The following is a 56,864-nucleotide window of genomic DNA, read 5'->3' on the forward strand; positions in this document are numbered from 1 at the left end:
GCATGCTTTAGTCGGGCTTATCAAACCAGGAATTTCATCACCGACTGCGCGGTTTCACTTTTGGTCTGAGATATTCCCCGTGAGGTATTTGCCGACACGCGTAAATAACAAAACCACCGGTTAAGGTGGCTTTGGCAATAAGGCTCGGGGAGATTGAGCGGCGCAGTTTAACATTTTCCCGCTACGCGGTTTTTACCGCCGACTTGCGCTTCGCCGACATGATATATCCCGCGCAAGCGCAGCAGGCAATAAACCAGGGAATAAAGCGTATCAGCGGCGAGTCGCTGCCGCTTATCAGCTGCAGGTTATTAATCACCAGAATAATCGCCATCAGCATGCAGGCGATGGACATCAGCGGTGACCACAGCACCCGCCAGCGGCTGTTGTTATGCCCGGGCAGACGGCGGAAGAACATCACCACCGCCGCAGAGACCCCGACCTGGAGCATCAGGATTGACAGCGTGGCAATGGCCGAGCCAAAGGCGAAGATATGCACCATGGGATCTATATTGCTGCCGCCCATTCCCGCCAGCAGCAGCAACAGTAACACGCTGTGCAGATGGCTGGCCTTGTGCGGCGTACCGTTGGTGGGGTGCGTGGCCGACAGCTCCTTCCAGATCAACCCGTCGCGGCTGATGCTGTAGATATAGCGCGAGATATTATTGTGAAACGCCAGCGTGGCGGCAAACAGGCTGGTGATCAGCAGCACCGACATGGTATCTACCGCCCATTGACCTACGTACTCACGTGTGATGGTGAAGACAAAGTTGCCGGGATCTTTACTGGCGATTTCCGCTATCTGATCAAAGCCGTAGACCTGCACGAACGACCAGCTGGTAAAGCAGAAGAATGCGGTGATGATTATCAGTGCGCAGAGGGTGGCGCGGGGGATTGTTTTTTGCGGATCGCGACACTCTTCGGCGTAGATGGCGGTGGATTCAAAACCGATAAAGGCGGCTACGGAGAACACCAGCGCAATACCCAGGTTGCCGTGCATAAACACCGACGGTTCAAATGAGCTGAAGGTGAGCGGGCCGCTCTTTTTCAGCAGGATCATCACGTCGGTCAGCAGGACGATGCCGACCTCTGCCAGCATCAGCACGCCCAGCAGCTTGCCGCCGATCTCTACGCGTTTGATGCCCAACATCCAGGCGGTCAGGGTAAACAGCATGCTCAGCACCCACCACGGAATATTGAGCGCCAGGTGCTGTTGTAGAAACTGTTCGCTGAAGAAACCCAGCATGGCCATTATTGCCGTCTGTATTGAGACGTAGGCGACCAGCGCCAGTACCGATGCGGCCGCGCCCGCGTTGTTACCCAGGCCTTTTGAGATATACGTATAGAAGGCTCCGGCATCGGTGACATAGCGGCTCATGGTGAGGTAGCCCACCGAGAAGAGCATCAGGATCAGACAGGCGACAATATAGATAACCGGAATGCCGCCGCCATTGCCGGTAAAAATGGCCACCGGCAGCCCGCCCACCACCCCGGTAAGGGGGGACGCTGCGGCGACCACAAAGAAGACCAGGGAGGTGAGTCCCAACGTATTTTTTCGTAAACCGGTAGAGTTGCTCATCGCCAGCGCCCTTATTGGATAGTGAAGCCAGACTCAGCAAATCTTTTTCCTGCTGAGTGGTCAGGTAACTATCGGGCATCATTGACCAACGCTGGCGGCAGAGATAGAAAAAATCGGACAACCCCAAAGTGCAACAGATGCACTATTTTAGTGCTACTTGCGTTCAACATGGTGCTTACCTAATTTTAACATCCATGCTGATACTCAATGGTAGCGTAGCCGTTCATCCCACGCCTCGCCGAGGGCCCGGCGCTGAAATTCCAGCGGGGTGGCGCTGACCAGTTTCTTAAATTCCCGCAGGAAGTGCGACTGATCGCTGAAGCCCAGATCCAGCGCCAGAGTGGTAAATGAATGCCTGCCCGGTTTATACAGGGTATTCAGCGCTGTCTGGCAGCGCATAATACGGCCGAATATCTTTGGCGACATGCCGGTATCCTGGCGGAACTGGCGTTGAATGGTGCGGCATGTATAGCCGGTCAGCGTCTCCAGCTGTTCAATGCGGATATTGCCTTTCAGCTGTTGAATGGTGTGAATAATGCAGGTGGTCACACTCGACGTGCGGCGCGCCAGACGCGGGGTAAAGTAACGATCGAACAGCGTGACCTGCTGGGAGAACTGCGCGCTGCGCAGGATTTGCTCACAGGCGCGCCGCGCCCCCGGCACCACTTCAGCGAAGTCGTATTCGCGGTTGGTTAGCTCCTCCGCCATCAGGTCCAGAAAGTCGGGCATGATGCCCGGCGCAAAGCGTACGCCGAAGTAACGATGGCCGTTGATCAACTCTACGCTGCGCGCCTCCAGCGGTGTGCCGCACACTCGCGCCGTTGGCCGCGCGGTATCACAGTCGAAAACAATATCCACGCAGCCGTCCGGGATAGCCATGGTGACATCCGCCGCCGGCGACACATCAAAAGTGTAGAAATGCGATATCGCCGGATTGGCGGAAGCCATGATCGAGTAGTGCTGCGCTGCGCTCAGGACAAACCAGGGTTGTTCAGGATAGATAGCATCGGCATAGCCAGAAATAAGAGCGTGTGACACAGGCTGTCCTCGTAGTCATGAAGATAACGCCTGGCTAATGCAATCCGGATGCCATGCTGAATTTCCCATGTCGCAAATATTCAATACAGCCTCCACGGGGAAAGGTATTGATAGAGTCATTCACTCAACCGCAAAGGCTGACCGCAATGACTAACCAGACAAAGATTGACTTCATCTACCTCTCCGAGCAGGACATGATCAGGGCCGGGGTGACCGATATGCCCGCTTGCGTGGACACGATGGAAGAGATGTTCGGCCTGCTGTATCGGGGGGATTACCGAATGGCGGGCGCCAATAATGACTCCCATGGCGCGATGGTGACCTTCCCGGAACATTCGCCGTTCCCGACCATGCCAAAACCGACTGCCGATCGTCGTCTGATGGCGATGCCCGCCTACCTGGGCGGCAGTTTCGGCACCGCCGGGGTGAAGTGGTATGGCTCGAATATCGCCAACCGCCAGAAGGGCCTGCCGCGTTCGATCCTGATGTTTACCCTCAATGACGTCGACACTGGCGCGCCGCTGGCGCACATGTCCGCCAACCTGCTTTCGGCCTACCGCACCGGCGCGATTCCGGGGGTGGGCGCACGCCATCTGGCGCGTAAAGACTCGCGGGTGATTGGCCTGATGGGGCCGGGGGTGATGGGCAAAACCGTGGTGGCGGCGTTTATTGCCGTCTGCCCGCTGATTGACACTATCAAGATCAAGGGACGCGGGCAGGCAAGCCTCGATGGCTTTATTACCTGGCTGACCGCGACCTACCCGCAGGTCACCACGATTGAGATTGTCGACACCCTCGAAGAGGTGGTGCGCGGTGCCGATATCGTTACCTACTGCAGTTCCGGCGAGGTGGGCGATCCGGCGACTTACCCGCTGGTTAAGCGTGAGTGGGTCAAGCCCGGCGCCTTCCTCGCCATGCCGACGCTGTGCACTATTGATGAAGGGATGGAGCAGCCTGATGTGCGCAAGGTGCTCGATAACACCGGCCTGTATGAGGCCTGGTACACCGAAGTGCCCAAGCCCGCCCACAATCACATACCGCTGATCGGCGTGCGCTTTATGGACATGCTGGCCGCCGGACAGCTGAGCGCGGACCAGCTGGAAGATATTGGCAAAATCGTCGCCGGCGATGCGCCGGGCCGCCAGAACGAGGAAGAGATCATCATTATGTCGGTCGGCGGCATGCCGGTTGAGGATGTGGCGTGGGGCACGGTGGTTTACCGCAATGCGCTGGCGCAGGGGATCGGTGTGAAGCTGAACCTCTGGGACACCCCGGAACTCAGCTGATGCCAGGCTGAACGCGAAGATACGTTAACGATTTCATCAAAACAGAGAGCGCTATGAGCAACATTACTAAAGTTAAAACCGGTTCGATTTATGAAGAGAAGGGCAGCTACTCGCGCATTGTGGCAGTAGATAACTGGATTTTCGTTTCCAACACCGCCGGGCGTCATCCGCAGACCAAAGTGATCCCGACCGACATTGCCGAACAGACCCTCCAGGTGTTTGCCAATATCGAACAAGCGCTGGCGGCGGTAGATGCCACGCTGGCCGATGTAGTGAGTTCTCGGGTGTTTATTCAGGATCCGGCCGATGTGCCGGCGGTGATGACCATTGTGGGCGAGAAGTTTCGCGGTATTGACCCGGCCGCTACCGTGACCTGCCCGCCGCTCGGTTCCACGGTATATAAAGTTGAGCTGGAGGTCACCGCCTATCGCGGGGCGTCAACAGCCAGCGTACAGACCATTAACCTCGCGCTTTGATTTTGTTATTCACTCTATAAAGGTACAGACTATGGCCCCGACAATCACTCCGGTTACGACATCCGGTGCATTTCCCTCCGCCACCACGGTGGTGATTATTGGCGGGGGCATTGTTGGTCTGACGGCGGCGCTAACGCTCTCTGAACGGCAGATCCCCGTGGTGGTGCTGGAAAAGGGGCGCATCGCCGGGGAGCAGTCATCGCGCAATCTGGGCTGGGTGCGTAAAACCAGCCGCCTGGCGGAAGATATCCCGCTGGCGCTGGCATCGGACCGGCTGTGGGCGGGAATGGCCGCGCGCACCGGCAGGGATGTCGGCTACCGCCAGGCGGGGATCATGTTTAACGCTCGCAGCGAGGCGCAGATGGCGATGTACGAGGGTTGGCTGCAATCCGTTCGTCATCTGCAACTTGATTCGCGTCTGTTAAGTCGCGAGGAAATAGCCCGCCACGTGCCAGGCGGCAGCGAGAAGTGGGCCGGGGGGATTTTTACCCCTTCGGACGGCCGGGCGGAACCGACGCTGGCCTCAAGCGCAATAGCCCACGCGGCGATGGAACGGGGGGCCGTTATCGTGGAGAACTGCGCGGTGCGCACGTTGAGTACCGCGGCGGGCCGGGTCAGCGGCGTGATCACCGAACGCGGCGAGATCCGCTGTGAACAGGTGCTGCTGGCCGGGGGGATATGGTCGCGGCGCTTTCTCGGTAACCTCGGGATAGCGCTGCCAACTCTGCCGCTGATCTGTTCGGTGTTGCGCACGAAACCGTTGGCCGGGCCGACGGAGATTGCGGTGGGGGCGCCGGACTTCTCGTTCCGGCGACATATCGACGGCGGCTATATCGTGACCCAGCGTGGGGCGCTAGATGCCTCGCTGACGCTGGACCACCTGCTACTGGGGATGCGCTATCTGCCCCAGTTGCGTACACAGCGCGATTTTTTACGTATCAAGCTGGGGCGGCCGTTTTTCAGCGATCTGGCGTTGGCCCGTCGCTGGGGGGCTGGCGACAAATCGCCGTTTGAGCGGGTGCGCACCCTTGATCCATCGGCCAATCCGGCGCTGAATCAGGAGGCGCTAAACAACCTGAAAGCGGCCTGGCCGGTATTTGCCGGTGCGGAAATCGCTGAGGCCTGGGCGGGCACCATCGACGTCACGCCGGACTCTAACCCGGTGATTGGTCCGCTGGCAAAAATGCCCGGTCTGACTTTGGCGACGGGCTTTTCCGGTCACGGCTTCGGCACTTCACCGGCTGCCGGACAGCTGGCGGCGGATCTGGTGTGCGGCGGTGAGCCGATTATTGACCCGCATCCCTATCGCTTTGAGCGTTTTTGAGGCGGGGCAGCCCGCTCACTGCGTTTGCGGTCTGTCCAACTGACTGCGCAGTTGCCGACCCCCGGTCGGGGATTCTCATCCCCCCCCGATGGAGAATATAAAAGAAAAGAGCCCGTACTTGCGTACAGGCTCTCATCCCGAATATGGCAGTGAGGGGGGGATTGACTCGCTTCGCTCGCCCCTGCGGGGCAGCCCGCTCACTGCGTTTGCGGTCTGTCCAACTGGCTACGCCAGTTGTCGACCCCCGGTCGGGGGTTCTCATCCCCCCGATGGAGAATATAAAAGGAAAGAGCCCGTACTTGCGTACAGGCTCTCATCCCGAATATGGCGGTGAGGGGGGATTGACTCGCTTCGCTCGCCCCTGCGGGGCAGCCCGCTCACTGCGTTTGCGGTCTGTCCAACTGGCTACGCCAGTTGTCGACCCCCGGTCGGGGATTCTCATCCCCCCTGGTGGGATGCAATATGCGAAAAAAAAGCTCGTACTTTCGTACGAGCTCTTCTTTAAAGATGGCGGTGAGGGGGGGATTCGAACCCCCGATACGTTGCCGTATACACACTTTCCAGGCGTGCTCCTTCAGCCACTCGGACACCTCACCATATTGTCGCTCCCGTTGTTGTCGGGAACGGGCGCTAATTTAGGGAAATACGTATCTCTCGTCAATCAACTTTTGCAAAAAAACGCGTGTTTAGCCAAACTTCGCGCAACTTGCGTTTTAAATGCGCGACAATCGATTTTTTTGTCGCCAGCCTGTTTTTATTCGATAGAAAAATGAAATTTGCTATGCTGGCAATCCAATAGAAAACAATAAGTAAAATACGGCGCCAGGATCAACCTGCAATCCGCGCCCGCAATCAGGAGTCATGATGGACATTATCTTTTATCACCCGACATTTGATACCGCTCACTGGATTGCCGGGCTGGAAAAACAGCTGCCGGGCGCGCGCGTGCGCGAATGGAAATCCGGCGATACCCAGCATGCGGATTACGCGCTGGTCTGGCATCCGCCGGTGGAAATGCTGCAGGGACGGGACTTAAAAGCCGTTTTTGCCCTCGGCGCTGGCGTTGACTCTATTCTGAGTAAACTCCGCGAACATCCGGAAATGCTGCCGCTGTCGATTCCACTCTTTCGCCTCGAAGACACCGGAATGGGCCAGCAGATGCAGGAGTATGCGGTGAGCCAGGTGCTGCACTGGTTCCGACGTTTCGACGATTACCAGGCCTTAAAACAGCAGGCCCGCTGGCAGCCGCTGGAGGACTATCGTCGCGAAGCGTTCACCATCGGGATCATGGGCGCGGGCGTACTCGGTTCGAAAGTGGCGGAAGCGCTGCAGGTATGGGGATTTCCACTGCGTAGCTGGAGCCGCAGTCGCAAATCCTGGCCTCAGGTGCAAAGCTTCGCCGGTCAGGAGGAGCTGGGCGAATTTCTCGGCGCTACGCGGGTGCTTATCAACCTGCTGCCGAACACGGCGGAAACCGTCGGCATTATTAACCAGCAGCTGTTGGCGCAGCTTCCGGATAACAGCTATGTTCTCAATCTGGCACGCGGCGTTCACGTGGTCGAAGCGGATCTGCTGGCGGCACTGAATAGCGGTAAGCTTAAAGGCGCGATGCTGGATGTCTTTAGCCGCGAGCCATTACCGGCGGAAAGCCCGCTGTGGGCGCATCCCCGGGTGGCCATGACGCCGCATGTCGCCGCAGTTACGCGTCCGCTGGAAGCGATAACCTATATTGCCAGCACTATCGGCCGGCTGGAGCGTGGGGAGGCGGTGAACGGGCAGGTCGACCGCCAGCGCGGATACTAAGAGAAAACCCCGCTGCGGCGGGGTTTTGCTGATCATGCGTCCTGATTCCTGCTATTCTTGCCACAAACAGAGAAGGAGATTGTGATGTATCCTGTTGACCTGCACATGCATACCGTCGCCAGTACCCACGCCTACAGTACCCTGCACGATTATATTGCTGAAGCAAAGCGCAGGGGGATCAAACTTTTCGCCATCACCGACCATGGTCCGGATATGGCCGATGCCCCGCACTACTGGCATTTCGTCAATATGCGCATCTGGCCGCGGATAGTCGACGGCGTCGGCATTTTACGGGGTATTGAAGCCAACATAAAAAATACCCGCGGCGAAATTGACTGCTCCGGGCCGATGCTGACCTCACTGGACCTGTTCATTGCGGGCTTCCATGAGCCGGTTTTCCCGCCGCAGGACAAAGCCACCCATACTGAAGCGATGATCGCCACGATGGCGAGCGGCGCAGTACATATTATTAGCCATCCAGGCAACCCGAAATATCCCGTCGATATTCCGGCGATAGCCGCCGCGGCGGCAAAATACCAGGTGGCGCTGGAGATCAACAACTCATCCTTCGTCTCGTCGCGGGTGGGCAGTGAAGATAACTGCCGGGCGATTGCCGCCGCCGTACGTGATGCCGGAGGTTGGGTGGCGCTGGGATCGGATTCGCATACCGCATTTACGCTCGGCGAGTTCAAAGAGTGTCGTAAGATCCTCGATGATGTGAACTTCCCCGAAGAGCGGATCCTGAACGTGTCCCCGCGTCGGCTGTTGAATTTCCTTGAGTCCCGTGGGATGCCGGCGATCCCTGAATTTGCCGATCTTTAATATAAAAACTGGAAAAATTGAATGAACGAGTTTTCAATCCTCTGCCGCGTGCTGGGCTCTTTGTACTACCGTCAGCCGCAGGATCCGCTGCTGGTGCCGCTGTTTACCTTGATTCGTGAAGGGAAGCTGGCGGCGAGCTGGCCGCTGGAGCAGGATGAGTTGCTGGAACGTCTGCAAAAAAGCTGCGACGTGCAACCGCTGGCCGCCGATTACAATGCGCTGTTTGTTGGTGAAGAGTGCAGCGTTCCTCCGTATCGTAGCGCGTGGGTAGAGGGGGCAAGCGAAGCTGAAGTTCGCGGTTTCCTCAGCGAGCACGGGATCCCGACCGGAGAAGGTCAGGCCGACCACATTGGTTCGCTGCTGCTGGCCGCCTCCTGGCTTGAAGATCATGCGACGGAAGATGAAAGCGAAACGCTGGAAACGCTGTTTGCTGACTATATTCTGCCGTGGTGCGGGGTTTTCCTCGGCAAAGTCGAGGCGCATGCCGGGACACCTTTCTGGCGGACGATGGCGCCCCTCACGCGTGAAGCGCTCTCCGCTATGTGGGATGAACTGCAGGAAGAGATGGAAGAATAAATGTGATTTACATCGCATTTATATTGCAAGCGTAATCTTTAACTTGCATGTAACGTGCTTCAGATCTCATTTGGTGGGCGCGTATCTGCTATGATACGCGTCATGAACATACTCCTCGCAATCGCAATAACGACAGGCATTCTCTCCGGAATCTGGGGCTGGGCGGCGGTCGCGCTTGGCCTGCTGAGCTGGGCGGGCTTTCTGGGCTGTACGGCCTATTTCGCTTGCCCGCAGGGCGGGTTAAAAGGGTTGCTGATCTCAACCTGTACGGTGATGAGCGGTGTGGTGTGGGCGCTGGTCATTATTTATGGCAGCGCGCTGGCGCCGCATCTGGAAATTCTGGGCTATATGATGACCGGGGGCGTGGCCTTCCTGATGTGTATTCAGGCTCGCCAACTGCTGCTCTCCTTTGTCCCCGGTACTTTTATTGGCGCCTGCGCTACGTTTGCCGGCGACGGCAACTGGCGGCTGGTGGTACCTTCGTTGGCGCTAGGGCTGGTGTTTGGTTACGCAATGAAAAATTGCGGGCTATGGCTGGCCGCCCGTGCGCGGAAAAACAAATCCGCATTAGTGAACGAAACGCCCGACCAGGCATGAGCTGATTTCACCCGCAAACTAAACAGGACCTCCGGTCCTGTTTTTTTCTGGCTGTTCCGACTCCCGGCCCATCGCTCCGGCTCTCGGGGGGAGACTCCGCCCGCCAATCGCCGCCTGAAGGGATGTTAACCCGCAACATAGCCTTGCTATCCTGCGGACGGATGATAGCCAGCCATACGCTTACCGGACTTTCGTCGGGCGGGCTATCGTGCCATATTACCCACTGTGCTTTATGTAAAGACGTTTGCCGACAGGAGGCGAAATGACTGTTAAACCTGAGGTTATTCTCGGCGACATCACTACGCTTGACGTCGATGTTATCGTCAATGCCGCCAATCCCTCGCTGCTTGGCGGCGGGGGTGTGGACGGCGCAATCCATCGTGCAGCCGGGCCGGAGCTCCTTGCCGCTTGTCAGGTCGTCCGGCAACAACAAGGGGAATGCCCCCCGGGGCATGCGGTGATTACGACCGCGGGTCAGCTGCCGGCCAGCGCGGTTATCCATGCCGTCGGGCCGGTCTGGCACGGCGGCGGGCATCAGGAGGCTGAGCTGCTTGCTGACGCGTATCGAAACAGCCTGCAGCTGGCGTCAGCGAACAGCTATCGATCGATTGCCTTCCCGGCCATCAGTACCGGCGTATATGGATATCCTAAGCAGGCGGCGGCGGAAATTGCCGTGCAGACGGTCAGCGCCTTTCTGACGCGTTTCAATCCTTTGGAACGCGTCTGCTTTGTCTGTTTTGATGAGGAAACCGCGGATATTTATCGTCGCTTGCTTGAGCCGCCGCGAGATGAGTAAAGGAGCGCCGTCCCGACCCACCACCGCCTGATATCCGCAGGCTATCAGCCTGCGGAAACCTGAGCCTTAGCCGCTCTTGGCTGAAATTTCCCCGAAAACAGAAAACGTAGCAGGGGAATACGCAGATGAATTTCATATAGCATCAGCGCAATACCGATCACGAAGACTAAGCCCGCCATAAACCCTAGCATATTGGATTTGATCGCCGGCGCCAGCCAGGCGCCGTAAAGCAGAGTCAGCGGGTGGTGCACCAGATAAATGAACAGCGAAGCATTAACAAAATAGGTCACCCGCGCCGACTGGAAGTTCAGCAGACGGTGGCCAAGAGAAAAGACCACGTTCACCATCCACAGACCCAGTACCATGGTAATGACCGACTCGGTTTCATACATCCAGCCGTCGCCGGAACCATATTGCTGATTCAGGCGATAGGCGATAAAGCCCAGCAGGGCGCCGACGAAGCACCATGGCGACGGCGTAGTGAACAGCGTTTTCAAGCGCGGATTGATAAATACCTGGGCGCCGAGAATAAAGAAGGGCAGGTAAAACAGCGTCTGCATCACGATGAAATTGAACAGACCGTTGCTGAGCAAGGGAGCATACAGGACGAACAGCGAGCGGCGGATCACCGCGTAAAGCACGCCAAGCGCAAGGAAAACCATCGATAGCTGACCTAATGTGACGGTGTCACCAAAGGTTGACTCATTGCCTGAACGGCGGCCGGTCAGCCACCGAAACAGCACGACGCCCAGAGACGTCAGGACCACCAGCACCAGTAAAAACCACAGGTGAGAGACCAGTTCCCACGCCAGAGTATTGAATTTGTCGTAACCCGAGAGGGCGCGCCAGTTTTCGGCCTTGCCGTTAACGTATTGCAGCATGAGGAACTGCGGCAGCGTCAGCAGGGGAATGGCGGTCAGCATAGGAATGGCGACACGCTCAACGCGCACTTTCCACCACTTCTTCAGCGGATAACGCAAATAAAGCATGTAGGAAAAGTAGCCAGAAATCACAAAGAAGACCTGCATGCGAAACGCATGGATAAAATCGTTAAACAGCGTCAGCCACCAGGAGGGCTCGATACTATTCACATGCCAGCTGTGGCTGGAATAGATCAGTGATATATGAAAAGGGATCCCCAGTAACATCAGCCATGCGCGGATGCTATCGAAGAAATATTCACGTTGTACCGGCGTATTATTCATACAATATCACTACATTCTCGGACAATTCGTCTTATCACTCAACGTGATAACGTTTAAATTCTCTGCAACCCTACATCAACTCTGGAACCCTGTCTCCAGGATAAGTACGTAAAGTACCAATGCGGCAGTTAACTGCCTGTTACCTGCGCCGCTAAGGTGAACAAAGCAGGGATTATGTTGTCGGATTGCCTGAATTACCATTAAAATAGATCGGATCGATTTAAGCACACAAAGGGGGAAGTGCTTACTTATATGAAACTTAAACCACAGATGATGAAAATGCGCTGGTTAAGCGCAGCCGTAATGTTGTCCCTGTGTACTTCATCTGCATGGGCGTTTAGCATTGATGACGTTGCAAAAGAGGCCAAAGCGTTAGCCGGAAAAGGCTATGAAGCGCCGAAGAGCAACCTGCCCTCCGCTTTCCGCGACATGAAATACGCGGACTACCAGCAAATCCAGTTTAATCACGATAAGGCTTACTGGAACAATCAGAAAACCCCATTCAAACTTGAATTTTATCATCAGGGTATGTACTTCGACACGCCGGTCATCATTAACGAAGTGACGGCAAACAGCGTGCGTAAGATTAAATATAATCCGGATTACTTTAATTTTGGCAGCGTCCAGCATGATAAAGATACGGTGAAAGACCTGGGCTTCGCCGGCTTCAAAGTACTGTACCCGATCAACAGCAAAGATAAGAACGACGAAATCGTCAGCATGCTCGGCGCCAGCTACTTCCGTGTTCTGGGACAGGGCCAGGTATACGGGCTTTCCGCGCGCGGCCTGGCTATCGATACCGCGCTGCCTTCCGGCGAAGAATTCCCGCGTTTTCGTGAGTTCTGGATTGAGCATCCGAAAGCTACGGATAAGCGTCTGACGATTTATGCCCTGCTTGATTCCCCACGTGCGACCGGCGCCTACCGTTTTGTGATTATGCCGGGCCGCGATACCGTCGTTGACGTGCAGTCCAAAGTGTATCTGCGTGACAAAGTCGGCAAGCTGGGCGTTGCGCCGTTGACCAGCATGTTCTTGTTCGGGCCGAATCAACCTTCTCCGGCGACCAACTATCGTCCGGCGCTGCACGATTCTAACGGCCTGTCGATTCTTGCCGGTAACGGCGAGTGGATCTGGCGTCCGCTGAACAATCCGAAGCATCTGGCTGTCAGCAGCTATGCGATGGAAAACCCGCAGGGCTTTGGCCTGCTGCAGCGTGGCCGTCAGTTCTCGCGTTTTGAGGACCTCGACGATCGTTACGATCTGCGCCCGAGCGCCTGGATCACGCCGAAGGGTGACTGGGGTAAAGGTAAAATCGAACTGGTTGAAATCCCGACCAATGATGAAACCAACGACAATATCGTGACTTACTGGACGCCGGATCAGCTGCCGGAGCCGGGTAAAGAGATGAACTTCAAATACTCGATTACCTTCAGCCGCGATGAAGACAAACTGCACGCGCCGGATAACGCCTATGTGATGCAGACCCGCCGTTCTACCGGTGATGTGAAGCAGTCGAACCTGATTCGTCAGCCGGATGGCACCATTGCCTTTATCGTTGACTTCGTCGGCGCAGATATGAAAAAACTGCCGTCAGATACGCCGGTCACGGCGCAGGCGAGCATCGGCGATAACGCAGAAATCGTTGAGAATACCGTGCGTTATAACCCGGTGATTAAGGGCTGGCGTATGATTCTGCGTGTGAAGGTGAAAGATCCGAAGAAAACCACGGAAATGCGCGCAGCGCTGGTCAATGCTGACCAGACGCTGAGTGAAACCTGGAGCTATCAGCTGCCTGCCAATGAATAAGATAACGAAGTACATTGACGCGTTGCCGCTGTCTGAGGCTGAAAAAGCCGCGCTGCCTGATACAAGCCTGCAGGCCGTACATGAAGCGCTGGACGCTGAACATCATACTTTTGTTCGTGAAGACGATTCCCCGCTGGGTTCCGTGAAATCACGACTGGAACACAGCTGGCCAGACTCTCTGGCCGGTCACCAGCTGATAAAAGATGATGAAGGGCGTACTCAGCTCAACGCAATGCCGAAAGCAAAACGCTCCTCAATGTTCCCGGACCCGTGGCGCACCAACCCGGTTGGGCGTTTCTGGGATCGGTTACGCGGACGTGACGTGACCCCGCGCTATCTCTCTCGCCTGACCAAGGAAGAGCAGGAGAGCGAGCAGAAGTGGCGTACCGTCGGGACTATCCGTCGTTACATCCTGCTGCTGCTGACGCTGGCGCAGACCGTTGTCGCAACCTGGTATATGAAAACCATCCTGCCGTATCAGGGGTGGGCGCTCATCAATCCGGCTGACATGGTCGGGCAGAATCTGTGGATTTCCTTCATGCAGCTGCTGCCATACGTGCTGCAAACCGGGATCCTGATCCTGTTCGCGATTCTGTTCTGTTGGGTTTCCGCCGGTTTCTGGACCGCGCTGATGGGCTTCCTGCAGCTGCTGATGGGGCGCGATAAGTACAGTATCTCCGCCTCGACCGTCGGCAACGAACCGCTGAACCCGGAACACCGTACGGCGCTGATTATGCCTATCTGCAACGAAGACGTCGATCGCGTATTCGCCGGCCTGCGTGCCACCTGGGAGTCGGTGAAGGCGACAGGGCAACAGCAGCACTTCGACGTGTATATCCTGAGTGACAGCTACAATCCGGATATTTGCGTCGCCGAGCAGAAAGCGTGGATGGAGCTGATTGCGGAAGTGCAGGGCGAGGGACAGATTTTCTACCGTCGTCGTCGCCGTCGTGTGAAGCGTAAAAGCGGTAACATCGATGACTTCTGCCGTCGCTGGGGCAGCCAGTACAGCTACATGGTGGTGCTGGATGCTGACTCGGTGATGACCGGCGAATGTCTGACCGGGCTGGTGCGTCTGATGGAAGCGAACCCGAATGCCGGGATCATCCAGTCGTCGCCGCGCGCTTCGGGCATGGACACTCTGTATGCTCGCTGTCAGCAGTTTGCGACCCGCGTTTACGGTCCGCTGTTCACCGCCGGTCTGCACTTCTGGCAGCTTGGCGAATCGCACTACTGGGGTCACAACGCCATTATCCGCGTGAAGCCGTTTATCGAACACTGTGCGCTGGCGCCGCTACCGGGAGAAGGGTCGTTTGCCGGGTCGATTCTGTCGCACGACTTCGTGGAAGCGGCGCTAATGCGTCGTGCCGGTTGGGGCGTGTGGATTGCCTACGATCTGCCGGGCTCTTATGAAGAATTGCCGCCGAACCTGCTGGATGAACTCAAGCGTGACCGCCGCTGGTGCCACGGTAACCTGATGAACTTCCGTCTGTTCCTGGTTAAAGGTATGCACCCGGTACACCGTGCGGTGTTCCTGACCGGCGTTATGTCCTACCTGTCGGCGCCGCTATGGTTCATGTTCCTCGCCCTGTCGACCGCGCTACAGGTGGTACATGCGCTGACTGAGCCGCAGTACTTCCTGCAGCCGCGGCAGCTGTTCCCGGTATGGCCGCAGTGGCGTCCTGAGCTGGCGATTGCGCTGTTCGCCTCGACGATGGTACTGCTGTTCCTGCCGAAATTGCTGAGCATTATTCTGGTGTGGTGCAAAGGCTCAAAAGAGTACGGCGGCTTTATTCGCGTCACGCTCTCTTTGCTGCTGGAAGTGCTGTTCTCGGTACTGCTGGCGCCGGTGCGTATGCTGTTCCACACCGTGTTTGTGGTCAGCGCGTTCCTCGGTTGGGAAGTGGTGTGGAACTCTCCGCAGCGTGATGATGACTCCACCCCGTGGGGTGAAGCCTTTATGCGCCATGGCTCGCAGCTGCTGCTGGGTCTGGTGTGGGCGGTCGGTATGGCGTGGCTGGATCTGCGTTTCCTGTTCTGGCTGGCGCCGATCGTTGTCTCGCTGATCCTGTCGCCGTTCGTGTCGGTGATTTCCAGTCGGGCCACCGTCGGTCTGCGTACCAAACGCTGGAAGCTGTTCCTGATCCCGGAAGAGTACTCCCCGCCGCAGGTACTGAAGGATACCGATGCGTATCTGACCCTGAACCGTCAGCGTTCCCTGGACAATGGTTTTATGCACGCCGTGTTTAACCCGTCCTTCAACGCGCTGGCGACGGCAATGGCAACCGCACGTCACCGTCATGGCCACATTCTGGATATCGCCCGCGAACGTCACGTTGAACAAGCGCTGAACGAGACGCCCGACAAACTCAATCGCGACCGTCGTCTGGTGCTGTTGAGCGACCCGGTCACCTTGGCACGTTTGCACTACCGCGTGTGGGCCGCGCCGGAGAAATACTCTTCGTGGGTGAACGCCTATCAGCAGGTGACGCTTAACCCGCTGGCGTTGAAAACGAAATAAGCCGTCTGTGAAGGAAAATACCGGCAATATTGCCGGTATTTTTTTATCTGAGAAGGGAGGTCGCTGATGAGAATTTTATGGGTTATCGCCATGGCGCTGCTGCTCAGCGGCTGCGGCAGTATTATTAGCCGCACGGTGCCGGGGCAGGGGCATGGCAATCAGTATTACCCCGGCGTGCAGTGGGATGTGCGCGACTCATCATGGCGCTACATCACCATTCTCGATCTGCCTTTTTCGCTGGTGTTCGATACGTTGCTGCTGCCGCTTGATGCCAGCCACGGTCCGTACAACTAATCAGCGTTCATCCCACTCATCGGCGGCAGTCTGCCCCTCTTCGGTATCCAGAGAGGGCTCCAGCTGAAATTCTCCTTCGTCCCACTCATGCAGCGTATTCTCTTCCAGCCACTCCTGACGCAGCTCTATCTCGTCATAGTCGCCGTCAAAAACGCTCTGTGCCGCTTCGCCGCTTAATATCGGCAGGCATTCGCCTTCTTCATCTTCGTCGGCAAAAAATTCGGCCTGCCAGGCGATATCGCCATCCTGCAGAACGTATTTTTGGATATTCAGTTGCTCAATGTTGGCACTCTCCTCGTCGCTATCCGGATTATTGACCAGGAACTCTTCGCGGGCCGCATCGATAGCTTCTTCGAGCGTGGCATAGAAAATCGCATCCTTTGGCATAGATAACCCCCTAAGAAGAATGAAAAATGGACACGATTCAATCTATAGAAGGCGCTGAGCGTTGCGTCAAGGAAAGGCTGTGCTGTTGAGCTTAATTTACCGAACGGCCACCCGGGTCCGCGTCCTGCGCGGATTCATCTGTAGAAGTGCGCCGCAAGCTGAGGGCGGAATAGACCGCGTTGAACAGGACGACCGCCGCGGTGACAAAGAACACCGCCCGGAAGCCATAGCTGGCAGACACCGATGCGCCGATCAATGGGCCGGTGACGTTGCCGATATCGCGAAAGGACTGGTTATAGCTAAAAATGCGCCCGGCAACCTGACTGGTTGAGTTGTACACCAGCAGCGTCTGCACGGCCGGCAGCAGCGCGCCGTCGGCGGCCCCCAGCAGAAAACGCAAAATAGCCAGCTGCAACGGGGTCTGGACGAACGACATCGGTATCAGCAGCAGTACGGAGACCGTCAGTGCGACGATAAGGATTTTTTCCGGCCCGATACGATCCCCGAGCTTACCGAGGCGCGGAGCGCTGATCAGCGCCGCGACGCCCGGAACGGAGGCAATCATTCCGCTGATAAAGGCGATATTCCCGACGTCTCCGGCCAGGTCTCGTACGTAGAGCGTCAGAATAGGGGCAATCGAGCCGGTGGCGACCTGAATAATCATCGTAGTGACAAACAGACTCAGGACCAGCTTTGGGCTTTTCAGGGACGAAAAGACATCTCTGGCATTAAGCATCTCTTTCCTGGCGACCGGGACGAACTGCTCGCGGATGAAAAACAGCGTCAGGATAAAACAGACGAGCAGGACGCTGGCGGTGAGAAAGAAAACGGTGCGCAACCCCCAATGGTCGGCAAGAAAGCCGCCCGCCAGCGGGCCAAGCAGCGCGCCGCTGACGGCTCCGGTGGAAAGCGTACCCAGCGCCCAGCCGCTCTTCTGCCGGGGGATCTGGGTGGCGATCAGGGCATTGGCATTGGGAATAAAACCTCCCAACAGCCCCAGCAAGGCCCGTAGCACCAGAAACTGCCAGATATTTTGCGCCAGCCCCATCAACATCATGACAATGGCCATCCCCAGCGCGGAGCGCAGCAGCATAATTTTGCGCCCTTTGCGATCGGCCAGGCCGCCCCAGAAGGGAGAGGCCACGGCGGAGAACAAGAAGGTAATGCTGAATACCAGCCCGGACCACATATTCAGGGCGCTGTGGCCCGTCACGCCAAGCAGCTCGACGTACAGCGGGAGAAAGGGCATGACCAGGCTAAAGGCGGCGCCGGTCAAAAAACAGCCGAGCCAGGTGACCGTGAGATTTCGCTTCCAGTTAATCGGACTATCAGCAGACGACATAGGCTTCCATTGGCCTGCCATGCAGGACAAAAAAACAAAAGATGAGCCTGCTAATTATGCGCCTGCGTAACGATTATCGCAATGGCGAAGAGCGTTTAAAGCTAAAGCGGAAGGTGCCTCCGGTCAGCATCGGGCCGCCGGAGGAAGCACAGTTAATAGCGCGAAGGTACGCCGGGCGGGCGGGTCTTGAAGCGGCGGTGCAGCCACATATATTGCTCCGGCGCCATCAGGATGCATTTCTCGACGATACGGTTCATCCAGGCGGCGGTCGTCTCCGCATCATCAAGCGGCGGATCGCATTCCGGCGGCAGAATAATCAGCTCATAGCCTTTCCCGTCGGGTTTACGCCGCGGCACGAACGGAACAATGCACGCTTTCGACATCTTCGCCAGCATCCAGGTCCCCGACGTCGTTGCCGCCTGGTCGACGGCAAAGAGCGGCACGAATACGCTGGCGGTCGGGCCGTAGTCGTGGTCCGGCGCATACCAGATCACTTCGCCTTTTTTCAGCGCGCGGATCATCCCTTTCAGGTCCTTACGGTCGATCATGTCTTTATTCGAACGCAGCCGACCCCAGGTTTGCAGCCAGTCAATCACCGGATTGTCGTTCGGGCGGTAGACGCCGATGCCGGGTTCGTTGATGCCAAACATCCGCGCCCCCATTTCCAGCGTCAGGAAGTGGATGCCGATCAGCAGAATGCCGCGATGTTGCGCCTGCACTTCCCGGATATGCTCGACGCCGATGGAGTCGGTCCAGCGCGCAATACGCCGGGTCGGCCAGAACCAGGCCATCCCGGTCTCCATTAAACCCATCCCCACCGATTCGAAGTTTTGCACCACCATTTGATGACGCTCTTCTTCGCTTTTGTCCGGGAAGCACAGCTCCAGGTTACGGTAAGCGATTCTGGCGCGACGTTTCATAAAGCGCATTGCCAGGCGGCCAATCGCATTGCCAAGCCGGTAAATCAGTGGATAGGGAAGCTGAACAACCAGCCACAGCAGGCCAATACCTAGCCAAAGCAGCCAGTAACGCGGATGCAGCAGCGCCGCGGAAAATTTAGGTAAATGGGTCATCTCATACCTGTTTAAATAAGCAACTCATTCTATTATCGCATTTTTTCATGCTTCAGCCAAAACGGCTGTCCCAGGTGGCATTTATTGTTAAATGCGAAGCAACGGGAGTGAAATGAATGTAGCGCAAAATGTGGGGATGTAAATTAACGTCGTTTGCTATATGATGCCGGCCGTTTATTTACCTCATTTCCTATGTCGAGCAGGTACACCATGCCAGTGTTACATAACCGCATTTCAAATGAGACGTTAAAAGCGCAGATGTTAGCTGAGAGCGAACCGCGTACAACGATCTCGTTTTATAAATATTTCACCATCGTGGATCCAAAAGCCACGCGTGATGCATTGTGGATTGCCCTCACCAGATTAAACGTCTTTGGGCGTATCTATCTGGCCCACGAAGGAATCAATGCGCAAATCAGCGTGCCGGAGAGTCAGGTCGACGCGTTACGTGAGTTTCTCTACGCCTTTGACCCGGCGCTGGATGGTCTGCGTCTGAACATCGCGCTGGACGACGACGGAAAATCCTTCTGGGTGCTGCGTCTGAAAGTCCGCGATCGTATCGTGGCGGATGGGATCGATGATCCGACGTTTGATGCCTCAGACGTTGGCGATTACCTGAAAGCGGCGGAAGTGAATGCGATGCTGGACGATCCTGAGGCGGTGTTTATCGATATGCGCAACCACTACGAGTACGAAGTGGGCCATTTTGAACAGGCGCTTGAAATTCCGGCGGACACATTCCGCGATCAGCTGCCGAAAGCGGTCGAGATGATGCAGGAACATAAAGATAAAAAAATCGTTATGTACTGCACCGGCGGTATTCGTTGTGAAAAAGCCAGTGCCTGGATGAAGCACAACGGCTTCAGTAAAGTCTGGCACATTGAGGGCGGGATTATTGAGTATGCCCGCCGCGCGCGTGAACAGGGGCTGCCGGTACGCTTTATCGGTAAGAACTTTGTCTTTGACGAGCGGATGGGCGAGCGCATCTCCGATGACGTGATTGCCCACTGCCATCAGTGCGGCGCGCCGTGCGATAGCCATACTAATTGCCTGAATGACGGCTGCCATCTGCTGTTTATCCAGTGCCCGAGCTGCGCCGGGAAGTTTGCCGGCTGCTGTAGCGAGGCGTGCATGGAAGAGCATAAGCTGCCGGAAGAGGAGCAGCGTCAGCTGCGCGCCGGGCGGGAAAATGGCAATAAGATCTTCAACAAATCTCGCGGCCGTCTGAACACGAAGCTGGGGATCCCGGATCCTGAAACCTCAGAAAAACCATAACCAGATAAGATCAACGATCGCCAGCAGCAGCCACAGCGCGAGATAAATCATAAAGTGCTCGCGGACGTTGTTGACCAGTAAATCATACAGGCGACGCATAAACTCTCTCTGTGATGAACGGCCTCTTTTGAGGCCGTTTTTTATTGCCCGAATCAACACCGCGCACGGCGGCAGGTTATCGCTGAAAGCGTGCCAGCGAAAAGGGGCTCAGGTCGAAGGCTGGCGTCTCCCCCAGGGCAAACTGCGTGGCAATCTCCCCCAGTACCGGGGCGAATTTGAAACCATGGCCGCTTAATCCGCTAATCAGCAGCGTCTCAGGATGGCCGGGGAGGGTGTCGATAATAAAGTCTTCATCCGCCGTATTATCGTAGGTACAGGAGGCGCCATGCAGACAGCCGCCGATACCGGGCAGCACGTTACGCAGGAAGCTGAACGACTCAGAGCCGTCGGTGGCCACCGCGCCAAATGGCGTACGTTCTTCTGGCGTGGAGATAAGCTGCCCGCCGTTGTGCTTGCCGATCTTCAGCTCATTGTCTTGCGCCGGAAAACCATAGAACTGATCGCCGTTGGGCAGCTCACCGGTAAATGCCGGGAAGTTGTTTTTGCTGCTGTAGCGGCCATCAGCCTGGAACCAGGCAAAGATTTTGCGCACCGGCTGGACCGGCAGGCCGGGCAGCAGACGCGTGACCCACGTCCCGGCGCTGACCAGCAGTTTCTTGCCGCTGTAGCTGCCGTCGGCGGTGTCGATAGTCACGCCATCCGGGTGATGATGTATGGCGGTAACCGGGCAATTAAACAGCTGAGCGCAGCCCGCCTCACGTGCAAGACGTATCCAGGTTTCGATGGCCAGCTCGCTACGTAACACCCCGGATGCCGGTTCGAATATTCCCCGGTAATCTTCCGGGACGCGAATCTCAGGCCAGCGGGCCATGATAGCCGGAGCATCCATCTCTTCGACGTTCAGCTGAAACTCCCGGGCGCTGTTGGCAACGTTGCTGAGAAACGCCGAGTTTGCCGGGCCGAGGTTAATCACCCCGGTGCGTTCGAAGATGGCCTCGCCGCTGAGAGTAGCAAGCTCATCCCACAGCGCCTGCGCACGCAGCACCAGCGGGACATATCTCTCTCCTTCACCGTAGGCGTGGCGGATAAGGCGCGTATTACCGTGATGGCTGCCTTCCTGATGCGGAGGGGTATGCGCGTCGGTCATCAACACGTTAAGTCCAGCCCGGCGGGCATAATAGCCAGCAGCGGCGCCAGTGGAGCCGCTGCCGATAATGATGAGGTCGTATTGCATGGTCTGTTCCGGTTTTTTGCTTTATTAGCAGGGTAATTAACAACCTGCACATATACAAGCCCGAAAATAAATCAGGCACCCGCAGGTGCCTGTTGAGTTGGCGTATATCGATCGCGGCATTATTATTAATGCCTGCGGTACTCGTTTACCTGGTATTCACCTGATTCTATCTTCGCAATACCTGCTTCCAGGATAGAAATAAATTGACGTGCGACTTCCGTCGTTAGCCATAGCGTCTGGCCAATTTCAGCTTCGTTACTGCTTTCATGAGTGGGGTTTTGGTAGTGCAGGCGCAACATCATGGCATCGTAGCTATCAACGGTGCTGATGTCCCATCCGACGAGGGGATGGGTCTGGATGACTTCATTATTCTTTTCCATCATAACCCCTTATTCATATGTTAAAAGACAACAATTCTCGAGGTTTAATGCGTATTTTTTGAAGCAAGTTAATTATATCAGGTGTTAAGAATAAACTCGAGAAATTAAATCAAACGGGGCGAGGTCACCTCTTTTTGGTGATTTTTTGTACAGGGGCGAGCCGCGAAACGTTATTTCTTAAGCAAATGAACGGGAGAAAAAAGAAAAATCTGAGGCTGAAACGGGGATAAAAAAAGCCGGGGCGACCCGGCAAAAAAAAGCACAATGAGGGAGCAAATAAAATTTGCTGTCCCTGACGCTATGTCCTGGCGGCGGCTTCAGAGGGGCCTGCTCAGTTCGCTCAGAGCCTACGCCATTCTGCAGCAGCATACCGCCAGAGAGGGTCAGGATACGTCATGGACAAACCAGTCATCAGCGCTTTCCCAGGTTTCTTGCAGGATTTCGCTTATCCGGTCTTTATCTTCTTTCAGGCCGCCAATGACCGACAAATTGTTATTGGTGGCAAAACGTACGGTTACCTGGCTTGAATGAGCCGGGAACTGCTGTTCGATGCGTCGGGAGAGTTCATTGTTTAGCGCTTCTAAGGCGCCGTTGGGTAAGGCTGTGGATTTGGCGATAGACACTTCGATGCGCATGATTGCCCCCTGTGTAATATACTGTTTATTTATACAGTATAAGGTTTGCATTTACAACAAGGGGCAACGCTTTTATTTTTTCATCGTCCAGCGCAGGGTTTCACCGGCAAGGAAAGGCACCAGGCTATCGTCCGGCAGGGCGATGCTTTCAACGACGGCGCTCTCTTCGCGCACCAGCTCAACAAAGGTCTCATTCACCGGCAGGCCGTAGAAACGCGGACCGTTCAGTGAACAAAACGCTTCGAAGTGCTGCAGGGCATTCATCTCTTCAAACACCGTTGCATAGCTGCCCAGCGCGGTCGGCGCGTTAAAGCAGCCGGCGCATCCGCAGCTGGCTTCTTTACGATGGCGGGCGTGCGGGGCGGAGTCGGTTCCCAGAAACGCGCGGGTAAAACCGCTGGCAACCAGTTCACGCAGCGCCTGCTGGTGAATATTGCGTTTCAGAATCGGCAGACAGTAAAGATGGGGGCGCACGCCGCCAACCAGCATGTGGTTACGGTTAAACATCAGGTGCTGAGGCGTAATGGTCGCGGCCAGCAGTTCGTTGCCGTCGCGGACGTATTCGGCGGCATCTTTGGTGGTGATATGTTCAAATACCACCTTCAGACCCGGTAAACGCTGACGCAGCGGCTCCATTACCGTTTCGATAAAGCGCGCTTCGCGATCGAAGATATCGATCTCGGCGTGAGTGACTTCACCGTGAACCAGCAGCGGCATACCCAGTTTTTCCATGCGCTCCAGTACCGGCATAATGGCATCGATGCTGGTGACGCCGTGGCTGGAGTTAGTGGTGGCATTGGCCGGGTAGAGTTTGGCCGCCGTGAATACGCCAGCGTGGAATCCACGCTCCAGCTCTGCCGGGTCGAGCGTATCGGTCAGATAGCAGGTCATCAACGGCGTAAAGTCGTGCCCGGCGGGAACGGCGTCAAGGATTCGCTGGCGATAGGCTATCGCCGCTTCAACAGTGGTGACAGGCGGCACCAGATTCGGCATCACGATCGCCCGGCCATAAAACTCACTGGTGTAAGGCACGACGGTCTTCAGCATATCGTCATCGCGCAGATGGATATGCCAGTCGTCAGGGCGGCGGATTTTCAATACCTGGGGTTGTGCTGTCATGGAAAGCTCCGGCTAATAGGGTCAGTCATCAGGGCTGTTTTTGCCGGGCACTAAGGATAAGCGTAAACGTTTTCCTTTGCATCAATTTCCGTAAAAAAACGGGCGCCGCAGCGCCCGTCGTATTAATCGGTGAACGGGATGATAATTTCGCCCGGTTTCACCTCGATGCCTTTCGCGTATTTTTTCGCCAGCGCTTCGCCGGTGCTGGCGTCTTCGCGCAGAACGTAGGCCGGCTGCTGGTTAAAATAGCTGCGCAGAGACTGGTTCAGGTAGGGAATCAGCGTTTGCACGACGGACTGCAGCTTCTCAGGCGACACTTTCGCATCAACCACTTCCATCTCCTGCAGGAAGATCGCGCCTTTGTCTTTATTAAAGACCGGCAGCGCTTTGAGCTTCAGATCGATGGTGGCTTTCTGATTGCCGAACAACGAGTTCAGATCCAGGTTGGCAATGCCGCTCAGCGTCACTTTGTTCGGCTCTTCACGGCCAATCGCGCTGGTCAGATCGCGTAATTCAATATGCGCATCCGCCACGCCCGGCAGCCCGATATCTTTGGCGAAATGGTTACGTTTCTGCAGCGCCTGGTTAATTTCCTGCTCGCTGACTGAATACTGCGTGAGCTGGTTACAGCCGCTCAGAAGGCCGCTGACAAGCAGCGCGGCCACGATAAACATCTTTTTCATTGGATTCCTTAACGGTCATACCAGGGCTTATCCTGACATAAAGCAGCATGGCCTGCCAGCATTCGGCGCACTAGCGGAAAATGCTGAAAACAGGCCTTACGTTGCGAGCCGGGTCAGGTACGTGGCTCCAGCATGCCGGATGTCGAGCGCTTCTGGCTGAACTGCCACCACAGGGCAATGAAGGTAAACAGACCGATAATACCCAGCATCAGCCACGGCAGTTCGGGCTGATTCAGCGCTTTACCCGCATCGAACAACCATCCACCGCCGGCGTAGCCAAACGCGCCGCCAAAGGCCAGCCCCAGTCGGCTAAAGCCCATATAGCTGCCGCGCGCCCGGGCGTCGGCTAAAGAGGCGCCCAGCGTTTCCCGCGCTGGTTCGGCGATGATCGAGCCCATATAGAAGAGACAAATCAGGGTAAACAACTGCTGTAAATTGCTGGTCAAGCCAATGGGCAACATGGCGACGGTCATCACCAGTAACCCGGCCATCAGCCGATGTTCCAGGCGAAAGCGCTGTTCGCTCCAGCGGGCGATGGGGTAGAGCAGGGTCAACGAGATAGTGGCTTCAATGGCGTACATCCATTTCACCGCGGTCGGTGAACCGGCGATGTCGTTGACCATAATCGGCAGCATCAGCATCACCTGGACGGCCAGCATGTAGTAGCCGGTGAGCGTCAGGACGTAGGTGACAAAGCGCTTATCGCGCAGCACCCGGCCCAGACCTTCCCGAACCGGGGTTTTCACGGTGGAGAGCTTCCACGCCGGGAGATACCAGGCGTTGAACGCGGCGCAGGCGACAAACAACGCCGCGCCCACGCTGCAGACAAGACGGAAGTCATATTGCAGCAGCCAGCTGCCGAGCAGGGCGCCGATCACCGCCCCGGCGCTGTCCTGCATCATCAGAATCGAAAAGAACCGCCCGCGCTGATGCGGATGCACCAGCTTGACGACCAGCGCGGCGCGCGGCGGATCGAACAGCGTGCCGCCGAGACCGGAGAGAATGCAGGAGAGCCACAGAACCCACGGCTCATGGGCCACGGCCATTGCCGCGAAACCGCCCGCGCGCATGAGCATGCCGGTGACGATCATCGGTTTGGCGCCAAAGCGATCGGCGACCGCGCCGCCAAAAATGCCTAATCCCTGCTGTACCAGCTGACGCAGGCCGAGCGCAATCCCGACCATCAGCGCCGCCCAGCCCATCTGGTCAACAAAGCGAATAGAAATCAACGGAAAGACGACAAAAAAGCCCAGCACCACCAGCATGTTGTCGACCAACAGGAAATATTTACCCAGGCTCCTTGCCTGCGATACGCGGGACATTTCCCCTCCAGGGAAAATAAACAGTTACCGGGATAGTGTGCGGGGAATATGCTGACTTTCCCAGCATCCTTGCGACAATATTTTTTTATCAAAATGCAAGATCGATAGAGTCTATTCATCGAAAAAGGGAGCTGGTGCAGAAAATGGTATGTTGCTGTTTTCACACAAGCGTTCAGGACAGGTATAGTGAAGAGAGCAGGGTAATCAGTCAGGGGAACAGGAGAAGGGAATGTTTGGCTATCGCAGTAACGTACCTAAGGTGCGTTTGACGACGGACAGGCTGGTGGTGCGGCTGGTATACGATCGTGACGCCTGGCGTCTGGCCGATTATTACGCGGAGAATAAAGGGTTCTTAAAACCCTGGGAGCCGGTGCGCGACGACAGCCACTGCTACCCCTCTGGCTGGCAGGCGCGTTTATCGATGATTTCCGAGTTTCATAAACAGGGATCGGCATTCTATTTTGCGCTGCTCGATCCGCAAGAGAAAGAAATTATCGGCGTGGCAAATTTTTCCAATGTGGTACGCGGGTCGTTTCATGCCTGCTACCTCGGTTATTCCATTGGCGAGAAGTGGCAAGGCCAGGGGCTGATGTTTGAAGCCCTGACCGCGGCGATTCGCTATATGCAGCGCACGCAGCATATCCATCGCATCATGGCCAACTACATGCCGCATAATCAACGTAGCGGCGATTTACTGGCTCGTCTTGGCTTTGAAAAAGAGGGGTACGCCAAAAATTACCTGCTGATTGACGGGCAGTGGCGTGACCACGTACTGACGGCGTTGACGACCCCGGACTGGACTCCGGGTCGCTGAGGAGAAAGCATGAAATATCAGTTAACCGCACACGAAGCGCGCGTCATCGGTTGTTTGCTGGAAAAACAGGTCACCACGCCTGAGCAGTATCCGCTGTCGGTCAATGCGGTGGTGACCGCCTGCAATCAGAAAACCAACCGCGAGCCGGTGATGTCGCTGAGCGAAAGTGATATTCAGGATCTGCTGGATGCCCTGGTCAAACGCCATTACCTGCGTACCGTCAGCGGTTTCGGCAACCGGGTGACCAAATATGAGCAGCGGTTTTGTAATTCTGAATTTGGCGATCTGAAACTGTCGCCGGCGGAAGTGGCGGTTGTGACAACGCTGCTGCTGCGCGGCGCGCAGACGCCGGGCGAGTTGCGCAGCCGCGCGCAGCGAATGCATGACTTTAGCGATATGGCGGAAGTGGAGAGCGTGCTGGAAACGCTGGCCACCCGGGATGACGGGCCTTTCGTCGCTCGTCTGCCGCGCGAGCCGGGAAAACGAGAATCCCGCTATATGCATCTGTTTTGCGATGATATGGACTCGCTTATTACCGCCGTTGAAGCCGTCTCGCCGCCGACCGATGATCTCCTCGCGCGGGTTGAGACGCTGGAAGGGGAAGTCGCGGAACTGAAAGAGCGACTGGCCTCGCTGCTGGCTCACCTGGGAGACTAATCGTGAGCGCAAAATTACGCATTGGCGTGGTGGGGTTAGGGGGCATCGCGCAGAAGGCCTGGCTGCCGGTGCTGGGTGCTGCAGACGACTGGACGCTGCAGGCGGCCTGGTCGCCGGGTAAAGAGAAAGCGCTACGTATCTGCGATGCCTGGCGCATTCCTTATGCCGACTCGCTGGAGCAGCTGGCGGCGCAGTGCGATGCGGTCTTTGTGCATACGTCAACGGCGTCGCATTTTGAGGTCGTCAGCCGCCTGCTGAATGCCGGGGTGCATGTGTGCGTGGATAAACCGCTGGCCGATAAGCTGAATGAGGCCGAGTCGCTGGTCGAACTGGCGGCGCGCCGCAAGCTCACGCTGATGGTCGGTTTTAACCGTCGCTTTGCGCCGCTGTACCGTGAACTCAAAACGCAGATGGGCAGCGCCGCATCGCTGCGTATGGATAAGCATCGCAGCGACAGCGTCGGCCACGATCTGCGTTTTACGCTCCTGGATGATTATCTGCATGTGGTGGATACCGCGCTGTGGCTGGCGGGCGGTACCGCGCGCCTGAGCGGCGGCTCGCTGCAAACCACGGCCCACGGCGAAATGCTCTATGCTGAACACCACTTCAGCACGCCCCAACTGGAGGTCACCACCAGCATGCACCGTCGCGCCGGCAGCCAGCGGGAGTGGGTGCAGGCCGTGACCGACGGCGCACTGTACGGCGTCTGTGATATGCGCGAATGGCAGGAGGAGCGCGGTCAGGGGCTGATGATGCGCCCGGTTCCGGGCTGGCAAACCACGCTGGAGCAGCGAGGTTTTGTCGGCTGCGCGCGTCATTTTATCGAATGCGTGCAAAATCAGACGGTTCCGGAAACCGCCGGTGAGCAGGCGCTGCTGGCCCAACGGGTGGTCGAAAAACTCTGGCGCGAGGCAATGAGTGAATAATTGGTTGTAACATCTGGGAGTAGTAATTCATGACGAACCCGGTAGACTATCGCCACTTTCCAGCGCCCGCAATCGCGGGCGTTTTACTTCAGGGTTGTGGAATAAGACGTTAATGAACCTTTTAAAATCACTGGCAGCAGTCAGTTCGATGACCATGTTTTCACGCGTTCTCGGATTTGCGCGTGATGCTATCGTCGCGCGAATTTTTGGCGCAGGGATGGCGACGGATGCCTTTTTCGTCGCGTTTAAATTACCGAATTTACTGCGCCGTATCTTCGCTGAAGGGGCGTTCTCTCAGGCATTTGTTCCCATTCTTGCCGAATATAAAAGCAAGCAGGGCGAAGAGGCGACCCGCGTGTTTGTGGCCTATGTTTCTGGCCTGCTGACGCTGGTTCTGGCGGTCGTTACCCTTCTTGGCATGCTGGCGGCGCCCTGGGTGATTACCGTGACCGCGCCCGGTTTTGCCGACAGCGCGGATAAATTTACCCTGACCACCCAGCTGTTGCGCATCACCTTTCCTTATATTCTGTTGATTTCACTGGCGTCGTTAGCCGGGGCGATCCTTAACACCTGGAACCGTTTTTCCGTTCCCGCCTTCGCTCCGACGTTCCTCAACGTCAGTATGATTGGCTTTGCCCTGTTTGCCGCGCCCTATTTTCACCCGCCTATGCTGGCGATGGCGTGGGCGGTGACCGTCGGCGGGGTGCTGCAGCTGGCCTATCAACTGCCGCATCTGAAAAAAATTGGCATGCTGGTTCTGCCGCGCATTAACCTGAAAGATGCCGGCGCAATGCGGGTGGTCAAGCAGATGGGGCCGGCGATCCTCGGCGTCTCCGTCAGTCAAATTTCATTGATTATCAACACTATCTTCGCCTCGTTCCTGGTGTCAGGTTCGGTGTCGTGGATGTATTACGCGGATCGCCTGATGGAGTTTCCGTCCGGAGTGCTTGGTGTGGCGCTGGGGACTATCCTGCTGCCCTCGCTGTCAAAAAGCTTTGCCAGCGGTAATCATGATGAGTACTGCCGCCTGATGGACTGGGGGCTGCGCCTGTGCTTTTTGCTGGCGTTGCCCAGCGCCGTGGCGCTGGGGATCCTGGCGAAGCCGCTTACCGTTGCGTTGTTCCAGTACGGGAAATTCAACGCTTTTGATGCCGCGATGACCCAACGCGCGCTGGTGGCTTACTCCGTCGGACTGATGGGGCTGATTGTCGTTAAGGTACTGGCGCCGGGCTTTTATTCGCGGCAGGACATTAAAACCCCGGTAAAAATCGCGATCGTTACGCTGATTATGACCCAGGTGATGAACCTGATCTTTATTGGCCCGCTGAAGCATGCCGGGCTGTCGCTGTCTATCGGTCTGGCGGCCTGTCTTAACGCCGGTCTGTTGTACTGGCAGTTGCGCAAACAAAAAATCTTTACTCCGCAGCCGGGATGGTTCTCCTTCCTGCTGCGCCTGGTGATTGCGGTGCTGGTGATGTCGGCGGCGCTGTTGGGCATGATGTATATCATGCCGGAGTGGTCGCAGGGCGCTATGCCGTTCCGTCTGCTGCGCCTGATGGCGGTCGTGGCGGTGGGCGTGGTGGCGTATTTTGCCACCTTAATGGCGCTGGGCTTCCGGGTAAAAGAGTTTGCCCGACGTACGGCCTGACGCCAGACGCCGGATTGTAAGAGACCCGTTCCGCATGGCGGAGCGGGTTTTTTTTAGCGGACTGCGCGCGCTACGGATGCCAGACGGGCGCTTTCCCGCAGACGAATCGCCAGCGCGATGGCGCCGGTCACCACGGCCAGAATAACGACGCCGTTCCAGCCGGCAACGACGTACAGCCGACTGCCGAGGACCGAGCCGAGCGCCATACCAATGAACACGCCGGTGAACAGCAGGGCGTTCAGGCGGCCGCGGGCCTGCGGCTCGAGGCTGTAAACCAGATTCTGGTGGGCGACCAGGCTGGACTGCAGACCGAGATCGAAGCCGATGGCCGCAAGACCAATCAACAGCAGCTGACCATGTGGCGGCAGTACCGGCATCAGGAACATCAGAGCAAACGAGAGGGTAACCAGCCCTGCGCCCAGCTGAGTGACCCTTCCGGCGCCATATTTATCGGCCAGTCCGCCCGCCAGGGGCGCGGCAAGGGCCCCGGCTGCACCGGCGATGCCGAATCCCCCGGCCACGGCGCTGCCCATCTGATAATGAGCGAGCAGCATCACCGCCAGCGTTGACCAGAAGGCGCTGAAAGCGATGGATAAAAAGCCCTGGGCCACTGCCGCGCGTCGTAACGCAGGATAGCGTTGCCACAGGTGCGCCATGGATTTCATCAGCTGCGGATAGCTTAACGTGGAGTGAATCGCAAAGCGGGGCAGAATACGCCACATCAGCAGACCGATGAGGGCGATACTGACGGCCGCCGCCTGATACATCACCCGCCAACCGAACAGCGCACCGACCAGTCCGCTGACGGTCCGCGAGAGCAGAATTCCCAGCAGCAGGCCGGTCATCACCGTCCCGACCATTTTCCCCTGTTTCCCCGCCGGGGCCAGAATCGCCGCCGCCGGAACAATATCCTGCGCCATCGTCGCGGCCATCCCGATCAATAAGCTGACCACCAGCAGTGACGTGAGCTGGCCCGTCAGGCTACACAGCAGCAGCAGGACCGCCAGCGCCGCGCTTTTCAGCAGAATCAGCGTTCGTCGGTCGTGGCGATCGCCGAGCGGCAGCAGAAACAGAATGCCCAGCGCGTAGCCGGCCTGGGTCAGGGTCGGGACGAGGCCCATCCCTTCAACGCTCAGATGCAGATTGGCCCCCACCAGCGGGAGCAGAGGCTGGGCGTAATAAATAGAAGCCACGCTAAAACCAGCGCCAAGAGCGAGTATAAAAATAATCCAGCCCGCTTCGCGGGAGGAGAGTGGAGTCGGGGTCATGATGAAGTCCTCGTAGATGAGATGGGGCTATTCTTCCCCGAATGCCGCTGGCGCGGTAGATAGCGTGGTGGTAAAACGGTTATACGCTTCACGTATAGAGCAAATGATAATGAAGAGACAGGAACGTATAGATCGCATTGAACTGATGCGGACTTTTATTCGCATCGTCGAGGCCGGTTCACTCTCTTCGGCGGCCCGGCAGCTGGATACCACCCAGGCGACGGTCAGCCGCCGTCTGCAGTCGCTGGAGAGCATGCTCGGTAGTCGACTGATTCTGCGTACAACGCATGCTATGAAGCTCACCGATGATGGCGAGCGCTGTTATCAGCACGCGCGTCAGGTGGTGGATGCCTGGCTGGCGCTGGAGGATGAGATGAGTATCGCGGACGATCGGCCGGTGGGGGTGCTGCGCGTGCGGGCGCCTCATGCTTTTGGTCAGCAGCAGCTGCTGGGTCCGCTGGTCAATTTTCTGCAACGCTATCCGCAGCTGGCGGTGGAGTGGATGCTCAATGACAAAACCGTCGATTTTCTCAGTGATAATATCGATTGCGCGATTCGGGTGGGCGCCGAAGTTGACCCGGCCACGGTATCGGTACAGCTGGCTGAAGTTCCGCGTAGCCTGGTGGTCGCCCCCGCGCTGTTGGCGCAATACCCGGCGTTAGCGATACCTCAGGATCTGTCGCGGTTGCCGTGGGTGGCCATCAGCACCTTTTATCAACATGAAGTGGAGTTGCAGCATCAGGAGGATAGCCGGGAGCTGGCGTTTGGTATTGTGCCGTGTCTGAGTACCGATAGCGTGTATGTGGCCCGTAATACGGCGCTGGCGGGGCTGGGCGCGGCTATCGTGTCGAGCTGGGCGGTGGCCGAGGATATTGCCGCCGGTCGGCTGGTTGAGCCGTTTCCGCAGTGGCGGGCCTCTCCGCTGCCGGTCCACCTGGTCTATCCGTGGGCGCGTTATTATCCAACCCGACTACGAAAGTTTCTCGATCTGATGCGCGAAGTGATGCCGCAGGTTGCCGGGATGCAGCGCCCGGAGGCGGAATAAAAAAACCGGCCAGAGGCCGGTTTTTTTATGACGTGCTGCGTTTACTCGGCAGGTTGCGGACGGGTAGGTTCCGCCGTCGCCTGATGAGTCGCGCTGTGGCCGCCTGCAGCGCCTTTGCCGTCAAAGGCAAACGACGGGCGAACCCAGTCGCTGTGACGCGGCGCTTCTGGCTCGTAGGCTGGCGCCGGGGCACGCGTCATCGGGGCGGTCGCGTGACGGTGAGACACGATAACCGCTGCCGCTGGCGCGGCGGCCACCACCGGAGCAGGCGCTGATTCGACGACCGGCGCTGTTTCTACCACCGGAGCGGCTTCAACGACCGGCGTCGGCTCGATGGCCTGTGCGGCAGGAACTTCTTGCGCCACAACCGGTGCAGTCTCCTCAACAACGGCTTCAGCGGCAGCTTCCGGCTCGGCAGCAACCGGCGCAACGCTGGTTTCGGCCGTTACAACCGGGGTTTCTGCGGCGATAACGTCCTGCGCGGCGACCTCCGGCTGAACAGTCTGCGCGGCTTCAGCGACGGTCGCTTCGGCTACGACAGGTTGTTCGGCGGCAACAGGCGCTGCCTCGGCAACCGCCGGGGCGACCACTTCTGCGATGGCGGCTTCAGCGACAGCAACCGGCGCGACAGTTTCAGTAACGGACGCCTGAACCTGCTGTTCTTCCTGCTGCTGATCCTGGGCACGGACAACCGGGTAGCGAATCCACACTTTACCTGACGCCATTTCCGGGGATGCGCAGGCTACGGTCAGCGGCATCGGCGACTGGGTCGGGTAACGCTCATCGCGGTAACGACGACGGCGCTGACCGCTGACGCGCAGATGACGCGGCGAGCGACGAGAGCGACGCGGCATACCGTTGGCTTCGCGGGACTCGCTGTTGTCGTCATGGTCGCCGTTACTTTCAACGACGGCAGGCAGATCGACTTTCGCCAGTTCCGTGCGCGGAGCGACGGCTTCCGGCTGGACCGCAGCCGCGGTTTCAACAACCTGAGCAGCCGTTTCAGCGACCGCAGATTCAATGCGAACCTTCTGGGATAACTGACGCGGTTTACGTCGGGACATCGTCTGAACGCGCTCTTCCTGTTCGACTTCCTGCTGGACTACCGGCTCTTCGCGCGTTGGTGCTTTAGCTTCCTGCGGGGCCTGGCGCTTGTCGTCGTTACGACGACGATTACGCTCACGGCGCGGCTGCTGCTCATCGCGCGCTTTGCCTTTTTCCGCGTCCTCGGTCACCGTCTGGCGAGATTCACGCGGCTCGACATTCTGCTGCTGTTTCTCGCGACGATTACGGCGGTTTTCCTCGCGGGATTCCCGAGGTTCACGGCCTTCCGTATTTTCAGCGCGGCTGTCGCGGTTATCACGACCGTCGCGGTTATCACGACGATCGTTGCGATCGCGGCGATTGTTGGTCCGCGGTTTACGACGCTCTTGCTGACGTTCCGGTTTCTCTTCGGCTTTCTTCTCTACCTGAGGTTCTGCCGGTTTAGTTTCTTCTGCGCCGGAGAAGATGTTTTTCAGGGCGCGAAAGAAGCGTGAGAGCAGACCAGGCTGCGCCGGCGCGGCAGCGGCTACCGCGGGTTTCGCGGCGGCAGGTGCGGCAACAGGAACGTCCTGCTCTGGCGCAGGCGGTACGTCCGGCATCACGAAGGTGGCCAGGGCCGGCTGCTCAGGGCGTTTACGTTCGGCAGGCTCTTCATCCGCAGGCAGCGCCATCTCTTCTTCGTGCAGTTTAGGCAGCAGATAGCTCAGGGTAGAGGTCTCTTCGCCTTTGCGCACGCGCAGCACGGAGTAGTGCGGGGTTTCCATCTGATCGTTCGGGACGATGATCACGCGAACGTCGCCCTGACGGGTTTCAATGGCGCTCACCGCGGCACGTTTTTCGTTCAGCAGGTAGGACGCAATCGGCACAGGCACGATGGCGTGAACTTCCTGGGTGTTCTCTTTCAGCGCTTCTTCTTCAATCAGACGCAGGATAGAGAGCGACAGGGATTCGTTATCACGCACGGTGCCGGTACCGCTACAGCGCGGGCAGACGTGATGGCTGGATTCACCCAGCGACGGGCTCAGGCGCTGACGCGACATTTCGAGCAGACCGAAGCGAGAGATGTGGCTGATCTGGATGCGCGCACGATCCTGGCGCACCGCTTCGCGCAGGCGGTTTTCGACCGCGCGCTGGTGGCGTACCGGCGTCATGTCGATGAAGTCGATGACAATCAGGCCGCCGAGGTCACGCAGACGCAGCTGGCGGGCAATCTCATCGGCCGCTTCCAGGTTGGTGTTGAATGCCGTTTCTTCGATGTCGCCGCCGCGGGTGGCGCGAGCGGAGTTGATATCGATAGCGGTTAACGCTTCGGTGCTGTCGATAACGATAGACCCGCCGGAAGGCAGGCGCACTTCGCGCTGGAAGGCGGATTCAATCTGCGATTCGATTTGATAGTGGCTGAACAGCGGAATTTCACCGGTGTACAGTTTGATTTTGCTGCTGAAATCCGGGCGACCCAGTGCGGCGATGTGCTGGCGAGCCAGCTCAAGCACTTTTGGGTTATCGATCAGGATTTCGCCGATATCCTGGCGCAGATAATCACGGAAGGCGCGCACGATGACGTTGCTTTCCTGATGAATCAGGAACGGCGCCGGGCGGCTTTCAGCGGCTTTCTGGATGGCTTCCCAGTGTTTCAGACGGAAGCTCAGGTCCCACTGCAGCGCTTCGGCAGATTTGCCGACGCCGGCGGTGCGTACGATAAGCCCCATGCCGTCCGGCAGCTCGAGGCTGGCCAGCGCTTCTTTCAGTTCGGTACGATCGTCACCCTCGATGCGGCGTGAGATACCGCCCGCGCGCGGGTTGTTCGGCATCAGTACCAGATAGCTACCCGCCAGGCTGATAAAGGTGGTGAGCGCGGCGCCTTTGTTGCCACGTTCTTCTTTATCAATCTGCACAATCACTTCCTGACCTTCACGCAGCACATCCTTAATATTCGGACGACCATGAGAATTGTAGTTGGCAGGGAAGTATTCGCGGGCGATTTCTTTGAGGGGGAGGAAACCATGACGCTCGGCGCCGTAATCAACAAACGCGGCTTCAAGGCTAGGTTCAATACGGGTAATTTTGCCTTTGTAGATGTTCGCTTTTTTCTGTTCGTGCCCGGGGCTTTCGATATCCAGGTCGTACAGGCGCTGCCCATCAACAAGGGCGACGCGCAACTCTTCCTGCTGAGTTGCGTTGATTAACATTCTTTTCATCGTAACTTACTCATTATTCTTACATTGACGACTAAGCTGCGGGCAGAGTATTGCCTTGCCGGGGGGAACCGATGGCCTCGTGTCTGTTTCACGTCGCCAACCTCACGGTTGTCGCGCGCTTAAGAGGCGCAGAGTGTCGGTCGCCTGTATTTCAAACGGAAACACAGCGCAATTAGCAGGGGAACAGCCTGGGATGTATCACCAGAGAAGATTCCATTTATACGCGTCATTTTTCAGATTGCTTCTGCGTCGGCTTGCTCGTTCACCCCTGTTACTGACTCACTGATGATGTCAGTTCCGGAGATTCTCTCTTTCGCCGCCTTGGCGCATCCTGAATAATTTTGCGTATATCTCGTCGTCTTTCACGTTACAAAGGTAGTGGCTTAACCTGCTCATCTCAATCAGCGGACTGAGTAGAGCACCCGGGAATACCCGGAGTCGACGCCTTCCTGCGACGTGAAATCCATAGAGGCCTGTACCGGTAAGGACTGCAACCCGCAGCCCGCTAACTGTCTGAAAGATCAATACGTCTTACGCCATTGCTGCGTGGATGATCGGTCAGACAAAATTGGTCATTCCGCTAATTTCTTGTTCTAACAAGATTCAACACGGAAAACGGCATCATTATTCCATTGCTAACCTTGTTATAGCAAGTTGACTTTTACCTTTTATCACCCGGTTACTCACAGTTTTTTCACCAGCGGATACAGATTGTTCTAATAACAAACAAAACGTCGATGAAGCGTTCAATGAAAACCGGATAATGATAAATATAAGCATATAAAAATGAGTGGCGCTAATGCGTCGGGCTATTTAGAATCGCGCACCATGAAAACTGAGACTCCAAGCGTAAAAATGGTTGCCATTACCGCCGATGAAGCGGGGCAACGCATCGATAACTTTTTGCGTACGCAGCTAAAGGGCGTACCGAAGAGCATGATTTATCGCATCCTGCGTAAAGGCGAGGTGCGGGTGAATAAAAAACGCGTCAAGCCGGAATACAAGCTGGAAGCCGGCGACGAAATCCGCATTCCGCCTGTACGGGTTGCCGAGCGTGAAGAAGAAGCCGTCTCCCCGCATCTGCAGAAGGTGTCGGCGCTGGCCGACGTGATTCTGTATGAAGATGACCATATTCTGGTGCTGAATAAACCGTCCGGTACTGCGGTGCACGGCGGCAGCGGCCTGAGTTTCGGCGTCATTGAAGGCCTGCGCGCGCTGCGTCCGGAAGCCCGTTTCCTCGAACTGGTTCACCGCCTTGACCGCGACACCTCCGGCGTACTGCTGGTGGCGAAGAAGCGTTCTGCGCTGCGTTCGCTGCATGAACAGCTGCGCGAAAAGGGCATGCAGAAGGATTACCTGGCGCTGGTGCGCGGACAGTGGCAGTCGCACACCAAAGTGGTGCAGGCACCGCTGCTGAAAAACATTCTGCAGAGCGGCGAACGTATCGTGCGCGTCAGTCAGGAAGGAAAACCGTCGGAGACGCGCTTTAAGGTTGAAGAGCGCTATACGCATGCGACCCTGGTGCGCTGCAGCCCGGTTACCGGACGTACCCACCAGATCCGCGTCCATACGCAGTATGCGGGCCACCCGATTGCCTTTGACGACCGCTATGGCGACCGCGAGTTTGACAAACAGCTGGCCGGCACCGGCCTGAATCGGTTGTTCCTCCATGCCGCCGCGCTGAAATTTACTCATCCGGGGAGCGGGGAAGTGATGCGCGTAGAGGCGCCGCTTGATAACCAGCTGAAACGCTGTCTGCAGGTGCTGCGTAATAGCAAATGATCGTCGCGGCGGACGGTGAGTCCGCCGCTATTCCCGGCCGATAAGGGGGAGCAAAATGAGATTACCGGCTGAGACGAGAAAAGGCGATGGCAAAGAAGCAGGCCAGAACGGCGGTTCCGGCCCGGCAGAATAAACGGCTAGCGCAACAGCGGATTACAGCCTTCCCGGCGTAGCATCTGACACAGGGCGATCAGCGGCAGGCCGACCAGCGCATTCGGATCGCGTCCTTCCAGTCGTTCAAAGAGCGTAATCCCCAGTCCTTCACTTTTAAAACTCCCGGCGCAGTGCAGCGGACGCTCTTTGCGCACATAATTGTCGATTTCCTGGTCGCTTAAGTGGCGGAAATGGACATCAAAGGGCTCACATTCGGTCTGCAGATGGCCGTTGGCGGAATTATAAAGCGCCAGTCCGGTATAAAAGGTCACTATCGTGCCGCTGGCTTTTCTTAACTGCAGGCGCGCATTCTCTTCGCTATGCGGCTTGCCGGTAATTTCGCCATCGAGGACGCAGACCTGATCGGATCCGATAATTAAGTGCTGAGGGTAGCGGGCGGCGAGCGACTGCGCTTTTGCCTGCGCCAGACGGACCACCAGCTGGCGGGCAGGTTCGCCTGGATGGGGAGTTTCATCGACATCAGGCGCTGCGCAGTCAAACGGCATGGCCAGTTTTTCCAACAACATCCGCCGCCAGGGCGATGTCGATGCCAGAATAAGCTCAGACATATTTTTTCATCCACATATAGCGCTTCGAAGAGCATCATTTTAAACTATGGGCCGCAATGTGTGCGAATAAATGGCGAAAGGCAACCTGAGGCTGCCTTTTTCTTTGACTCTATGACATTACAAAGTTAATATGCGCGCCCTATGCAAAAGGTAAAATTACCCCTGACTCTTGATCCGGTCCGCACGGCTCAAAAACGCCTCGATTACGAAGGTATCTATGCCCGTGATCAGGTTGAACGTGTAGCCGATTCTGTAGTCAGCGTGGACAGCGATGTGGAATGCAGCATGTCGTTCGCTATTGATAATCAGCGCCTTGCCGTTATTACCGGCGATGCAAAGGTTTCAGTAACCCTCGAATGTCAGCGTTGCGGGAAACCGTTCCCCCATCATGTCCACACCACGTATTGTTTTAGCCCCGTCAGAAATGACGAACAGGCCGAAGCACTACCGGAAGCGTATGAGCCGATTGAGGTTAACGAATTCGGTGAAATCGACCTGCAAGCGATGGTTGAGGATGAAATCATTCTCTCCTTGCCTGTAGTTCCGGTGCATGATTCTGAACACTGTGAAGTGTCCGACGCGGACATGGTCTTTGGTGAACTGCCTGAAGAGGCACAAAAACCAAATCCATTTGCCGTATTAGCCAGCTTAAAGCATAAGTAATTGAGGAGTAAGGTCCATGGCCGTACAACAGAATAAACCAACCCGTTCCAAACGTGGCATGCGTCGTTCCCATGACGCTCTGACCGCAGTCACCAGCCTGTCTGTAGACAAAACTTCTGGTGAGAAACACCTGCGTCACCACATCACTGCCGACGGTTTCTACCGCGGTCGCAAGGTTATCGCTAAGTAATCACGCACGACTCCATGGATTTCGCGCGGCAAGAGACGTGAGCGAAAGCATCGCGCTAGCATAGACAACTATGTGACCGGGATGAACGAGCGCAGTCAACATGCTTGCAGCGTGAAAAACAAAGAGTATAAGCGTGATGAAGCTTAGCGAGGATTTCCCCAGGTGACTGGGGAATAACCGAACCGGGCAGCGACGATATCTTGACACGTCTAACCCTGGCGTTAGATGTCATGGGGGGCGATTTTGGCCCATCCGTGACAGTGCCTGCAGCACTGCAGGCACTGAACTCTAATTCGCAACTCACACTTCTTTTAGTCGGCGACCCCGACACCATCACGCCATTACTTGCCAAAGCTGATTTCGAACAACGTTCGCGCCTGCAGGTGATCCCTGCGCAGTCAGTTATTGCTAGTGATGCGCGGCCCGCACAGGCGATCCGCAATAGTCGCGGAAGCTCAATGCGCGTGGCGCTGGAGTTAGTAAAAGAAGGGCGGGCGCAAGCCTGCGTCAGCGCGGGGAATACCGGCGCGCTGATGGGACTGGCAAAATTATTGCTCAAACCGATTGAAGGGATTGAGCGTCCGGCGCTGGTGACGGTCTTACCGCATCAGCAAAAGGGCAAAACGGTGGTGCTTGATTTAGGCGCTAACGTGGATTGCGATAGTACGATGCTGGTGCAGTTTGCGGTCATGGGCGCGGTACTGGCCGAAGAAGTGGTCGGCATTGAGAATCCCCGCGTCGCGCTGTTGAACATCGGCGAAGAAGAGATGAAGGGCCTCAATAGTATCCGCGATGCCGCTGCGGTGCTGAAGACGCTGCCGTCGCTGAACTATATCGGCTATCTTGAAGCCAACGAATTATTGACGGGCAAAACCGATGTGTTGGTTTGTGATGGATTCACGGGCAACGTCACATTAAAAACTATGGAAGGTGTTGTCAGAATGTTCCTCTCGCTGCTGAAATCACAGGGTGAGGGCAAAAAACGGTCGTGGTGGCTGCTGTTATTGAAGCGTTGGTTACAAAAAAGCCTGGCAAGGCGATTCAGTCACCTCAACCCCGACCAGTATAATGGCGCCTGTCTGTTAGGATTGCGCGGTTCCGTGATTAAGAGTCATGGTGCTGCCAATCAGCGCGCCTTCAGCGTGGCGATAGAGCAGGCAGTGCAGGCAGTGCAGCGGCAAATTCCTCAGCGGATCGCCGCTCGCCTGGAATCTTTATACCCAGCAGGTTTCGAACTGCCCACCGGCGACAGAAACGGGAACTCCCGGCAGCAACGCGGGACAAACGAAGAAGGCTGACGACCAGCGGTTTGAACAAGGCGGGTATATTACCCAAGAGTGACTGAGCGTACATGTATACGAAGATTATTGGTACCGGCAGTTATCTGCCCGAGCAAGTGCGTACTAACGCCGACCTGGAAAAAATGGTAGAGACGTCTGACGAGTGGATTGTCACTCGTACGGGTATCCGTGAACGTCGTATTGCTGCACCGAATGAAAACGTTGCGACGCTGGGTTTCGAAGCGGCAAAAAATGCGCTGGAGATGGCGGGCGTTAAACCGGAGCAAATTGGTCTGATCGTTGTTGCGACCACCTCGGGGACTCACGCCTTTCCAAGTTCGGCTTGTCAGATTCAGTCTATGCTGGGTATTAATGGCTGCCCGGCCTTTGATGTGGCGGCAGCGTGCGCAGGCTTTACCTACGCGCTGAGCATCGCCGATCAATATGTGAAAAACGGCGCGGTGGATTACGCGCTGGTGATTGGCGCTGACGTTCTGGCGCGCACCTGCGATCCTGACGATCGCGGGACGATCATTATTTTTGGTGATGGCGCGGGAGCCGTGGTGCTGGGCGCTTCTGAAGAGCCGGGGATCATTTCCACCCACCTGCATGCGGATGGCCGCTACGGCGAGCTGTTAACGCTGCCGAACGCCGATCGCGTTGAGCCGGAAAATCCTGTCTATCTGACGATGGCGGGCAACGAAGTGTTTAAAGTTGCCGTGACCGAACTGGCGCACATTGTCGATGAGACGCTGGCGGCTAACAATCTCGATCGCTCGGCGCTGGACTGGCTGGTACCGCATCAGGCTAACCTGCGAATTATCAGCGCGACGGCAAGAAAACTGGGGATGTCGATGGATAACGTGGTGGTGACGCTCGATCGTCACGGCAATACCTCCGCGGCTTCCGTTCCCTGTGCGCTGGATGAAGCGGTTCGCGACGGCCGCATCCAGCGTGGTCAGCTGATTCTGCTGGAAGCCTTTGGTGGCGGTTTCACCTGGGGTTCCGCGCTGGTTCGTTTTTAGTATAAGGATTTAGACATGACGCAATTTGCTTTTGTGTTCCCGGGACAAGGTTCTCAGACGGTTGGCATGTTGTCTGACATGGCAGCAGCGTATCCGGTTATCGAAGAAACTTTCCGTGAAGCCTCTGCGGCGTTGGGTTACGATCTGTGGGCGCTTGCTCAGCAGGGCCCGGCGGAAGAACTGAACAAAACCTGGCAGACTCAGCCTGCGCTGCTGACCGCTTCCGTGGCGCTGTATCGCGTCTGGCAGCAGCAGGGCGGCAAGACCCCGGCTCTGCTGGCCGGTCATAGCCTGGGTGAGTATTCCGCGCTGGTTTGCGCCGGGGTGATTGATTTTGCCGACGCGGTGCGTCTGGTCGAGATGCGCGGCAAATTTATGCAGGAAGCCGTCCCGGAAGGGACCGGCGCGATGTCCGCGATTATCGGTCTGGACGATGCGTCGATTGCCAAAGCCTGCGCAGAGTCCGCCGAAGGGCAGGTCGTGGCCCCGGTCAACTTTAACTCACCGGGCCAGGTCGTGATTGCCGGTAACAAAGAGGCTGTAGAACGTGCAGGTGCGGCTTGTAAAGCTGCCGGCGCTAAACGGGCGCTGCCGCTGCCGGTGAGCGTCCCGTCCCACTGCGCGCTGATGAAGCCTGCGGCGGAAAAACTGGCCGTTGAACTGCAAAACATCACTTTTAACGCACCGCTTATTTCGGTGGTGAACAACGTTGATGTGAAGTGTGAAACGGCGCCAGACGCGATTCGCGATGCGCTGATTCGCCAGCTGTACAGCCCGGTTCAGTGGACTAAAACCGTTGAGTTTATGGCATCCCAGGGCGTAGAACACCTGTATGAAGTGGGACCGGGTAAAGTCCTCACCGGCCTGACCAAACGTATTGTTGACACCCTGACCGCTTCCGCGCTTAACGAGCCAGCAGCGATGTCTGCGGCGCTTGAGCAATAAAAGAGGAATACCATGAGTTTTGAAGGAAAAATCGCGCTGGTTACCGGTGCAAGTCGCGGCATTGGCCGCGCAATCGCAGAAACGCTTGTCGCCCGTGGTGCGAAAGTGATCGGCACGGCCACCAGCGAGAGCGGTGCGCAGGCGATCAGCGATTACCTCGGTGCCAATGGCAAAGGTATGCTGTTGAATGTGACCGATGCGGCATCTATCGAATCGGTACTGGGAAATATTCGCGCAGAGTTTGGTGAAGTGGATATCCTGGTTAATAATGCCGGTATTACTCGTGATAACCTGTTAATGCGGATGAAAGATGATGAGTGGAACGATATTATCGAAACCAACCTGTCATCAGTTTTCCGTCTGTCAAAAGCAGTAATGCGCGCTATGATGAAAAAGCGTCACGGGCGCATTATTACTATCGGTTCTGTGGTCGGTACCATGGGAAATGCTGGTCAGGCCAACTACGCTGCGGCGAAAGCGGGTCTGATTGGTTTTAGTAAATCGCTGGCACGTGAAGTCGCGTCCCGCGGTATTACTGTTAACGTTGTTGCTCCGGGCTTTATTGAAACGGACATGACGCGTGCGCTGTCTGAAGATCAGCGTGCGGGTATTCTGGCGCAAGTTCCTGCGGGTCGCCTCGGCGATGCAAAAGAAATCGCCAGTGCGGTTGCGTTCTTAGCTTCTGACGAAGCAGGTTACATCTCTGGTGAAACCCTGCACGTCAATGGCGGAATGTATATGGTCTGACCGAGATTTGCGCAAAACGCTCAGGAACCACGCAGTCTGTGTGGTCCCGAATGCGGTTTTGTGCAAAATGATTTGCGTTCTGAGGGCAAACACCCGCAAAATAGCGTAAAATCGTGGTAAGACCTGCCGGGATTTAGTTGCAAATTTTTCAACATTTTATACACTACGAAAACCATCGCGAAAGCGAGTTTTGATAGGAAATTTAAGAGTATGAGCACTATCGAAGAACGCGTTAAGAAAATTATCGGCGAGCAGCTGGGCGTTAAGCAGGAAGAAGTTACCAACAATGCTTCCTTCGTTGAAGACCTGGGCGCTGATTCTCTTGACACCGTTGAGCTGGTAATGGCTCTGGAAGAAGAGTTTGATACTGAGATTCCGGACGAAGAAGCTGAGAAAATCACCACTGTTCAGGCTGCCATTGATTACATCAACGGTCACCAGGCGTAAGTGAACATCTCCAGGCGGTCATTCGACCGCCTGAGTTTTATCTTTTTGTCCCACAAGAATCTATTTTCCCTCCCTGGAGGACAACCGTGTCTAAGCGTCGTGTAGTTGTGACCGGACTGGGCATGTTGTCTCCTGTCGGCAATACCGTAGAGTCTACCTGGAAAGCTCTCCTTGCCGGTCAGAGTGGCATCAGCCTGATCGACCATTTCGATACTAGCGCCTATGCAACAAAATTTGCTGGCTTAGTAAAGGATTTTAACTGTGATGACATTATCTCGCGCAAAGAACAGCGCAAGATGGATGCCTTCATTCAATATGGAATTGTTGCAGGCTGGCAGGCCATGCAGGATTCTGGTCTTGAAGTAACGGAAGAGAACGCAACCCGCATCGGTGCCGCTATTGGTTCCGGCATTGGCGGTCTCGGCCTGATCGAGGAAAACCACAGTTCGTTAACCAACGGCGGACCTCGTAAGATCAGCCCGTTCTTTGTACCGTCTACAATTGTTAACATGGTGGCCGGACATTTGACCATCATGTTTGGTCTGCGTGGGCCGAGTATCTCTATCGCGACCGCTTGTACTTCCGGCGTACACAATATTGGTCAGGCTGCGCGTATCATTGCGTATGGCGATGCAGACGCAATGGTGGCCGGCGGTGCGGAAAAAGCCAGTACCCCGCTTGGCGTGGGCGGCTTTGGCGCCGCGCGTGCGCTCTCAACCCGCAACGACAATCCGCAGGCGGCAAGCCGTCCGTGGGATAAAGATCGTGACGGTTTTGTACTGGGCGACGGTGCGGGTATGGTCGTGCTGGAAGAGTACGAGCACGCCAAAAAACGCGGCGCGAAAATTTACGCGGAAATCGTCGGCTTTGGTATGAGCAGCGATGCTTATCATATGACGTCTCCTCCGGAGAATGGCGCCGGTGCGGCCCTGGCGATGGTGAATGCCATCCGCGATGCAGGGATTGAACCTGGCCAGATTGCTTACGTCAATGCGCACGGCACCTCGACGCCGGCGGGCGATAAAGCAGAAACTCAGGCGGTTAAGTCTGTCTTCGGCGATGCGGCGAGCCGCGTGATGGTCAGCTCAACCAAATCAATGACCGGGCACCTGCTGGGCGCCGCCGGAGCGGTAGAATCAATCTACTCCATTCTGGCGCTGCGCGATGGCGTGGTTCCGCCGACCATCAACCTGGATAATCCGGATGACGGTTGTGACCTCGACTTCGTTCCGCACGAAGCGCGTCAGGTTTCCGGTATGGAGTACGCGCTGTGTAACTCCTTCGGCTTTGGTGGCACCAACGGTTCACTGATCTTTAAAAAGATCTAAACCCGTTGCGCTTGCCGCTAAATTCTGACTCAGGCCTGCATAAAATGCGGGCCTTCTTTTTTCTTCAGCTTTCTCTGCTTGTCCTGCGTAATTCATCCTGAGACACTGACAGGCCACCGATAAGGAGCCGCTATGTTCTTGATTAATGGCATTGAACAGGACACCCTCGCCGCCAGTGACCGGGCAATTCAGTTCGGCGACGGGTGCTTTACTACCGCGCGTATCGTGGAACATAAAGTGCAGATGTTGCCCGCCCACCTTCGTCGTTTGCAACTGGCCTGCGCGGCGCTGATGATTCCCTATGCGCAATGGCCGCAGCTGGAAGCTGAAATGCAGCGCCTGGCGCATGAACAGCAAAGCGGCGTGCTGAAAGTGATACTGACGCGGGGCGCGGGTGGTCGCGGCTACAGCGGTGCAAACTGCCAGTCGCCCACGCGTATTCTCAGCGTTTCAGCGTATCCGGCCCATTATGCGCGCTGGCAAGAAGCTGGCGTTACGCTGACGCTAAGCCCGGTTCACCTCGGGCGTAATCCATTGCTGGCCGGGCTGAAGCATCTGAACCGACTGGAACAAGTGTTGATCCGCTCTCATCTTGAGCAGACGGACGCCGATGAAGCGCTGGTTCTTGACAGCGACGGGTGGCTTACGGAATGCTGTGCCGCGAATCTGTTCTGGCGCAAGGGTAGGGATGTGTTTACGCCACGTCTCGATCACGCTGGCGTCAATGGCATTATGCGTCAGCATTGTATCGCGCAACTGGCACAATCGCCGTTTCGCGTTGTCGAAGTCACAGCGCGCGCTGATGCGTTGCGAGACGCCGATGAAGTGCTGATATGCAATGCGCTGATGCCGCTGATACCGGTTCGCCGCTGGGACGAGACATACTGGTCCTCGCGAGAGCTTTATCATTTTTTAGCCCCACTGTGTGAGCTGTCTGGTTAGTCATGAAGAAAATGTTACGATTTATCCTGCTGTTGTTGGTCGTGCTGGGCATTGCCGCAGGCGCAGGCATCTGGAAAGTTCGTCAGCTTGCGCAGAGCAAGTTGCTGATAAAAGAAGAGACTATCTTCACCTTAGAGGCCGGTACCGGGCGCATGGCGCTGGGTGAGCAACTGTATGGCGACAAGGTGATCAACCGGCCGCGGGTATTCCAGTGGTTGCTGCGTCTTGAACCCGAATTATCCCACTTCAAAGCCGGTACCTACCGCTTCATGCCGAACATGACGGTACGTGACATGCTGCAACTGCTGGGCAGCGGCAAAGAGGCCCAGTTCCCGCTGCGGTTTGTGGAGGGGATGCGGGTGAGCGACTACCTGCGTCAGCTGCGCGATGCGCCGTACATCAAACATACGCTGGCAGACGACCGTTACGAAACGGTTGCCGAGGCGCTTAACCTCGAACATGCGGACTGGGTTGAAGGCTGGTTCTGGCCAGATACCTGGATGTATACCGCCCATACCAGCGATGTGGCGATCCTCAAGCGCGCGCATCAGAAGATGGTTGCGCAGGTCGAAAAAGCCTGGGAAGGGCGGATGGAGAATCTGCCGTACAAAGATCAGAACCAACTGCTGACCATGGCGTCCATTATTGAAAAAGAGACGGCGGTTGCCGCAGAACGCGACCGCGTGGCGTCGGTATTTATCAATCGTCTGCGCATTGGCATGCGTCTGCAGACCGACCCGACCGTGATCTACGGTATGGGAGAGCGTTATACTGGCAAGCTGACCCGCAAAGATCTGGAGACGCCGACGGCATACAATACCTACGCGATCGGCGGTTTGCCGCCGGGGCCCATCGCCGTACCGGGAGAAGCCTCTCTGAACGCCGCGGCGCATCCGGCGAAAACGCCTTATCTCTATTTTGTTGCCGATGGTAAAGGCGGGCATACGTTTAATACCAATCTGGCCAGCCACAACCGCTCGGTACAGGATTATCTGAAAGTACTTAAGGAAAAAAATGCGCAGTAACTATATCGTTATCGAAGGCCTGGAAGGCGCAGGGAAGACCACCGCGCGCAATCTGGTGGTGGAGGCGCTGCAGGAGTCGGGTATCAGCGATCTGGTGTTTACCCGTGAGCCGGGCGGCACAATTCTGGCCGAGAAGCTGCGCAGCCTGGTGCTGGATATTCAATCCACCGGCGATGAAGTGATTAATGACAAAGCCGAAGTGCTGATGTTTTACGCCGCCCGCGTTCAACTGGTCGAGACGGTGATCAAACCCGCTCTGGCAAACGGCCAGTGGGTGATTGGCGATCGTCACGACCTGTCGACCCAGGCCTATCAGGGCGGCGGTCGCGGTATCGACCAGACGATGCTGGCTACGCTACGCGATGCGGTACTGGGCGATTTTCGCCCGCACCTGACGCTGTATCTGGACGTGACGCCGGAGGTGGGCCTGAAGCGCGCGCGCGCGCGCGGCGAACTTGATCGTATTGAACAAGAATCGCTGGATTTCTTCAATCGTACCCGGGCGCGCTACCTTGAGCTGGCGGCGCAAGATCCCACTATCCACACCATCGATGCGACGCAGCCGCTGGAAGCCGTCGCAAGCGATATCAGGGCGGTTATCAGCCGCTGGGTCGCGGAGCAAAGCGCATGAAATGGTACCCATGGTTACGCCCGTCATTTGAACAATTAGTCGCCGGCTATCAGGCTGGACGGGGTCACCATGCGTTACTGCTTCAGGCCTTGCCTGGCATGGGGGGCGAGGCGCTGATCTATGCGCTGTGCCGCTATCTCATGTGCCGCCAGCCGCAAGGAAATAAAAGCTGCGGGCAGTGTCACAGCTGCCAGCTGATGCAGGCTGGCACGCACCCCGATTACTACACCCTGGCACCGGAAAAAGGCAAAAGCGCCCTCGGCATTGACGCCGTGCGTGACGTTAACGAAAAGCTGTATGAGCGTTCCCGCCTTGGCGGCGCCAAAGTAGTGTGGACAGGCGATGCGGCCTTGTTAACGGATGCGGCGGCGAATGCCCTGTTAAAAACGCTGGAAGAGCCGCCGGAAAACACCTGGTTTTTCCTCGCCTGTCAGGAGCCCGCGCGGTTGCTGGCCACGCTGCGCAGCCGCTGTCGCCTCCATCATCTTGCGCCGCCGTCAGAGTCCTACGGGCTGGCGTGGCTGGAACGCGAGGTGACGATGCCGCAGGAGGCGCTGCTCTCCGCGCTGCGTCTGAGCGCGAATGCGCCTGCGGCGGCGCTGTATCTGCTGCAGGAGAGTCACTGGGCTTCCCGGCAGCAGCTGATTCAGACGCTGGCGGGGGTCTTAAGCAGCGGCGACTGGCTGGCGCTGCTGCCGATACTGAATCACGAACAGGCTGCGGTTCGTTTGCACTGGCTGGCATCGCTGCTGCTGGATGCACAAAAACGGCAGCAGGGAATCACCCTGGTGAGCAACCCTGATGCCTGGACGCTGGTCAATCAGCTGGCGCAGACGCTGCCTGCCGCCCGTTTGCAGGCGATCGCACGCGACGTCAGCGCCTGCCGGGACCAGCTGTTGAACGTGGTTGGCGTCAACCGCGAACTGCTGCTAACCGAGCGCCTTCTGCGCTGGGAACATTACCTGCAACCTGGGACGGTACTTCCCGTATCCCACCTCTGAGCGAGACATTATGTTTTTAGTCGACTCCCACTGCCATCTGGATGGTCTGGATTATCAAACGCTGCACAAAGACGTAGACGATGTGCTGGCGAAAGCCGCGGCCCGCGATGTGAAGTTTTTCCTCGCCGTGGCCACGACGCTGCCGGGATACCGCGGAATGCGTGAGTTGGTCGGCCCGCGTGACAATGTGGTTTTCTCCTGCGGCGTCCATCCGCTCAATCAGGATGAAGAGTACGATGTTGACGAGCTGCGCAAGCTGGCGGCGGAAGAGGGGGTTGTGGCAATGGGGGAAACCGGGCTGGACTATTTTTACACCCCGGAAACCAAACCCCGTCAGCAGGCTTCCTTCCGCGATCATATCCGCATTGGCCGCGAACTAAACAAGCCGGTTATCGTGCATACCCGCGACGCGCGCGCCGACACGCTGGCTATTTTGCAGGAAGAAAAAGTGACGGATTGCGGTGGCGTACTACACTGTTTCACTGAGGACAGGGAGACCGCCGGTAAATTGCTGGATATGGGGTTCTATATCTCGTTTTCCGGTATCGTCACCTTCCGCAATGCCGAGCAGCTGCGCGATGCCGCGCGCTATGTTCCGCTTGACCGCCTGCTGGTGGAAACCGACTCGCCGTACCTGGCGCCGGTCCCGCATCGCGGTAAAGAGAACCAGCCGGCAATGGTACGCGATGTGGCGGAATACATGGCGGTACTGAAGGGCGTTCCGCTTGAGCAACTGGCGCAACAGACCACGCAAAATTTCGCCAGCCTGTTCCACATTAACCCCGCCAGACTGTAACCTGCCGATCTTTCTATTATTTTAAGGCTCGTAATTAATAAATAAAGCGAGTAAAGTTCACCGCCACAAAAGGGGCGGTGACGTGCTTTTGGTTACATTTAGATACAGATTATGTAAGTTGATGTAAACTTTCCCACGCCGACTGATTGAAACGTGATAGCCGTCAAACAATCATTCCGCCAATTATTTTACTCTGTGTAATAAATAAAGGGCGCTTAGATGTCCTGTCCACGGCACGGTTCTCCCCCCGTGCCAATGCGTGAAAACGTAAAAAGCACCAAATACTCAGGAGCACTCTCAATTATGTTTAAGAATGCATTTGCTAACCTGCAGAAGGTCGGTAAATCGCTGATGCTGCCGGTCTCCGTACTGCCTATCGCAGGTATCCTGCTGGGCGTCGGTTCCGCAAACTTCAGCTGGCTGCCAGCCGTTGTTTCCCACGTTATGGCAGAAGCAGGCGGTTCAGTCTTTGCCAATATGCCATTGATCTTCGCTATCGGTGTGGCGCTTGGCTTCACCAATAACGACGGCGTATCTGCGCTGGCTTCTGTTGTTGCTTACGGCATCATGGTGAAAACCATGGCGGTCGTTGCGCCGCTGGTTCTGCATTTACCTGCGGAAGAAATTGCGGCCAAACACCTGGCTGATACCGGCGTACTCGGCGGTATTATCTCTGGGGCTATTGCAGCGTACATGTTCAACCGCTTCTACCGTATCAAGCTGCCTGAATATCTGGGCTTCTTTGCGGGCAAGCGTTTTGTTCCGATTATCTCCGGTCTTGCCGCTATTTTCACCGGCGTGATCCTGTCCTTCATCTGGCCACCGATCGGCTCTGCTATCCAGACCTTCTCTCAGTGGGCGGCATACCAGAACCCGGTAGTAGCCTTCGGTATCTACGGCTTCATCGAACGCTGCCTGGTACCGTTTGGTCTGCACCACATCTGGAACGTTCCTTTCCAGATGCAGATTGGTGAATACACCAACGCGGCAGGTCAGGTGTTCCACGGCGATATCCCTCGTTATATGGCAGGCGACCCGACTGCGGGTAAACTGTCCGGCGGCTTCCTGTTCAAAATGTACGGCCTGCCGGCTGCCGCTATCGCCATTTGGCACTCCGCTAAGCCGGAAAACCGCGCGAAAGTGGGCGGTATCATGATCTCCGCAGCGTTGACCTCGTTCCTGACCGGTATCACCGAGCCGATCGAGTTCTCCTTCATGTTCGTTGCGCCGATTCTGTACGTTATCCACGCAATTCTTGCCGGTCTGGCCTTCCCGATCTGTATTCTGCTGGGTATGCGTGATGGTACGTCGTTCTCTCACGGCCTGATCGACTTCATCGTCCTGTCTGGTAACAGCAGCAAACTGTGGCTGTTCCCGATCGTCGGTATCTGCTACGCCATCGTCTACTACGTTATCTTCCGCGTGCTGATTAAAGCACTGGACCTGAAAACTCCGGGTCGTGAAGATACCACTGAAGACAGCAAAGTCGGTGCGACCAGCGAAATGGCTCCGGCACTGATTGCCGCGTTCGGCGGTAAAGACAATATCACTAACCTTGATGCATGCATCACCCGTCTGCGCGTCAGCGTGGCCGACGTCGCGAAAGTTGATCAGGCTGGCCTGAAAAAACTGGGCGCTGCCGGTGTGGTTGTTGCTGGTTCAGGCGTTCAGGCAATCTTCGGCACCAAATCCGATAACCTGAAAACTGAAATGGATGAATACATCCGCAGCAACTAAGTTGTGATGTGGGGAGACTAAGGCAGCCAAATGGCTGCCTTTTTTATGCTCTCAATCCGGCGGATGAAACCGCAGGCGCGTATCGGGGCAAAAAAGAGAGGTCGGCGAGCGTCTTTAATACGTCTGCAGCAGTAAGCCGTGCTGTCGGAAGGGCGCTTAAGCGCGCGCGGCGGAAAGCCGCAAGCCGCGATATGATGAATCCATCAGCAGCTAGCATCGTCGCGACATAAGAAAAAGCGCATTCAGGTTGAAAGAGAGGGAGCAACTCGCTCATACTCTTAGGCGAATCCTGTGCATCCGCGTTTATCTGCAGAGGCAGGCCAGAGCACGGTATAAAAATTAATAAGGAATCAGTCATGGCAGAAGAAACGATTTTTAGCAAAATCATTCGCCGGGAAATCCCGTCGGATATGGTTTATCAGGATGAACGGGTGACCGCTTTTCGCGATATTTCCCCGCAGGCACCGACCCACATTCTGATTGTCCCCAATATCCTGATTCCTACCGTCAACGATGTCACCGCTGAACATGAACTGACGCTGGGGCGCATGATGACCGTTGCGGCGAAAATTGCGCGTGACGAAGGTCTTGCTGATGATGGCTATCGTCTGATTGTTAATTGCAACCGCCACGGCGGCCAGGAAGTCTACCATATCCACATGCACCTGCTGGGCGGTCGCCCGCTGGGGCCGATGCTGGCTCACAAAGGTTAATCGATGCGCGCAGCTCATTTCGGCTCGCTTCTGGCGGCTGTGCTCCTGGTCGGGTGCGGTTCCCATGCGGAAATCCCCGTTGCTGAACAGCAGACGCTGGTGATGGAATCCAACGTGCTGGCGGCGGGCATCAGCGCCGATGCGCCAGAGGTTACGGCCTCCGAGATTCAGGCTACCGCCACCTCCAGGCTGTTTAATGAACGCCAGCAACCGATCACCGTGCATTACCGCTTCTTCTGGTATGACGCCAGAGGGCTGGAAATGCATCCGCTGGAGCCGGCCCGCAGCATCACGGTGCCTGCGCACTCTTCTGTCACCTTGTACGGTAGCGCGAATATTTTGGGGGCGCATAAGGCCCGCCTGTATCTTTATCTGTAAGGGGTAATTGTAATGATTAAAATGTGTCGCTACGCGTTAATTACGGCACTGGCGATATTCCTTGCTGGGTGCGTGGGGCAACGTCAGGAGCCCGCTCCCGTTGAGGAGGCGCAGCCGAAGCCAACGCAGCCCGCGCAACCGCAGCCGACGGTGCCAACCGTACCGACGGTTCCGTCTATTCCGGGGCAGCCGGGGCCGATTGAACACGAGCAGCAGCCGGCACAGCCAGCGCCGCGCGTGCGTCATTATGACTGGAATGCGGCGGTACAGCCGATGGTGGGGCAAATGCTGCAGGCGGGCGGCGTCAATGCGGGGAGTATTCTGCTGGTCGACAGCGTGAATAACCGCACCAACGGCACGCTAAACGCCGCCGACGCGACGGCGGCATTGCGCAATGCCCTGAGCGGGAACGGCAAATTCACGCTAGTGTCCGCTCAGCAGCTGGGCGTGGCAAAACAGCAGCTAGGTTTATCCCCGCAGGATAGTCTCGGCAGCCGCAGCAAAGCGATGGGGATTGCCCGCACCGTGGGCGCTCAGTACGTGCTGTACTCGAACGCGACCGGCAACGTCAATTCACCTGAGCTGAAAATGCAGCTGATGCTGGTTCAGACTGGCGAGATTATTTGGTCAGGTAAAGGTGCCGTTCAGCAACAGTAAACTGACGCGCGATGAGGTGTTGTCGCGCTTTTTCCCCCGCTATGCACCTGTCGCCGGCCTGGGCCAGAATGGCCTGAGCGGCGGCAGCTGTATTATCAGCGACGGTGTCCGGCGGCTGGTTCTGCGCCAGCCGCACGACTCTGACGCGCCCGTCCGTGAATTTCTCCGCCAGTATCGTACTCTGTCTCGCCTGCCGACGACCGTGGTCCCCGCACCGCTTTTCTATGCGCCGGGCTGGCTGGTGGTGGAATATTGCGACGGTGAGATGAAAAGCGCGCTCCCGGAGTGCCCGCAGCTGGCAGGGTTATTGTATCATCTGCACCGGCAGCCGCGTCTGGGCTGGCGTGTGGCGCTGGCGCCGCTGCTTGAACGCTACTGGCTGGCGTGTGATCCAGCGCGGCGTACACCGCAATGGCTACGTTGGCATAAGCGTTTGTTACAGCGCGGGGAGCCTCATCCTCTGCGGCTGGCGCCGCTACATATGGATGTGCATGCCGGCAATATTGTCCATACCAAAACAGGGCTGCGGTTGATCGACTGGGAATATGCCGGCGATGGCGATATTGCGCTGGAGCTGGCCGCGGTGTGGGTTGCGCCGTCAGAGCATCGTCAGCTGGTCGCCGCATATGCCCGGCGGGCGCGCATTGATGAGCGGCTGCTGTGGCGACAGGTACAACGCTGGCGTCCGTGGGTCATTTTGCTGATGGCGGGCTGGTATGAACGCCGTTGGCAGCAGACCGGCGACCGGCAATTTATCACGCTGGCAGATGAAACATGGTGTCAGTTAGACAAAGAATGAAAAGGATAAGAGAGGTCAGTGTGGGTCCGGTAATGTTGGATGTCGAAGGGTTTGAACTGGATGCGGAAGAGCGTGAGATTCTTGCCCATCCGCTGGTAGGCGGACTGATTTTATTCACCCGCAACTATCACGATCCAGCCCAGCTGCGGGAGCTGGTGCGCCAGATCCGCGAGGCCTCGCGCAATCACCTGGTGGTGGCCGTCGATCAGGAAGGCGGCCGCGTGCAGCGCTTTCGCGAGGGCTTTACCCGCCTGCCGGCCGCGCAATCTTTTGCCGCGCTGCTGGGGATGGAAGAGGGCGGCGCGCTGGCGGCTCAGGCCGGTTGGCTGATGGCCAGCGAGATGATCGCGATGGATATCGATATCAGCTTTGCGCCGGTTCTTGATGTCGGCCACATCAGTGCCGCGATCGGCGAACGCGCTTATCATGAGGATCCGGATAAAGCGCTGGCTATCGCCCGCCGCTTTATCGACGGTATGCACGAGGCGGGGATGAAAACCACCGGGAAACACTTCCCGGGACACGGCGCCGTGACCGCAGATTCGCATAAAGAGACGCCGCGGGATCCGCGGGCTGAAGCCGAGATTCGGGCCCGGGATATGGCGGTTTTCCGCACCCTGGTGGCGGAACATCGTCTCGACGCCATTATGCCCGCCCACGTTATTTACAGCGATGTGGATCCGCGCCCGGCCAGCGGTTCAGCGCACTGGCTGAAGACGGTATTGCGCGGCGAGTTAGGTTTTGACGGCGTGATTTTCTCTGACGACCTGTCGATGGAGGGGGCGGCGATCATGGGCAGCTATGCCGAACGCGGGCAGGCATCGCTGGATGCCGGTTGCGATATGATCCTGGTCTGCAATAATCGTAAGGGGGCGGTCAGCGTGCTGGATAACCTGTCGCCGATCAAAGCAGAGCGTGTTACGAAATTGTATCATAAAGGCTCATTTACCCGTCAGGAGTTAAGGGATTCTGCCCGTTGGAAGACGGTTAATGCGCAGCTGGAGCAGCTCCACGCGCGTTGGCAAGAGGCGAAGTCTGCGTAATTGACCTGAAGTCTGGTGAGGATACGATGATTATCTATTTACACGGTTTTGACTCAAACAGTCCCGGAAACCATGAGAAGGTGCTGCAGCTGCAGTTTATCGATCCCGATGTGCGTCTGATAAGCTACAGCACGCGGCACCCAAAACATGATATGCAGCACTTGTTAAAAGAAGTCGATAAAATGCTGCAGCTCAATACTGACGATCGGCCGCTGATTTGCGGCGTCGGCCTGGGTGGCTATTGGGCGGAACGGATTGGTTTCCTTTGCGATGTGCGTCAGGCCATTTTTAACCCCAATCTGTTTCCCGCGGAAAACATGGAAGGCAAGATCGACAGGCCTGAAGAGTACGCTGATATCGGGACCAAGTGCGTCAACAATTTCCGCGAGAAAAACCGCGATCGCTGTCTGGTGGTACTCTCCCGCCAGGACGAGGCGCTGGACAGCCAGCGTTCGGCTGACCTGCTGCATCACTACTATGAAATCATCTGGGATAATGAGCAGACCCACAAGTTCAAGAACATCTCACCTCATCTGCAGCGGATAAAAGCCTTTAAGACGCTAGGCTGAGTCACTCCTCCGCAGCGGCCCGTCGTAGAGACATACGACGGGCTTTTTTTATGTCGCCAATAGTGGCATGGTTAAAAAACAGGCGGTAAAACTTGATGCATATCAATTTTGGTATGACCAATGACCCGTTCATGGTATTCTCAATTTCGCTGAATGGTTTCACTGCTGTAACTTGTTGTTAAATAAGAGCTATTTGTATAACTTTTAATTAACAATTGGTTAATATTTTTAGGGGGTCTCGTGACTACACCATTGAAAAAAATCGTAATCGTAGGTGGCGGCGCCGGTGGACTGGAACTGGCGACTCAGCTGGGTGGAAAGCTGGGGCGTAGCAAAAAAGCGAAAATCACGCTGGTGGATCGTAACCATAGCCATCTGTGGAAGCCGTTGCTGCATGAAGTGGCGACCGGTTCGCTCGATGAAGGTGTTGATGCGCTGAGCTATCTGGCCCATGCCCGCAACCACGGTTTCCAGTTCCAGCTGGGTTCAGTGGTGGATATTAACCGTGAAGCGAAAACCATTACGCTGTCTGAGCTGCGTGACGAGAAGGGCGAGCTGCTGGTTGCCGAGCGCAAGCTGCCGTACGACACGCTGGTGATGGCGCTGGGCAGTACCTCTAACGACTTTAATACCCCGGGCGTCAAAGAGAACTGTATTTTCCTTGATAACCCGCATCAGGCCCGTCGCTTCCATCAGGAAATGCTGAACCTGTTCCTGAAATACTCGGCTAACCTCGGCGCCAACGGCAAAGTCAATATCGCGATCGTCGGCGGCGGGGCTACCGGCGTTGAGCTCTCGGCTGAGCTGCATAATGCGGTGAAACAACTGCACAGCTATGGTTATAAAGGGCTGACCAACGAAGCATTGAATGTCACCCTGGTTGAAGCGGGCGAGCGTATTCTCCCTGCGCTGCCGCCGCGTATTTCCGGCGCCGCTCACAGTGAGCTGACCAAGCTTGGCGTGCGCGTTCTGACGAAAACCATGGTAACCAGCGCCGATGCGAACGGCCTGCACACCAAAGACGGCGAGTTTATTAATGCCGACCTGATGGTGTGGGCGGCAGGGATCAAAGCGCCGGACTTTATGAAAGAGATCGGCGGTCTGGAAACCAACCGCATTAACCAGCTGGTGGTTCAGCCAACGCTGCAAACGACGCTGGACCCGGATATTTATGCCATCGGCGACTGCGCCTCCTGTGCGCGTGCGGAAGGCGGATTTGTGCCGCCGCGCGCCCAGGCGGCCCACCAGATGGCAACCTGCGCGCTGAATAATATTCTGGCGCAGATGAAAGACAAACCGCTGAAATCCTACGTCTATAAAGATCACGGTTCGCTGGTTTCGCTCTCCAACTACTCAACCGTGGGGAGCCTGATGGGCAACCTGATGCGCGGTTCGATGATGGTCGAAGGGCGTATTGCGCGTTTCGTCTATATCTCTTTGTACCGCATGCACCAGATTGCGCTGCACGGCTACTGTAAGACCGGTCTGATGATGCTGGTAGGTCGCATCAACCGCATCATTCGCCCGCGCCTGAAACTGCACTGATTGTCTGTTCGCCCCGTTCCCGGATTGTGCCGCCAGGCCAGTTCGGGATGGCGGGCGGCGACGCAGGTTGAGCCGGTCAGCGCTTTGCCGGCTCAATGACAGAATTTCCGTCTGTCATCTCGCGCATAACATCTCAGATTCCTCTGAATCCACGCCATTTGCCGCTTTTCCCCGCATTTTTCATCCGCTTTCTCATTTGCAAGGTCCCCGGGTCGATAGCAAAATTGTTTCTATCAGCAACAAGGGAGGATACCCCGTGAATAAATCAATGTTGGCGGGTATAGGGATTGGCGTGGCTGCCGCGCTGGGTGTTGCAGCTGTCGCTGGTCTTAACGTCTTAGATCGTGGCCCGCAATATGCGCAAGTGGTGTCCAGTACACCGATAAAAGAGACCGTAAAAACTCCGCGTCAGGAATGTCGCAACGTCACCGTGACCCATCGTCGTCCGGTACAGGATGAAAACCGCATCGCCGGTTCCGTTCTTGGTGCCGTTGCCGGCGGGGTCATCGGTCATCAGTTTGGCGGCGGTCGTGGCCGCAGCGTGGCGACCGTGGTGGGCGCGCTGGGCGGCGGTTACGCCGGTAACCAGATTCAGGGGTCGATGCAGGACGGGGATACCTACACCACCACGCAGCAGCGCTGTAAAACGGTGTACGATAAGTCGGATAA

56 protein-coding genes, 1 tRNA gene and 1 pseudogene (2 of these 58 running past the window's edge) are annotated in these 56,864 nt (G+C 56.7%); 41 read left to right on the forward strand and 17 right to left on the reverse strand.

The features are described 5' to 3' along the window. Window positions 1–11, forward strand: a pseudogene (locus FNY10_RS04580) (helix-turn-helix transcriptional regulator) (its annotated part extends 460 nt beyond the left edge of the window); the annotation flags it as partial. A 170-nt stretch (window positions 12–181) separates the two neighbouring features. Here FNY10_RS04580 and FNY10_RS04585 read toward each other — a convergent pair. After that, entirely contained in the window at window positions 182–1,576 is a 1,395-nt protein-coding gene (locus tag FNY10_RS04585) for an APC family permease (protein ID WP_160703840.1), read from the reverse strand. A 204-nt stretch (window positions 1,577–1,780) separates the two neighbouring features. Continuing rightward, complete coding sequence (locus tag FNY10_RS04590) at window positions 1,781–2,614, reverse strand: AraC family transcriptional regulator (protein ID WP_160703838.1); 834 nt, start codon at window positions 2,612–2,614, stop codon at window positions 1,781–1,783. 146 nt (window positions 2,615–2,760) lie between these two features. Here FNY10_RS04590 and FNY10_RS04595 point away from each other — a divergent pair, with 146 nt between their 5' ends. Genes FNY10_RS04595 through FNY10_RS04605 form a run of 3 tightly spaced genes read left to right on the forward strand, consistent with a single transcriptional unit; the run spans window position 2,761 to window position 5,700 of the window. Beyond that, window positions 2,761–3,900, forward strand: coding sequence for a tyramine oxidase subunit B (locus FNY10_RS04595; protein ID WP_141964932.1), 1,140 nt, complete (start codon window positions 2,761–2,763; stop codon window positions 3,898–3,900). Window positions 3,901–3,953: 53 nt separating this feature from the next. Then, window positions 3,954–4,376 (forward strand): RidA family protein, encoded by a 423-nt coding sequence (locus tag FNY10_RS04600; RefSeq protein WP_100685689.1) that lies wholly within the window; start codon window positions 3,954–3,956, stop codon window positions 4,374–4,376. A gap of 31 nt (window positions 4,377–4,407) precedes the next feature. Beyond that, entirely contained in the window at window positions 4,408–5,700 is a 1,293-nt protein-coding gene (locus FNY10_RS04605) for an NAD(P)/FAD-dependent oxidoreductase (RefSeq protein WP_141964931.1), read from the forward strand. A gap of 508 nt (window positions 5,701–6,208) precedes the next feature. Here the strand turns inward: FNY10_RS04605 and FNY10_RS04610 are convergent. Beyond that, a tRNA-Ser gene (locus tag FNY10_RS04610) sits at window positions 6,209–6,296 on the reverse strand. Between the two features lie 268 nt (window positions 6,297–6,564). Between FNY10_RS04610 and ghrA the strand changes: the two genes are divergently transcribed. The 5 genes from ghrA to ymdB all read left to right on the forward strand — a co-directional run bounded on the left by ghrA (window position 6,565) and on the right by ymdB (window position 10,294). Then, window positions 6,565–7,503 carry a glyoxylate/hydroxypyruvate reductase GhrA gene (gene ghrA / locus FNY10_RS04615; protein ID WP_160704055.1) on the forward strand — a complete coding sequence of 313 codons (939 nt, stop codon included), beginning with the start codon at window positions 6,565–6,567 and terminating at the stop codon, window positions 7,501–7,503. An 84-nt stretch (window positions 7,504–7,587) separates the two neighbouring features. Next, window positions 7,588–8,325, forward strand: a complete 738-nt coding sequence (locus tag FNY10_RS04620) for a phosphatase (protein WP_160703836.1) — start codon at window positions 7,588–7,590, stop codon at window positions 8,323–8,325. A 21-nt stretch (window positions 8,326–8,346) separates the two neighbouring features. Beyond that, complete coding sequence (locus FNY10_RS04625; protein WP_131049999.1) at window positions 8,347–8,901, forward strand: TorD/DmsD family molecular chaperone; 555 nt, start codon at window positions 8,347–8,349, stop codon at window positions 8,899–8,901. Window positions 8,902–9,003: 102 nt separating this feature from the next. Beyond that, window positions 9,004–9,498 (forward strand): DUF1097 domain-containing protein, encoded by a 495-nt coding sequence (locus FNY10_RS04630; protein ID WP_131049998.1) that lies wholly within the window; start codon window positions 9,004–9,006, stop codon window positions 9,496–9,498. 262 nt (window positions 9,499–9,760) lie between these two features. Next, window positions 9,761–10,294 (forward strand): O-acetyl-ADP-ribose deacetylase, encoded by a 534-nt coding sequence (gene ymdB / locus FNY10_RS04635; RefSeq protein WP_160703832.1) that lies wholly within the window; start codon window positions 9,761–9,763, stop codon window positions 10,292–10,294. A gap of 44 nt (window positions 10,295–10,338) precedes the next feature. Here ymdB and mdoC read toward each other — a convergent pair whose 3' ends face one another. Beyond that, window positions 10,339–11,499: a glucans biosynthesis protein MdoC gene (gene mdoC, locus FNY10_RS04640; RefSeq protein WP_131049996.1), complete on the reverse strand. Its 1,161-nt coding sequence runs from the start codon at window positions 11,497–11,499 to the stop codon at window positions 10,339–10,341. Window positions 11,500–11,751: 252 nt separating this feature from the next. Here mdoC and mdoG point away from each other — a divergent pair, with 252 nt between their 5' ends. From mdoG to FNY10_RS04655, 3 genes are all read left to right on the forward strand, one after another. Further along, window positions 11,752–13,305 carry a glucans biosynthesis protein MdoG gene (mdoG, locus tag FNY10_RS04645; protein ID WP_160703830.1) on the forward strand — a complete coding sequence of 518 codons (1,554 nt, stop codon included), beginning with the start codon at window positions 11,752–11,754 and terminating at the stop codon, window positions 13,303–13,305. After that, the gene (gene mdoH / locus FNY10_RS04650) at window positions 13,298–15,826 is read left to right on the forward strand and encodes a glucans biosynthesis glucosyltransferase MdoH (protein WP_160703828.1); all 2,529 of its coding nucleotides are present in this window, start codon (window positions 13,298–13,300) and stop codon (window positions 15,824–15,826) included. Before mdoG ends, mdoH begins: the two co-directional genes overlap by 8 nt. A gap of 66 nt (window positions 15,827–15,892) precedes the next feature. Further along, entirely contained in the window at window positions 15,893–16,120 is a 228-nt protein-coding gene (locus FNY10_RS04655; protein ID WP_100685152.1) for a YceK/YidQ family lipoprotein, read from the forward strand. On the opposite strand, the gene FNY10_RS04660 is transcribed toward FNY10_RS04655, so the two are convergent. The 3 genes from FNY10_RS04660 to FNY10_RS04670 form a co-directional block, all read right to left on the reverse strand. Beyond that, a complete protein-coding gene (locus FNY10_RS04660; RefSeq protein WP_131049995.1) occupies window positions 16,121–16,507 on the reverse strand; it encodes a MysB family protein in 387 nt (128 codons plus the stop codon). It lies immediately after the preceding gene. A gap of 91 nt (window positions 16,508–16,598) precedes the next feature. Further along, on the reverse strand, window positions 16,599–17,849 hold the full coding sequence (gene mdtG, locus FNY10_RS04665; protein WP_160703826.1) for a multidrug efflux MFS transporter MdtG: 1,251 nt from the start codon (window positions 17,847–17,849) through the stop codon (window positions 16,599–16,601). Between the two features lie 152 nt (window positions 17,850–18,001). Further along, entirely contained in the window at window positions 18,002–18,922 is a 921-nt protein-coding gene (locus FNY10_RS04670) for a Kdo(2)-lipid IV(A) acyltransferase (RefSeq protein WP_100685149.1), read from the reverse strand. A gap of 210 nt (window positions 18,923–19,132) precedes the next feature. On the opposite strand from FNY10_RS04670, the gene FNY10_RS04675 reads away from it, so the two are divergent. Further along, the gene (locus FNY10_RS04675) at window positions 19,133–20,197 is read left to right on the forward strand and encodes a rhodanese-related sulfurtransferase (RefSeq protein ID WP_141964925.1); all 1,065 of its coding nucleotides are present in this window, start codon (window positions 19,133–19,135) and stop codon (window positions 20,195–20,197) included. Here FNY10_RS04675 and FNY10_RS04680 read toward each other — a convergent pair. The 7 genes from FNY10_RS04680 to mdtH form a co-directional block, all read right to left on the reverse strand. Then, window positions 20,183–20,296 carry a YceO family protein gene (locus FNY10_RS04680; RefSeq protein WP_004860490.1) on the reverse strand — a complete coding sequence of 38 codons (114 nt, stop codon included), beginning with the start codon at window positions 20,294–20,296 and terminating at the stop codon, window positions 20,183–20,185. The genes FNY10_RS04675 and FNY10_RS04680 overlap by 15 nt on opposite strands. Before the next feature lie 76 nt (window positions 20,297–20,372). Beyond that, the gene (solA, locus tag FNY10_RS04685; protein ID WP_160703824.1) at window positions 20,373–21,491 is read right to left on the reverse strand and encodes an N-methyl-L-tryptophan oxidase; all 1,119 of its coding nucleotides are present in this window, start codon (window positions 21,489–21,491) and stop codon (window positions 20,373–20,375) included. Window positions 21,492–21,616: 125 nt separating this feature from the next. Beyond that, window positions 21,617–21,871 (reverse strand): biofilm formation regulator BssS, encoded by a 255-nt coding sequence (gene bssS, locus FNY10_RS04690; RefSeq protein WP_100685146.1) that lies wholly within the window; start codon window positions 21,869–21,871, stop codon window positions 21,617–21,619. 383 nt (window positions 21,872–22,254) lie between these two features. Continuing rightward, window positions 22,255–22,506, reverse strand: coding sequence for a DNA damage-inducible protein I (gene dinI / locus FNY10_RS26570; RefSeq protein WP_160703822.1), 252 nt, complete (start codon window positions 22,504–22,506; stop codon window positions 22,255–22,257). A 72-nt stretch (window positions 22,507–22,578) separates the two neighbouring features. Further along, complete coding sequence (gene pyrC / locus FNY10_RS04695) at window positions 22,579–23,625, reverse strand: dihydroorotase (protein ID WP_100685144.1); 1,047 nt, start codon at window positions 23,623–23,625, stop codon at window positions 22,579–22,581. Between the two features lie 122 nt (window positions 23,626–23,747). After that, window positions 23,748–24,308 carry a lipoprotein gene (locus tag FNY10_RS04700; RefSeq protein WP_131049991.1) on the reverse strand — a complete coding sequence of 187 codons (561 nt, stop codon included), beginning with the start codon at window positions 24,306–24,308 and terminating at the stop codon, window positions 23,748–23,750. A gap of 113 nt (window positions 24,309–24,421) precedes the next feature. Further along, on the reverse strand, window positions 24,422–25,630 hold the full coding sequence (gene mdtH, locus FNY10_RS04705; protein WP_131049990.1) for a multidrug efflux MFS transporter MdtH: 1,209 nt from the start codon (window positions 25,628–25,630) through the stop codon (window positions 24,422–24,424). A gap of 229 nt (window positions 25,631–25,859) precedes the next feature. On the opposite strand from mdtH, the gene rimJ reads away from it, so the two are divergent. The 4 genes from rimJ to murJ all read left to right on the forward strand — a co-directional run bounded on the left by rimJ (window position 25,860) and on the right by murJ (window position 29,675). Then, window positions 25,860–26,444, forward strand: a complete 585-nt coding sequence (rimJ, locus tag FNY10_RS04710; RefSeq protein WP_100685141.1) for a ribosomal protein S5-alanine N-acetyltransferase — start codon at window positions 25,860–25,862, stop codon at window positions 26,442–26,444. 9 nt (window positions 26,445–26,453) lie between these two features. Next, a complete protein-coding gene (locus FNY10_RS04715) occupies window positions 26,454–27,101 on the forward strand; it encodes a YceH family protein (RefSeq protein ID WP_100685140.1) in 648 nt (215 codons plus the stop codon). Between the two features lie 2 nt (window positions 27,102–27,103). Next, entirely contained in the window at window positions 27,104–28,027 is a 924-nt protein-coding gene (locus tag FNY10_RS04720) for a Gfo/Idh/MocA family protein (protein WP_141964922.1), read from the forward strand. Between the two features lie 112 nt (window positions 28,028–28,139). Beyond that, the gene (gene murJ / locus FNY10_RS04725) at window positions 28,140–29,675 is read left to right on the forward strand and encodes a murein biosynthesis integral membrane protein MurJ (RefSeq protein ID WP_160703820.1); all 1,536 of its coding nucleotides are present in this window, start codon (window positions 28,140–28,142) and stop codon (window positions 29,673–29,675) included. A 53-nt stretch (window positions 29,676–29,728) separates the two neighbouring features. Here the strand turns inward: murJ and FNY10_RS04730 are convergent, their stop codons facing one another. Further along, window positions 29,729–30,943: an MFS transporter gene (locus tag FNY10_RS04730; protein ID WP_160703818.1), complete on the reverse strand. Its 1,215-nt coding sequence runs from the start codon at window positions 30,941–30,943 to the stop codon at window positions 29,729–29,731. Between the two features lie 16 nt (window positions 30,944–30,959). Between FNY10_RS04730 and FNY10_RS04735 the strand changes: the two genes are divergently transcribed. Then, a complete protein-coding gene (locus FNY10_RS04735; protein WP_160703816.1) occupies window positions 30,960–31,988 on the forward strand; it encodes a LysR family transcriptional regulator in 1,029 nt (342 codons plus the stop codon). A gap of 41 nt (window positions 31,989–32,029) precedes the next feature. Here FNY10_RS04735 and rne read toward each other — a convergent pair whose 3' ends face one another. Then, window positions 32,030–35,230, reverse strand: coding sequence for a ribonuclease E (gene rne / locus FNY10_RS04740; protein WP_160703814.1), 3,201 nt, complete (start codon window positions 35,228–35,230; stop codon window positions 32,030–32,032). An 828-nt stretch (window positions 35,231–36,058) separates the two neighbouring features. Between rne and rluC the strand changes: the two genes are divergently transcribed. After that, window positions 36,059–37,012: a 23S rRNA pseudouridine(955/2504/2580) synthase RluC gene (gene rluC / locus FNY10_RS04745; protein WP_167686242.1), complete on the forward strand. Its 954-nt coding sequence runs from the start codon at window positions 36,059–36,061 to the stop codon at window positions 37,010–37,012. A gap of 137 nt (window positions 37,013–37,149) precedes the next feature. On the opposite strand, the gene FNY10_RS04750 is transcribed toward rluC, so the two are convergent. Beyond that, window positions 37,150–37,734 carry a Maf family protein gene (locus FNY10_RS04750; protein WP_160703812.1) on the reverse strand — a complete coding sequence of 195 codons (585 nt, stop codon included), beginning with the start codon at window positions 37,732–37,734 and terminating at the stop codon, window positions 37,150–37,152. A 141-nt stretch (window positions 37,735–37,875) separates the two neighbouring features. On the opposite strand from FNY10_RS04750, the gene yceD reads away from it, so the two are divergent. The 22 genes from yceD to FNY10_RS04860 form a co-directional block, all read left to right on the forward strand. Continuing rightward, window positions 37,876–38,397, forward strand: coding sequence for a 23S rRNA accumulation protein YceD (yceD, locus tag FNY10_RS04755; protein ID WP_032695736.1), 522 nt, complete (start codon window positions 37,876–37,878; stop codon window positions 38,395–38,397). Window positions 38,398–38,413: 16 nt separating this feature from the next. Further along, window positions 38,414–38,587 carry a 50S ribosomal protein L32 gene (gene rpmF, locus FNY10_RS04760; RefSeq protein WP_000290724.1) on the forward strand — a complete coding sequence of 58 codons (174 nt, stop codon included), beginning with the start codon at window positions 38,414–38,416 and terminating at the stop codon, window positions 38,585–38,587. 200 nt (window positions 38,588–38,787) lie between these two features. Then, the gene (gene plsX, locus FNY10_RS04765) at window positions 38,788–39,885 is read left to right on the forward strand and encodes a phosphate acyltransferase PlsX (RefSeq protein ID WP_131049982.1); all 1,098 of its coding nucleotides are present in this window, start codon (window positions 38,788–38,790) and stop codon (window positions 39,883–39,885) included. 53 nt (window positions 39,886–39,938) lie between these two features. After that, a complete protein-coding gene (locus FNY10_RS04770; RefSeq protein ID WP_141964919.1) occupies window positions 39,939–40,892 on the forward strand; it encodes a beta-ketoacyl-ACP synthase III in 954 nt (317 codons plus the stop codon). A 15-nt stretch (window positions 40,893–40,907) separates the two neighbouring features. Beyond that, window positions 40,908–41,837 carry an ACP S-malonyltransferase gene (gene fabD / locus FNY10_RS04775; protein WP_100685130.1) on the forward strand — a complete coding sequence of 310 codons (930 nt, stop codon included), beginning with the start codon at window positions 40,908–40,910 and terminating at the stop codon, window positions 41,835–41,837. A 12-nt stretch (window positions 41,838–41,849) separates the two neighbouring features. After that, on the forward strand, window positions 41,850–42,584 hold the full coding sequence (gene fabG, locus FNY10_RS04780) for a 3-oxoacyl-ACP reductase FabG (RefSeq protein ID WP_131049980.1): 735 nt from the start codon (window positions 41,850–41,852) through the stop codon (window positions 42,582–42,584). 210 nt (window positions 42,585–42,794) lie between these two features. Next, window positions 42,795–43,031: an acyl carrier protein gene (gene acpP, locus FNY10_RS04785; protein WP_000103754.1), complete on the forward strand. Its 237-nt coding sequence runs from the start codon at window positions 42,795–42,797 to the stop codon at window positions 43,029–43,031. An 86-nt stretch (window positions 43,032–43,117) separates the two neighbouring features. Then, window positions 43,118–44,359 carry a beta-ketoacyl-ACP synthase II gene (fabF, locus tag FNY10_RS04790; protein ID WP_100685128.1) on the forward strand — a complete coding sequence of 414 codons (1,242 nt, stop codon included), beginning with the start codon at window positions 43,118–43,120 and terminating at the stop codon, window positions 44,357–44,359. A 132-nt stretch (window positions 44,360–44,491) separates the two neighbouring features. Beyond that, on the forward strand, window positions 44,492–45,301 hold the full coding sequence (gene pabC / locus FNY10_RS04795; protein ID WP_100685127.1) for an aminodeoxychorismate lyase: 810 nt from the start codon (window positions 44,492–44,494) through the stop codon (window positions 45,299–45,301). A gap of 2 nt (window positions 45,302–45,303) precedes the next feature. After that, window positions 45,304–46,326, forward strand: coding sequence for a cell division protein YceG (yceG, locus tag FNY10_RS04800; RefSeq protein WP_131049978.1), 1,023 nt, complete (start codon window positions 45,304–45,306; stop codon window positions 46,324–46,326). After that, window positions 46,316–46,957, forward strand: a complete 642-nt coding sequence (tmk, locus tag FNY10_RS04805; RefSeq protein ID WP_160703810.1) for a dTMP kinase — start codon at window positions 46,316–46,318, stop codon at window positions 46,955–46,957. Before yceG ends, tmk begins: the two co-directional genes overlap by 11 nt. Then, window positions 46,954–47,958, forward strand: coding sequence for a DNA polymerase III subunit delta' (gene holB / locus FNY10_RS04810; protein ID WP_160703808.1), 1,005 nt, complete (start codon window positions 46,954–46,956; stop codon window positions 47,956–47,958). Before tmk ends, holB begins: the two co-directional genes overlap by 4 nt. Before the next feature lie 10 nt (window positions 47,959–47,968). Continuing rightward, window positions 47,969–48,754: a metal-dependent hydrolase gene (locus FNY10_RS04815; protein ID WP_160703806.1), complete on the forward strand. Its 786-nt coding sequence runs from the start codon at window positions 47,969–47,971 to the stop codon at window positions 48,752–48,754. 303 nt (window positions 48,755–49,057) lie between these two features. After that, window positions 49,058–50,491 carry a PTS glucose transporter subunit IIBC gene (gene ptsG, locus FNY10_RS04820; protein ID WP_100685122.1) on the forward strand — a complete coding sequence of 478 codons (1,434 nt, stop codon included), beginning with the start codon at window positions 49,058–49,060 and terminating at the stop codon, window positions 50,489–50,491. Between the two features lie 356 nt (window positions 50,492–50,847). Beyond that, window positions 50,848–51,204: a purine nucleoside phosphoramidase gene (hinT, locus tag FNY10_RS04825; protein ID WP_100685120.1), complete on the forward strand. Its 357-nt coding sequence runs from the start codon at window positions 50,848–50,850 to the stop codon at window positions 51,202–51,204. A gap of 3 nt (window positions 51,205–51,207) precedes the next feature. Then, window positions 51,208–51,582: a YcfL family protein gene (locus FNY10_RS04830; protein ID WP_100685119.1), complete on the forward strand. Its 375-nt coding sequence runs from the start codon at window positions 51,208–51,210 to the stop codon at window positions 51,580–51,582. A 21-nt stretch (window positions 51,583–51,603) separates the two neighbouring features. Further along, window positions 51,604–52,239, forward strand: coding sequence for a penicillin-binding protein activator LpoB (gene lpoB, locus FNY10_RS04835; protein WP_160704053.1), 636 nt, complete (start codon window positions 51,604–51,606; stop codon window positions 52,237–52,239). Next, window positions 52,220–53,038, forward strand: coding sequence for a thiamine kinase (thiK, locus tag FNY10_RS04840; RefSeq protein ID WP_160703804.1), 819 nt, complete (start codon window positions 52,220–52,222; stop codon window positions 53,036–53,038). The genes lpoB and thiK overlap by 20 nt, the downstream gene beginning before the upstream one ends. Window positions 53,039–53,058: 20 nt before the next feature. After that, window positions 53,059–54,081, forward strand: coding sequence for a beta-N-acetylhexosaminidase (gene nagZ, locus FNY10_RS04845; RefSeq protein WP_100685116.1), 1,023 nt, complete (start codon window positions 53,059–53,061; stop codon window positions 54,079–54,081). A 26-nt stretch (window positions 54,082–54,107) separates the two neighbouring features. Next, window positions 54,108–54,650, forward strand: a complete 543-nt coding sequence (gene ycfP, locus FNY10_RS04850) for an alpha/beta hydrolase YcfP (RefSeq protein ID WP_100685115.1) — start codon at window positions 54,108–54,110, stop codon at window positions 54,648–54,650. A 240-nt stretch (window positions 54,651–54,890) separates the two neighbouring features. Continuing rightward, window positions 54,891–56,195, forward strand: a complete 1,305-nt coding sequence (locus tag FNY10_RS04855) for an NAD(P)/FAD-dependent oxidoreductase (RefSeq protein WP_100685114.1) — start codon at window positions 54,891–54,893, stop codon at window positions 56,193–56,195. Between the two features lie 256 nt (window positions 56,196–56,451). Beyond that, window positions 56,452–56,864 carry the 5' portion of a glycine zipper 2TM domain-containing protein gene (locus FNY10_RS04860; RefSeq protein WP_100685113.1) on the forward strand. 127 nt of this gene lie beyond the right edge of the window, so only the first 413 of its 540 coding nucleotides appear in the window; the start codon lies at window positions 56,452–56,454; its stop codon lies beyond the right edge, outside the window.

It is taken from the genome of Klebsiella sp. Lac1, from assembly GCF_009825425.1.
In the GTDB taxonomy this organism is placed as follows: Bacteria; Pseudomonadota; Gammaproteobacteria; order Enterobacterales; family Enterobacteriaceae; genus Klebsiella; species Klebsiella electrica.

Coding starts and splice junctions, on each gene's coding strand:
- FNY10_RS04585 (WP_160703840.1), bottom strand. CDS start 1,576: ATGAGCAACTCTACCGGTTTACGAAAAAATACGTTGGGACTCACCTCC.
- FNY10_RS04595 (WP_141964932.1), top strand. CDS start 2,761: ATGACTAACCAGACAAAGATTGACTTCATCTACCTCTCCGAGCAGGAC.
- FNY10_RS04600 (WP_100685689.1), top strand. CDS start 3,954: ATGAGCAACATTACTAAAGTTAAAACCGGTTCGATTTATGAAGAGAAG.
- FNY10_RS04605 (WP_141964931.1), top strand. CDS start 4,408: ATGGCCCCGACAATCACTCCGGTTACGACATCCGGTGCATTTCCCTCC.
- ghrA (WP_160704055.1), top strand. CDS start 6,565: ATGGACATTATCTTTTATCACCCGACATTTGATACCGCTCACTGGATT.
- FNY10_RS04620 (WP_160703836.1), top strand. CDS start 7,588: ATGTATCCTGTTGACCTGCACATGCATACCGTCGCCAGTACCCACGCC.
- FNY10_RS04625 (WP_131049999.1), top strand. CDS start 8,347: ATGAACGAGTTTTCAATCCTCTGCCGCGTGCTGGGCTCTTTGTACTAC.
- FNY10_RS04630 (WP_131049998.1), top strand. CDS start 9,004: ATGAACATACTCCTCGCAATCGCAATAACGACAGGCATTCTCTCCGGA.
- ymdB (WP_160703832.1), top strand. CDS start 9,761: ATGACTGTTAAACCTGAGGTTATTCTCGGCGACATCACTACGCTTGAC.
- mdoC (WP_131049996.1), bottom strand. CDS start 11,499: ATGAATAATACGCCGGTACAACGTGAATATTTCTTCGATAGCATCCGC.
- mdoG (WP_160703830.1), top strand. CDS start 11,752: ATGAAACTTAAACCACAGATGATGAAAATGCGCTGGTTAAGCGCAGCC.
- mdoH (WP_160703828.1), top strand. CDS start 13,298: ATGAATAAGATAACGAAGTACATTGACGCGTTGCCGCTGTCTGAGGCT.
- FNY10_RS04655 (WP_100685152.1), top strand. CDS start 15,893: ATGAGAATTTTATGGGTTATCGCCATGGCGCTGCTGCTCAGCGGCTGC.
- FNY10_RS04660 (WP_131049995.1), bottom strand. CDS start 16,507: ATGCCAAAGGATGCGATTTTCTATGCCACGCTCGAAGAAGCTATCGAT.
- mdtG (WP_160703826.1), bottom strand. CDS start 17,849: ATGTCGTCTGCTGATAGTCCGATTAACTGGAAGCGAAATCTCACGGTC.
- FNY10_RS04670 (WP_100685149.1), bottom strand. CDS start 18,922: ATGACCCATTTACCTAAATTTTCCGCGGCGCTGCTGCATCCGCGTTAC.
- FNY10_RS04675 (WP_141964925.1), top strand. CDS start 19,133: ATGCCAGTGTTACATAACCGCATTTCAAATGAGACGTTAAAAGCGCAG.
- FNY10_RS04680 (WP_004860490.1), bottom strand. CDS start 20,296: ATGCGTCGCCTGTATGATTTACTGGTCAACAACGTCCGCGAGCACTTT.
- solA (WP_160703824.1), bottom strand. CDS start 21,491: ATGCAATACGACCTCATCATTATCGGCAGCGGCTCCACTGGCGCCGCT.
- bssS (WP_100685146.1), bottom strand. CDS start 21,871: ATGGAAAAGAATAATGAAGTCATCCAGACCCATCCCCTCGTCGGATGG.
- dinI (WP_160703822.1), bottom strand. CDS start 22,506: ATGCGCATCGAAGTGTCTATCGCCAAATCCACAGCCTTACCCAACGGC.
- pyrC (WP_100685144.1), bottom strand. CDS start 23,625: ATGACAGCACAACCCCAGGTATTGAAAATCCGCCGCCCTGACGACTGG.
- FNY10_RS04700 (WP_131049991.1), bottom strand. CDS start 24,308: ATGAAAAAGATGTTTATCGTGGCCGCGCTGCTTGTCAGCGGCCTTCTG.
- mdtH (WP_131049990.1), bottom strand. CDS start 25,630: ATGTCCCGCGTATCGCAGGCAAGGAGCCTGGGTAAATATTTCCTGTTG.
- rimJ (WP_100685141.1), top strand. CDS start 25,860: ATGTTTGGCTATCGCAGTAACGTACCTAAGGTGCGTTTGACGACGGAC.
- FNY10_RS04715 (WP_100685140.1), top strand. CDS start 26,454: ATGAAATATCAGTTAACCGCACACGAAGCGCGCGTCATCGGTTGTTTG.
- murJ (WP_160703820.1), top strand. CDS start 28,140: ATGAACCTTTTAAAATCACTGGCAGCAGTCAGTTCGATGACCATGTTT.
- FNY10_RS04730 (WP_160703818.1), bottom strand. CDS start 30,943: ATGACCCCGACTCCACTCTCCTCCCGCGAAGCGGGCTGGATTATTTTT.
- FNY10_RS04735 (WP_160703816.1), top strand. CDS start 30,960: ATGAGATGGGGCTATTCTTCCCCGAATGCCGCTGGCGCGGTAGATAGC.
- rne (WP_160703814.1), bottom strand. CDS start 35,230: ATGAAAAGAATGTTAATCAACGCAACTCAGCAGGAAGAGTTGCGCGTC.
- rluC (WP_167686242.1), top strand. CDS start 36,059: ATGAAAACTGAGACTCCAAGCGTAAAAATGGTTGCCATTACCGCCGAT.
- FNY10_RS04750 (WP_160703812.1), bottom strand. CDS start 37,734: ATGTCTGAGCTTATTCTGGCATCGACATCGCCCTGGCGGCGGATGTTG.
- yceD (WP_032695736.1), top strand. CDS start 37,876: ATGCAAAAGGTAAAATTACCCCTGACTCTTGATCCGGTCCGCACGGCT.
- rpmF (WP_000290724.1), top strand. CDS start 38,414: ATGGCCGTACAACAGAATAAACCAACCCGTTCCAAACGTGGCATGCGT.
- FNY10_RS04770 (WP_141964919.1), top strand. CDS start 39,939: ATGTATACGAAGATTATTGGTACCGGCAGTTATCTGCCCGAGCAAGTG.
- fabD (WP_100685130.1), top strand. CDS start 40,908: ATGACGCAATTTGCTTTTGTGTTCCCGGGACAAGGTTCTCAGACGGTT.
- fabG (WP_131049980.1), top strand. CDS start 41,850: ATGAGTTTTGAAGGAAAAATCGCGCTGGTTACCGGTGCAAGTCGCGGC.
- acpP (WP_000103754.1), top strand. CDS start 42,795: ATGAGCACTATCGAAGAACGCGTTAAGAAAATTATCGGCGAGCAGCTG.
- pabC (WP_100685127.1), top strand. CDS start 44,492: ATGTTCTTGATTAATGGCATTGAACAGGACACCCTCGCCGCCAGTGAC.
- yceG (WP_131049978.1), top strand. CDS start 45,304: ATGAAGAAAATGTTACGATTTATCCTGCTGTTGTTGGTCGTGCTGGGC.
- tmk (WP_160703810.1), top strand. CDS start 46,316: ATGCGCAGTAACTATATCGTTATCGAAGGCCTGGAAGGCGCAGGGAAG.
- holB (WP_160703808.1), top strand. CDS start 46,954: ATGAAATGGTACCCATGGTTACGCCCGTCATTTGAACAATTAGTCGCC.
- FNY10_RS04815 (WP_160703806.1), top strand. CDS start 47,969: ATGTTTTTAGTCGACTCCCACTGCCATCTGGATGGTCTGGATTATCAA.
- ptsG (WP_100685122.1), top strand. CDS start 49,058: ATGTTTAAGAATGCATTTGCTAACCTGCAGAAGGTCGGTAAATCGCTG.
- hinT (WP_100685120.1), top strand. CDS start 50,848: ATGGCAGAAGAAACGATTTTTAGCAAAATCATTCGCCGGGAAATCCCG.
- FNY10_RS04830 (WP_100685119.1), top strand. CDS start 51,208: ATGCGCGCAGCTCATTTCGGCTCGCTTCTGGCGGCTGTGCTCCTGGTC.
- lpoB (WP_160704053.1), top strand. CDS start 51,604: ATGTGTCGCTACGCGTTAATTACGGCACTGGCGATATTCCTTGCTGGG.
- ycfP (WP_100685115.1), top strand. CDS start 54,108: ATGATTATCTATTTACACGGTTTTGACTCAAACAGTCCCGGAAACCAT.